This window comes from Stomatobaculum longum, assembly GCA_000242235.1.
Taxonomy (GTDB): domain Bacteria; phylum Bacillota; class Clostridia; order Lachnospirales; family Lachnospiraceae; genus Moryella; species Moryella longum.
The window spans coordinates 1-55,366 of sequence record JH590861.1 but is presented as its reverse complement, the minus strand read 5'-3'; the positions used below and the strand labels follow the sequence as shown (position 1 = coordinate 55,366).

The window sequence follows — 55,366 nt, the reverse complement described above, 5'->3', positions numbered from 1 at the left end:
CTGTCTGCTGCGTTGCCTCGCTGTTCTCAGCCGTGCTCTCACCCGCGGTGTTCTCCGGCGCAAACTCCAGCTTCTCCCCGCAGTTCGGGCAGAACTTTGCCCCGGGTATAATTTTTGTGCCGCAATTCGGACAATACATCGTTCCCTCCCCTTTCCTCATTCAAAGCGATGTCTACAGGTTCCTGAGCAGCCAGAATAGCAGAACGACCGCCCAGAGGACGCCAAGAAACAGAATTTCCCATCCCTTGAAGTCTGTGCGCGCAGTCCGGATATAGACCTCGGCGCGATATGTGCCGTAGAACACCAAGAGCGGCACAACCGTGAGACTCAGCGGATTTTCCCGCCAGGCTGTGCGCGGCTGTCCGTGCAACAATGCCATCGCCGCGTGCGTCATGCCGCAACCCGGGCAGCGATACCCTGTCACCAGGCGAAACAGACAGGGAATCCCGATGCCCGTGCACTGAATAAACAGCGCATAGGCGAGCCCGAGCAACACAAGGCGGACAGTGAGTCTTCTCACTGCCCGCCTTCGCTCTTTTGCTCCCCGAATCTCCGCAGCTCTCATACCGCCTCCGTCTTTGCGCATATAACGGTGTCAGTATATGCGAAAACAGAGGTGAAAAAAAGGAAATTCAGAATATTGTAAGCAACTTGGAACGCTGCATCTCTCACCCTGCATAGCGCATGCCGGAGAATACATCCTTGTCGTAATACTTGCCCTCTACTTTCCAGAGCGAACCGTCCGGTCCGTTTTCATCCGAAGCGATGTGCACGCGGACCACTCTGTTGTCCTCGAGGCGGAAGTCCACATAGCTCTTTCCGTCGCCCGCATAGAAGAAGAGTTTTGTGTCCGCCGGGAGCTCTACGGTCTCACCGCTCTCCTTGCCGTTCTTCACGAGAGACAAGGTAAGCGCCTGCTTCGTGTGAAGCTCTGTGACACCGAGGTACTGATAGCTGCCTTGCGCCTCGAGCTTGCCGCCCTGTCCCACGGAGACCGGCAGGCTCGCGGTCAGCGTGCTCAAGGTATCGAGCCGCGCATTGAGGAAGAGCGTCGCCGGATCGGTGACCCGCTGCAGGTCAAAACCTGTGCAGAGGTCCGGGGTGCCGAGCTCTGTGGTTTCGCTCATGTCTGCCAGGTTTACTTCGACAAGCTGCGAGTCATCGGCGATATCCCCGACGAATTCGCAGTAGAGGAAATCACCCTCTGTCGTCTTCACGAAGACAAGGCTCAGAAGGTCGCCCGACTCCTCCGATTTTTTGAATGTGTGCTCCTTGTTGTCAACTTCGACGGTAAAACTGCCGCTTTGTCCGCTCGGCGCGCTGACATGAATCCGTTTGCCGTCGATATAGGCCTGCTGATTCGGGACAAGAACCGCCGCGTACTGTGCGGGACGCGCTTTCACCCGGTCCGTGAAAAGGTCCGGAAAACTCTCATAGGAGAGCACCACGCGAATGTACATCACATAGTTTCCGTCGCTCTTCGGAAGATAGAGTTCCAGCCCCTCGTTGCCGAGTGCCCAGACCAGCTTATTCGCCGGGAAGCCCTCTTTTGCCAGCGCCGCAAGCTCTGTCATGCCGGTCTCCTGCGTCACCTGATCGACTGCGCTGTCGAACTGCTTCTCATCGCGCACAATCTGTGTGAGCAAAACGCGCTCACCGGTCTTGCTGTCATAAGTATAGTCCTCGGCATCCGCAGAATAGCTGTCGGTGCCGCGCACAAAGCTCAGATAATTGCTGTCGCTCCGGGTCAGGCGCACATCGCCCGCGTACCGATTCAGCAGCGAGTCATCCTCTGCGCTGTTTTGATGTGCCGCCGCATACGCCTCAAGTGCCTGTTGCTGGGTGTCCGCATACGCGTCGAGTGCCTTGGTGAGCGCAGCGGTTGCGCCGTCCGGGACGGTCGGAAGCATGGCCCAATCCGGATACTCGTAAAACCGATCCTGACTTCCCATACCGGTCTCGCCGCCCGACTCGCGCTCCCGCGTCGAACGGATGCTCTCGATGCTCACGCGAAGCTGCTCCGGTGCCGCCGCCTGCTTGTCATCCTCTGCCTCTGCCTGCTTGCTCTCCGCCGCCGTGCTCTCCCCGGCAGACGCCGCACTCTCTGTCGTGGCTGCCGTGCTCTGTACGGACTTCGTGTCCTTTGCCGCACAGGCCGTCGCGCCGAGCGCGAGCAATGCGACGCCGAGGGCCAATGCCTTCTTTGACTTTTTCATCTCCGGTCCTCCCCTTTTTTATTTTAGTGCCTTACTACGATGATCGATGATCAATAATAGCCGCCGAAATTCTGCACCCAGTACATCTGCCCGTTCTCATAGCGGACACCGATGCCGATTTCCGTGAACTCCGGTCGCAGAATGTTCTCGCGATGTCCCTGGCTGTTCATCCAGGCCGTGACCACCGCCGCTGCGTCCGGCTGTCCCATTGCGATATTCTCCCCCCAGCGACCGTAACCTGTCGCACCGCGCTCCTGGTAGAGCGAGTCAAAGCTCTGGCCGTTCGGTCTTGTATGATCAAACAGTCTGATGATTTCCGACGCGCGCTGGTCCGCAATGCCCTCGAGCAGCGGGTTCTCCGTGAGTTCGCTGAGTCCGCGCTTCCGCCGCTCCGCATTGACGAGGCGCAGCACTTCCTGCCGCTCTGCCTCTATATTTTTGCTGCTCTCCTGCACAATCGGCACGCGCTTTGTGTGAACTGTGCCGTTTTCGTCCACCCAGGCACCGCTCTGATTCACACGGCAGTTGTCCGGCGTAACCGTATTGGTCAGAAGATAACCCGCCTGATCAAAGTAATAGCACTCCGCAATTCCGTTCCGGTCACCGTCAATCCACATCCAGCCGTTGACAGGGTACTTGCCGCCGTCCATTTGATACCACCATCTGCCGTTGGTCTGCTGCCAGGCAGATGCCCATGCTGTCAGAGGCATTGCCGCCAAAACGCCGAGCGCCGCAAGCACCCCTACAATTTTCTTCATGTCTCTCTCCTCGTTGTGCAATATGATTCCGAACCTGAATTGTAGTTTTTTTCAGACAGAATTGCAAGTTATCTTCTTTACTTTGATTTTACATTCTCTTATAGACAACTGTGCTGTATTCGGCTTTTCGTCGCTTGTTTCGCCACCTGTCTCACTGCCCGTTTTCTTGCGGGCTCAGTAAGTTTTGATACTCTTCCGCGCTCAGATTCTTGCCGTAACAGGTTTTAAAGTACTGCTGGATCTCTTTCTCGAGGTCAAAGTTCGCCTGCTTCGGATATAAGGTGTTCGCGAGCCAGATTGCGCCGATCGGATACTGCGCGGGCGAAAGAACCCAGGAATGCGGCCGCGACGGAATCAGATAGACCTGCGTGTTTTTGATGGCCGGAATTTCCTGCCAGCTGCTGTCGCTGTTCATCTGATTCAAAAAATTCGCCGTATCCGTCAGAATCACATCCGGATTCAGCTGTTTCACATCGGCTGCCTCAAGTATCATGCTACCGCCGCGCTGCTGCGCCTCGGTTCCCTGCATCTCGACGACATTGTCCGCGAGAAGATTTATGACCTCACTCGTCTTGGCGCTCTTTAAAAGCACTTCATTTTCCATGCTCCCGCGGAAGCAGATGAGCTTCTTTTCTTTCTTCTTTTCCTTCTCCGCGACAGCCGTCACGCGCCGGTATACATCGTCCGTGTAGGCTGCGAGCTCTTCGCCCCGCTCCCGCTTACCGAGGAGATCGCCGAGCATGCGAAACGCATTGCCCTGTCCCGCGAAGCTCGAGTCGATTTCGACCACCGGCACACCGAAATCCGCCTGGAGCTTGTCCGCCATCGCACCGGTTCCGGTCTCCTTCTCATTGCCGTTCGACATATATAGAATGACTTCCGGCTGATACGACAGGAGCGCTGCCTTCTGGTCGCTCGCCTTGTTCTTTCCGATTGCCGGGAGATTTGCATAGGCCGAGGGCACATAGTCCTCTGCTTTCGGCTCCTGCCAAACCGAGACAAGTTTCTCCGGCGCAATCATATAGAGGTAGGACTGCGCATCGGTCGAGAGCACCGCGACCTTCGTGAGATCTTTTTTGACACTCACATCACGCCCCGCGGCGTCCTTGAAGTGGCGAAGATCGTTGCTGTCCGCCTCTTCCGACTGATAGGCATAAGTCTCGCGCGCCTCGTTCGCGCTCTCCGCCTGCCCTGTCTCACTGCTGTTTGCGCTCCCTTGCCGGTTTGCCTTCTGTCCGCAGCCGGCAAAAAGGAGCGCAGTCGCAAGTGCCGCGGCCGATAAAACATACATTCCCTGTTTTCTGTTTCGCATGATTCTTTCCTCCGTCCGGTCACACAGGTGCCTGAATCCGTGGTTGCTTCCACCGGTGACCGCCTCTATTTTCGCACGAAGCAGCGCGAAACTCCAGCCGGAAGGTGCTTACGTTTTTATGACTTTACTCTTCATCTTACAGTCTCTTCGCACAGCAAAAATCCCCGGCACTTTTGCATGCCGGGGATACGTCTTCCTTCTTACTCTTCTTCGCCCTTCAAAAGCGAAGCTCTCGCCTCGACCTCGCGCTTCTGCACATCGCCCGGGCACTGCTCGTAGCGGCTGAACTCGTAAGCGAACTCGCCGAGACCGCCGCTTAAGGAGCGAAGGTCTGCGCCGTAGCCGTAGAGCTCGGACGCCGGAATGTCCGCGTGAATCAGCTGCCTGCCGTGGTGATCGGACTCCATGCCGAGCACTCTACCTCTTCTGCGGTTCAGATCGCCCATCACATCGCCGGTGTTCGCATCCGGCACGCGCACCGTGAGTGCCACAATCGGCTCGAGCAGTACCGGCATCGCCTCGAGGAAGCCCTTCTTAAACGCGATGCTCGCCGCCATTTTGAATGCAAGCTCGGAGGAATCGACCGGGTGATAAGAACCGTCGAGCAGCACTGCCTTCAGACCGACCACCGGGTATGCCGCGAGCGGGCCCTTCTTGCAGCACTCCGCAATGCCCTTCTCAACCGCCGGGAAGTAATTCTTCGGAACCGCGCCGCCAAAGACCTGCTCCTCGAACACATAGGCCTTTTCAAGGTCGCCCGAGGGCTCGAAGCTCATCTTGACATCGCCGAACTGGCCGTGACCGCCGGACTGCTTCTTATAGCGTCCCGCCGCCTCAACCTTCTTCCGTATGGTCTCGCGGAACGCAAAGCGCGGCTTCTCGAGCACAATCTCAGCCTTATAGCGGCTCGCGAGTTTGCTCACGACAATTTCAAGCTGCTGGTCGCCGATGCCGTAGAGCAGGGACTGGCGATTTTCCGCATCGACCTCGGTGCGAAGCGTGCGATCCTCTTCCATGAGTTTCGCGAGACCGGAGGCAATGCGATCCTCATCGCCCTTATTCTTTGCGACATATGCCTTATAGGTATAGGGTTTCGAAATCTGCGGCGGGTTGTAGAGAATCGGCGCCTGCTTCTTCGCGAGCGTGTCGCCGGTCTCGGTCTCGTTCAGCTTGGCCATCGCGCCGATATCGCCCGGGCGAAGCTCGGTGACTTCGATTGCTTCCTTGCCGCGGAGCACATAAATCTTGCCGCTCTTCTCCTCGACTTCCTTGCCGGTATTGAAGAGTTCGCTGTCCGGACGGAGCACGCCGGTCAGCACCTTAACCAGGCTGTACTTGCCGATGAACGGATCCGCGATGGTCTTAAAGACCTTCATCGAGAGATTTACATCCGGCTTATAATTGGCAACCAGATGCTCGCCTGTCGTCAAATCCACGCCGTTGTCCCGCGCCGCTCTCTCGGGCGAGGGGAAGTAGCGGACAATCGCATTCATCAGTGCGTTTGCGCCCTGCGCGTTCACACCGGAGCCCATCATGACCGGAACCATGTCACCGGTTGCGACCTGTTCGCGGAGCGTCGTATAAATTTCTTCCTCGGTAAAGCTCTCGCCGGAGAAGTAGCGCTCCATGAACGCTTCACTCGACTCCGCGACCGCCTCGAGCAGCGCCTCGCGCGCAATCTTTAAGTTGTGCTCGGAGTAATCCGGAATATCGGAATCCGTGTACGCAGCGCTGTGCTCCGCAAAGCGGCGGCCCTTCATCTTGACGACGTTGACAAAGCCCACAAACTTTTCGTTCTCGCGAATCGGAAGATGCAAGGGCGCGACGCGCTTTCCGAAGCGGGACTCGAGCTTTAAGAGCAATTCGCGATAGCTCGCCTTGTCATCATCCATATTGGTCACAAAGAAGATGCGCGGCAGGCGGAGCTTTTCGCAGAGCTCCCAGGCCTTGATGGTGCCGGGCTCCAAGCCGGCCTTGCAGTTGACCACAATCACGGCCGCATCCGCCGCCGCGACCGCCTCTTCCACCTCGCCGACAAAGTCAAAATAGCCGGGGGTGTCGAGGAAATTGATTTTCACCGGTTCTGCGTCCTGATCCGTATATTCGACCGGAATCAGCGCTGTGCTGATCGAGAAACCGCGGCGCTGCTCTTCCTTATCGTAATCGCTGAGCGTTGTGCCCTGCGGAACGCTTCCCATTTTCTTAATCGCACCGCCGACAAAGGCGCAAGCCTCTGCGAGCGTCGTCTTACCGGCGCCTCCGTGTCCCATGAGCACAACGTTTCGAATCTGTGAAGTCTCGTAAACTTTCATTGTGAACAGCTCCTCCTATTCGTTGATATCCCGATAACAGCTGTTTTGGTCGAGCTTTTATCTCTAATTATTCTACTAATTTTAACAGAAAATTGCAAGACATTTACAGCATAGCGCACAATTTTGCCTTTGTTGACAGTCAAAGTCAGAGCCGATAAAATAGAAGAATTGTCAGGAGGTTACATATGACTTACGGTTTCATCGGTCTCGGACTCATCGGAGGTTCCATCGCAAAGGCACTGAAAGCGGGGGAGCCGGACTGTCAAATTTATGCCTACATGCCCTCGCGGGAGATGTTGGAAGAGGCGCGCGCGGACGGCACGGTAGACCGCATTCTCACCGGCACCGAGCCCTGCCTCGCCGACTGTGACGCGGTGTTTCTCTGCGCGCCGGTGGAGACCAACAGCAGCTATCTCGCCGCGCTCCGCGACATTCTGACAGCGGACACGCTGATTACCGATGTCGGCAGCAGCAAACAGAGTATAGAACGGGAAGTGCTGCGCCTCGGCCTCGGCGCGCAGTTCGTGGGCGGTCACCCGATGGCCGGTTCCGAAAAGAGCGGTTATATCTATTCGGATGCCCTGCTCCTCGAAAACATCTTTTATCTGCTCTGCCCGACCGCCGAGACGCGCCCGGAGATGCGCAAGCGAATGGAGGCGCTCGTACACCGTATGCTTGCGAACCCTTATGTGATTGACGCCGCGACCCACGACCAAGCGGTCGCAACGATTTCCCATCTCCCGCATCTTATTGCGGCTGCGCTCGTAAACCTCGTGAAGGACACGGACAACGAGGCACACACCATGCGCTCGCTCGCAGCCGGCGGCTTTAAGGACATCACCCGCATTGCGAGTTCTTCACCCATCATGTGGCAGCAGATTTTTTCTGCCAACCGGGACGCTGTGCTCACCGTCCTTGACCGCTACATGGATGCGCTCGCGGGAATCCGCACTGCCCTGCAGGACGACAACATGCAGGCAATTCACGAGCTCTTTCTGAAATCCGGACGGTTCCGCGACCAGTTCAGTGACGCCGCAGGCCTACTCAGCGCGCAGTACTCGTTCTCGGTGCATGTCGCCGACAAGCCGGGAGCGATTTCGATCATCGCCGCGATTCTCGCCGCCGGAAACGTAAATGTCAAAAATATCGGCATCAATCACAACCGGGAGAGCGGCGACGGCGCGCTCCGCATTGAATTCTATGACGCCGACAGCTGCCAGAAGGCTACCACTCTCTTAAACGGCTACGGCTTTGAACTCGAGATGAACCGCTGATCTGCTCTACGCAGAGAAAGGAGTTTTCCATGCACTTATCCGCTTCCACGCCGCTCCGAGGCTCTCTCGTCATTTCCGGTGACAAATCCATCTCACACCGCGCCGTGATGTTCGGCTCGCTCGCGACCGGCACGACCGAAATCGAGGGCTTTCTGCCCGGCGAGGACTGCCTCTCCACCATACGCTGCTTCCGCAGCATGGGCGTACGGATTGAACAGCGCGGCAGCTCTGTGACGATTCTCGGGCGGGGACTCCGGGAGCTCATGCCGCCTGCGGAGGCACTCGACTGCGGCAACAGCGGCACAACCACACGACTCTTAAGCGGCGTGCTCGCCGCGCAGCGCTTCTCTTCCGTTCTGACCGGCGATGCGTCGATTCAACGCCGCCCGATGAAGCGCGTCATCACACCGCTTTGTGCGATGGGCGCCGATATCAAGAGTATCTCCGGAAACGACTGTGCGCCGCTTTCGATTCGCGGCAAACAGCTCTACGGCGTTCACTTTAACTCGCCGATTGCCTCTGCCCAAGTGAAATCCGCCGTGCTGCTCGCCGGGCTCTATGCCTCCGGACAGACCACGGTCACCGAACCCGCGCTCTCCCGCGACCACACCGAGCGCATGCTTCGCGCCTTCGGCGCCAAGGTCTCGACCGGCAGCTTCGAGGGCCGCCCCGCCGTCACCGTCTCCGAGACCGAAAATCTCTACGGCACCGAAATTTCCGTGCCGGGCGATATCAGCTCCGCTGCCTTCTTTCTGGTCGGCGCAAGCATCGTGCCGGGCAGCGAGGTGGTCCTCCGGAATGTCGGCATCAACCTGACGCGGGACGGCGTTATTTCGGCGCTCCGCGCGATGGGCGCAAAGATAGAGGTTCTGGATGTCCGGAACGAGGACAGCGAACCGGCAGCCGATCTTTTGGTGCGCTACGCGCCGCTCCACGGCACCGAAATCGGCGGCGAGCTGATTCCCCGCCTGATCGACGAACTTCCGGTACTCGCAGTCGCCGCGGCCTGCGCCGAGGGACGCACTGTGATTCGCGATGCCGCGGAACTGAAAGTGAAAGAGTCGAACCGCATTCACACCATGGCGGAGGGACTAAGCCGCCTCGGCGCTAAGGTCGCGGAGACCGAAGACGGCCTCATGATTGACGGTGGCGCTGCGCTTCACGGTGGCGAGGTCGAGAGCTACTTGGATCACCGCGTCGCGATGAGCTTTGCGATTCTCTCGCTCGTAACCGACGGGGAAGTGAAAATCACCCACCCCGAGTGCGTCAACATCTCCGCGCCGACCTTCTACGAGGACCTCGAGAGTCTCCGGAATTAAAGGCATCGAACTACACTTTTTCAGCTCTTCACAAAAAGCACTTGCATTCTGGCGCCGATGTGCTATTATAAACAAGTGCTTTGCGGGATCGTAGCTCAGCTGGGATGAGCGTTCGCCTCACACGCGAAAGGTCAGGAGTTCGAGCCTCCTCGGTCCCACGAATGAAACTCTGCCGATAATCGGCAGAGTTTTTTTGTATCGCAAATCCTTTGCTTTTTCTTCTCGTCTCTGATCCGACAGCCTTTCTTTTTCTCGCGCTTTATCTCTTCCGGTTCATTTCCTCTTTCCTTTGCTTCTCTTTCTTTTGCCGACTTTCTCTCCCGCTGTTTTGTCTCTTGCGGCACCATTCTTCTTTTCACAGGTTTTCTCCTGCGGAAACACCTGTATTTCCCTACCTTATTTCCTTCCCGCGAGGCCGCCTCTCTATGTAGCTTTTACCTCTGCCTTTTCCTCCTGTACGCTCATCTTCAACGGCGCACCTTTCCTTTTCGTGCTCACTTCCCTCTGCCTTGCTTGATTCGCATTCTCGCTTTGCCGATTTCCGACTTTTCCGGTCTGTCTTTCCTCTATGGCAGCGCCGAACGCGTTCATTTCTAATCTTTTGATAAACTTTTCACACCATCTCTTGCTTATCCTGTACGCTTGTGCTACAAACTATATAACATATCAAAGCAAAGGAGAAACCATGCAGGAGAACAAGAACCCCAAACAGCCCACACCGCTGATTCCCAATCTGTACTTTGTGATTCTTCTCATTACTCTGATTCTGAATGCAGTTGTTATGCCACAGCTGCAAAACGCGAGAATTAAAGAAGTTTCTTATAATGTCTTCATGGATCTGACGTCCCAGAAGAAAATTGACAAGGTTCAGGTGGACACAAACCAGATTGTATTCACGGAGAAGGGACAGAGCGCCATCTATAAAACCGGCGTCATGACAGACCCGGATCTGACCCAGCGGCTCTACAGCGCGGGCGCGGATTTCCGCACCGACATCGTTCATGTGCAGACGCCCATGGAGAAGCTCCTCTACAACTGGGTCATCCCGATTATCTTCATGATCATTTTCTGGCAGATTCTGAGCCGCCAGTTCAGCTCGCTCGCCTCCAAGATGGGCGGCGGCATGGGCGGCGGTCTCGGCGGCAGCCCCTTCGGCAACTTCGGCAAGAGCAATGCCAAGGAATATGTAAAGTCCACCGACGGCATCCACTTCCACGATGTGGCCGGGGAGGACGAGGCAAAAGAAAGTCTGCAGGAAATTGTGCAGTATTTAAAGGATCCGAGCCGGTACACCGCGATCGGCGCGCAGATGCCGAAGGGCATCCTGCTCGTCGGCCCGCCCGGAACCGGTAAGACCCTGCTCGCCAAGGCTGTTGCCGGTGAGTCGAACGTTCCTTTCTTCTCGATTTCCGGCTCGGAATTCGTCGAGATGTTTGTCGGTATGGGCGCCTCGAAGGTGCGCGACCTCTTCCAGCAGGCCAAGGCGAAAGCTCCCTGTATTGTCTTTATCGACGAGATCGATGCCATCGGCGGCAAGCGCACGGCCGGTTCGATTGGCGGCAATGACGAGCGCGAGCAGACCTTAAATCAGCTGCTCACCGAGATGGACGGCTTCGAGGGGAATTCGGGCGTCATCATCCTCGCGGCGACCAACCGCCCCGAATCCCTGGATCCGGCTCTCCTCCGCCCCGGCCGCTTTGACCGCCGGATTCCGGTGGAACTCCCGGATTTAAAGGGCAGAGAAGAAATCCTCAAGGTGCACGCAAAGAAGGTGCGTCTCGCGGACAATGTGAACTTCCACACGATTGCGCGCATGGCCTCCGGTGCTTCCGGCGCCGAGCTTGCGAACATCATCAACGAAGCGGCGCTCCGCGCGGTTCGAAGCGGCCGCAAGGTTGCAAACCAGCAGGACCTCGAAGAGAGCGTCGAGACCGTCATCGCGGGCTACCAGAAGAAAAACGCAGTGCTGACCGACAAAGAAAAGGCGACCGTCGCCTACCATGAGATTGGTCACGCTTTGGTTGCAGCTCTGCAGAGTCACTCCGCACCGGTGCAGAAAATCACGATTATCCCCCGCACCTCCGGCGCGCTCGGCTACACCCTCCAGATCGAAGAACACGACAAATACCTCTACAGCAAGGAAGACCTGCTGAATAAGATTTGCACCTACACCGCAGGCCGCGCCGCCGAGGAAGTCGAGTTCGGTGTGATCACGACAGGCGCCTCGAACGACATTGAGCAGGCGACCAAGATTGCGAGAGCTTTGATTACCCAGTACGGCATGGATCCACAGTTTGGCATGGTCCAGCTCTCCCAGCGCGACAGCCGCTATCTCGGCGACGAAACACACTCGACCTGCTCGGAAAAGACCCTAGAGGAAATCGATAAGCGCGTTGTAACCCTGGTACAGGAGCAACACGACAAAGCCGTTGCCCTGCTCCGCGAGAACAAGGACAAGCTAAACGAGCTCGCACAGTTCCTCTATGAGAAGGAGACCATCACCGGCGAGCAGTTCATGGATATTCTGAACCGTCCCTCGGCCTACGCTTCGCTTGCAAAGCCGTTCCACAGCGACGAAAGCCTGCAGTGAGCCATAGCCCACGGACAGGGCACGAAACGCACGGCCTCCCGCAACGCTTATATTTTGTAATACAAAAAAGCAGCCTTTCGGCTGCTTTTTTCGTACTCTATCCATTCCTCACATCTCGGCGGAGAGGCGCTTCAACACTTCCGGGAGCTCGGAGAAGCGTTGTATCCGCTCCTCTTCTTCCGGATGCGCATTCTCCGGGTCAAAGAGCAGGGCCTGCATCTTTGCCGCATGGGCACCCTCGAGGTCGTGTTTTACGGAGTCCCCGACAAAGAGTATCTCGTTCATCTCGATGCGCTCCGCTCTTCCCGCGCGCGCCAGCGTCTCGTTTGCCTTCTTCGCGCTGTACTTAAAGAAGTGGCGGAGCGGCTTGTCCACGCCGCACTCCTCACTTGTCACGATGAAGTCGACGATGTCGCCGAGCCCCAGTTTCTCAATCTTCTTGTACTGCACATAGGCGGTCATATTCGTGCCGATGCCGATCAGAAAGCCTCGCATCTGCAGATCCCGGAGCATTTCGACGGCACCTTCCTGCGGCACCATCGCATCCAGCAGTGCCTGCCAGTAGCGCTCTGCGAGCGCGGTCGCGTGTGGAAAGACAGGGAGATTTCGCTTTGCAAGCCAGAGTTCCGCGCGCAACACGCGGTTATGAGACGCCGCGATGGGCCCCATTTTCTCCGCCTGCTCGGCAATCAGCGCTTCTATTTCGCGGCGCGTCTGCTCTTCGGGGAGCTGAAACTGTTCTTTCGCATAGGCTGCCCAGGCGTCTGCGCCTGCCCGTTGAGCCGCCTTGAAGTTGTAGAGCGTATCGTCGAGATCAAAAATAATTGCTTTAATCATGTTTCCTCTCAAACTTCACGCCGCAGGATGCGGCAGATTTCGTCCACGTCCGCGCATTCCAAATCCGCATAGAGCGGCAGGGTCAGCACACGTCTGGAAACGGCTGCCGCAATCGGCGTGCTCTCCGGCGTGTAGCGCTGTCCGAGGAAGGGAAACGCGTTGGTGCAGGGATAAAAGTACTTCCGCGGGAAGTAGCCTCTCGCCTGCAGGCGCTCTGCCGCCTCATCCCGCGTCTCCCCGTAGGCATCCAGGAAGACGACGGGGAAGTAGGCGTAGTTCGGCGTCACATTCGCCTGTTGCGGCGGGAGCTTAAGCCCTGTGACACCCGTGAGTCGCTCCCGATACCGCTCATAGACCTGCTTCCGCTTGGTAATCTCCTCGGGAAAATGCCGGAGGTTGCAGAGCCCCATGGCCGCCTCAAATTCGTTCATCTTGCCGTTGCCGCCGATACAGTAGGTCTCGTTCTCCTGAATGCCGAAATTTTTGAGTCGGAACAATTTCTGACTCAGTTCCGGATCATGACAGCAGACCGCGCCGCCCTCAATCGTGTGAAATACCTTGGTCGCATGGAACGAGAACATCGCGACATCACCGAACGAGGCCGCACTCTTTCCGTCTTTTTTCACCCCGAACGCATGCGCCGCATCATAGATCAGCGGGAGATGATGGCGCGCCGCAATCTCCGCGAGCGCGTCGGTATCACAGAGCGTGCCGTAGACATGGACGGGCAGAATTGCCGCCGTGCGCGGAGTAATCAGTGCCTCGAGTTTTGCCGGATCCAGCGTGTAGGTTTCGGGGTCAATGTCGCAAAAGACCGGTGTGAGTCCCGCGCGGACAATGGCCCAGGTCGTCGAGGCAAAGGTAAAGGGCGTTGTAATCACTTCGCCGCGGAGGCCGAGCGCCTGCAGGGCAAACTCAAGCGCGAGATGACCGTTCTGAAAGAGCGTTACCTCCGGAACATCGAAAAAGCGGCGGAGTTCCTCGGTCAAAGCCTCGTGCTTGACTCCCATATTGGTGAGCCAGCGACTCTCAAAAATATCGCGAATCTCTTCGACATACTCTTCGAGCGGCGGCAGCGAAGAACGCGTCACCAGTATTTTTTTCTCCATTCTCTCCCCCTGCCTCTTAGGCCTGTGGCGGTCTCTGTTCCGTTACGCGAGAAAGGCCTTGACCGCGCTATACACACCCTCGCCGTCCAGACCGTAGTGATGAATCAGTGCCTCTGCGGGGCCGGACTCCGTGTAACGGTCATAGACGCCGACACGCTTTAACTTTGCCGGGCACTGCTCTGCGAGCACTTCCGCAACTGCGGAGCCGAGACCGCCGATGACCGAGTGCTCCTCGACCGTGACAATCTTGCCGATTTCCTTGGCTGCGCGAAGCACAGCCTCCTCATTGAGCGGCTTAATGGTGTGCATGTCGATGACACGCGCTTCAATGCCCTCGGCCGCGAGCTTCTCCGCTGCCTCCATCGCAGAAGCGACCGGAAGACCCGCCGCGATAATCGCGACATCCTTGCCCTCGCGCATTGTAATCGCCTTGCCGATTTCAAACCGGTAGGTCTCGGGATTGTTGAACACCGGCGTCGCAAGGCGGCTAAAGCGCATGTAGACCGGTCCCTTGTGCGCATACGCGGCGCGCACCATGGCCTCGGCCTCAACATCATCCGACGGCACCATGACCACCATGCCCGGGATGGTGCGCATCAGCGCAAAGTCCTCGTTGCACTGGTGGGTCGCGCCATCCTCGCCGACCGAGATGCCGCCGTGGGTCGCCGCAATCTTCACATTGAGCTGCGGATAGCCGACGGAATTCCGAATCTGCTCATAGGCTCTGCCCGCCGCAAACATCGCAAACGAGCTCGCAAACGCGACGCGCCCGGTCGCGGCAATGCCGGCTGCGACACCGATCATGTTCTGTTCGGCGATGCCGCAGTTGATGTGGCGCTCCGGAAATGCCTTGCGGAACACCGCGGTCTTTGTGGAACCCGCGAGATCGGCATCCAGTACGAGAAAATCTTCATGTTCTTTTCCAAGTTCCGCGAGGGTTCTGCCGTAGCTCTCGCGGGTCGCAATCTTTTTTCCCTGACTCATAACATCTCCTCCGCCTTATCCAGTTCCGCCAGAGCCTTTGCGAGCTCCTCATCGTTCGGGCCCTTGCCGTGCCAGCCGACCTGATTTTCCATGAAGGAAATGCCCTTGCCCTTCACGGTCTTCATGACAATGGCCGTCGGACAGCCCTTCGTATTTCTCGCCTCCGCGAATGCCGCGCGAAGCTGATCAAAGTCATTGCCATCCTCCACATTGATCACATGGAAGTTGAAGGCCTCAAACTTCTTGTCAATCGGATAGGGCGAATTCACCTCGTCAATCGGGCCGTCAATCTGCAGATTGTTGTTGTCGACAATCACCACGAGGTTGTCGAGCTTCCGAAAGCCCGCGAGCATGGCTGCCTCCCAGACCTCTCCCTCTTCAATCTCACCGTCGCCGAGCAACGCATAGGTGCGATAGGACTCGCCGTAAATTTTCGCCGCGAGTGCCATGCCGACCGCTGCGGAGATGCCCTGACCGAGCGAACCGCTCGACATATCGACCCCCGGAATGTGCTTCATGTCCGGATGGCCCTGTAAATAGGAGCCGATGTGGCGGAGGGTTAAAAGATCTTCCTCCGGGAAAAAGCCTCTCGCCGCGAGCGCCGCGTAAAGGCCGGGTGCGCAGTGACCCTTCGAGAGCACAAAGCGGTCTCTTTTCGGATCCTCCGGGTTCTTCGGGTCAACGTGTAACTCCTCAAAGTAAAGCAGCGTGAACACTTCCGTTGCCGAGAGAGAGCCGCCCGGATGCCCGGACGCAGCCGCATGTGTGGCGCGGAGTATACCTCTCCGCAGCTTTAGCGCATATCGTTTCAGCTCCTGATTATCCATGTAATTTGTCTCCTCCTGTCCCCAAAGTCTAAAACAGACTTTGGATTCAGTATAGCAAAAGCTTCTATATAAGAGAAGAACCTATCTTGCGAAAAAGCTTGCGCGAATCGCCCTGAACCAGACATCAAAAAAGCTCAGGCTTACACCTGAGCTTCATCGAGCTTTCGGCCGGACTCGAACCGGCGACCCACGCATTACGAATGCGTTGCGCTACCAACTGCGCTACGAAAGCAAAGTGACCGATCCGGGAATCGAACCCGGGTTTGAGCCGTGAGAGGGCTCCGTCTTAGCCGCTTGACCAATCGGCCTTGTTGCTACCCTTTTCAGGGTGAATCGAGGCGACAAGATTCGAACTTGCGGCCTCAGCGTCCCGAACGCTGCGCTCTACCAAACTGAGCCACGCCTCGATAAAAACGATATATCTTTTCTCCGAGCTGACACTCGAAATGACCGATCCGGGAATCGAACCCGGGTTTGAGCCGTGAGAGGGCTCCGTCTTGACCGCTTGACCAATCGGCCTTACCTGTTGCATGCTCTTTTCAGAGCGAGTCGAGGCGACAAGATTCGAACTTGCGGCCTCAGCGTCCCGAACGCTGCGCTCTACCAAACTGAGCCACGCCTCGAACTGTTTCCTCAATGCTTTGACAGTATACTGGACAGCCACAAACTTGTCAACAAAAATTTGAAAAGAATAAAGGAAATCTCTCGCTGGATTGCAAAATCAGGTAGGACAGTCTGAAATCGGACATGGCGAACCTCTTACAATCATCCGTCTGTATTTCCTCTGCAAACTGCTTGTCGTATCACAAAACATGTGCTGATCAACAAGTACCGAAATAGTCGGTTCTGATACCAATCCTGCCTGTTAACAGACTGCAACGAAACAAAATAAACCGCTCTCCCCCCGTCTGCTTCCGCAGGCAGGGGGAGAGCGGTTCTTCTTGTCGCTATTACTTTACCACCAGGTTCACAATCTTATTCGGCACATAGATTTCCTTGACGAGGTTCTTGCCCTCGAGTGCGGCCTGCACTTTCTCGTCCGCCTTTGCGAGTGCGAGCGCCTCACTCTTCTCGCAGTCGGTCGGGATGGTCACGGTCGCTCGAAGCTTACCGTTCACCTGCACGCCGATTTCGATGCTCTCGTCGACGGTCTTCGCCTCATCGTGCTCCGGCCAGGAAGCAAGCTGCAGCGAGCCCTCGCCGCCCTGATTCTGATAAATCTCCTCGGCGATATGCGGCGCAAACGGATTCAAAAGCTTCACGAAGCAGAGAAGCTGCTCTCTGCCGATCTTCTTCTCCTTGCCGACCTCATTCAGGAAGGTCATGAGCGCAGCAATGGCTGTGTTGTACTTCTGCTCTTCGATGTCCGCCGATACTTTCTTGATGGTCTTGTGGAGCGAAGCCTCGAGCGACTTCACTGTCTCCGGCACCACGATATCCTGCAGCGCAAACACGCGCTCCAAGAAGCGGCGGCAGCCCTTGACCGAGCTGTCGTTCCACGGCGCCGCGGAGCCGTAATCGCCCATGAAGAGCACATAGACGCGAAGCGTATCCGCACCGTACTGGGAAACGATGTCCAGCGGATCCACAACATTGCCTTTCGACTTACTCATCTTCTCGCCGTCCGCGCCGAGTATCATGCCCTGCGCCGAGCGCTTCTTATAGGGCTCCGGCGTATTGACCTCGCCGAGGTCGTAGAGGAAGTGGTGCCAGAAGCGGGAATAAATCAGGTGGCGCGTCACATGCTCCATGCCGCCGTTGTACCAGTCGACCGGCATCCAGTAGTTAATCTTCTCTCTGTCCGCGAACTTCTCGCTGTTATGCGGGTCGCAGTAGCGAAGGAAATACCAGGAGGAACCCGCCCACTGCGGCATGGTATCGGTCTCACGCTTTGCCGCACCGCCGCACTTCGGGCAGGTGCAGTTCACGAACGACTCGACCTTCGCAAGCGGCGACTGACCGTCCTCACCGGGCTTAAAGTTATCCATATCGGGCAGGCGGAGCGGAAGTTCCTCGTAAGGAACCGCGACCACACCGCAGTTCGGGCAGTGAATCAGCGGAATCGGCTCACCCCAGTAACGCTGACGGTTAAAGGCCCAGTCCTTCATCTTGAACTGCACACCCGCGTGGCCGATGCCCTTCTCCGCGAGGAATTCGAGCATGCGCGCAATCGAATCCTTCTTGTTGGTCATACCGTTCAGGAAGTCGGAGTTAATCATGACGCCGTCGCCGCTGTAGGCTTCCTTCTCGAGATCGCCGCCCTCAATGACAGGGATAATCTCAGCACCGAAGCGCTTTGCGAACTCGTAGTCGCGCTGGTCGTGCGCCGGCACCGCCATAATCGCGCCGGTGCCGTAGCCCATCATGACATAGTCCGAAATGAAAATCGGAATCTCCTTGCCGCTGACCGGATTGACGGCCGTAATGCCCTCGATGCGGACACCTGTCTTGTCCTTGACGAGCTGGGTGCGCTCAAACTCGGTTTTACGGGAAGCCTCCTCGCGGTAAGCGAGCACGGCGTCCATGTTTTGAATCTTAGACGAGAACTTGTCAATCAGCGGGTGCTCGGGCGCAATGACCATGAAGGTCACGCCGAAGAGCGTGTCACAGCGCGTCGTATAGATTTCAAGCTTCTCATCGAGATCCTTTAACTGAAACTCGACGAAAGCACCTGTCGACTTGCCGATCCAGTTGACCTGCTGCTGCTTGATGTTCTCGGGATAATCCACCTCGTCGAGGCCAAGGAGAAGCTTATCCGCGTACTTCGTGATTTTTAAGTACCAGACATCCTTCGGAAGCTGGATGACATCCGAGTGGCAGATGTCGCACTTGCCGCCCTGGCTGTCCTCATTCGAGAGCACGACCTTACAGGACGGGCAATAGTTGACTAGGGTCTTATTGCGGAACACGAGTCCCTTCTCAAAGAGCTTTAAGAAAATCCACTGGGTCCACTTGTAGTAGTCGTCGCGGGAAGTGTCGATGACACGGGTCCAGTCAAAGGAGAAGCCGACGCGCTTCAACTGCTCCGAGAACTTCGCAATGTTCTTGTCCGTTATTTCGCGCGGGTGCGTGTTGGTCTTGATCGCATAGTTCTCGGTCGGCAGGCCGAAGGCATCAAAGCCGATCGGGAACAGCACATTGTAGCCCTGCATTCTCCGCTTTCTCGAGAGCACTTCGATGCTCGAGTACGCCTTGATGTGGCCGACATGCATGCCTGCGCCGCTCGGGTAAGGAAATTCCACGAGGCCGTAGAACTTCGGCTTCTCTGAAAAATCCTCCGCGTGGAAGATGCCCTCTTCCTCCCACTTTGCCTGCCACTTCGGCTCTATCTTCTGAAACGAGTAGTCCATCGCCTTTCCTCCGTCTTCTATCGGTATCTGAACTTAGATTGTAAATTTTCTGTTTTTATTTGTCAAACAGGGCACTCACATGAGATCAAAGAGCGAGAGCTGGTTCGACTCCGGGAGCTTGCCGAGGATACCGAGTTTGTCGAGCAGATCGCAGATGGTCTGCCCCACGCCGCTCCGCGCGCGGAAATCGTCCTTCGAGATAAACTGCCCCCCGGCCGCCGCGCGCACAATCTGCTCCGCCGCACTCTCGCCGAGTCCGTCGATCGAGGTGAGCGCCGGCATAATCTTTCCGTCCACAATCGTAAACTGCGTTGCCTTGACGCGGTAGAGGTCGATCGGCAGGAACGAGAAGCCTCTCGCATACATTTCCTGGGCAATTCTGCCGTCCTTGACCATATCCTCTTCCTTCGGCGTCAGCGGATTCACGCGGTTGCCGCTGTAGTCCCGCTTCTTTAATTCGGCGAGCAGGAATTCAAGCCGCTCCTTGCCCTGGCACATACCCTCATAGCTGAAGCCGGTCGCGCGGATGGAGAAATAGGCCGCGTAGTAGGCGAGCGGATAAAAGATTTTGCAGTAGCCGATGCGCCACGCCATCATGACATAGGCCGCGGCATGCGCCTTCGGGAACATGTACTTGATCTTTTTGCAGGACCAGATATACCAGTCCGGCACCTCGTGCTCCCGCATGTGTGCCTCCCAGTCCGGCGTGAGTCCCTTGCCCTTTCGGACGGACTCCATGATTTTAAAGCTCTCCTGCGGGTCCATGCCCCACTGAATCAGCGAGAGCATGATGTCGTCTCGCGTGCAGATGGCGGTCTGAATGGTCGCCGTGCCTTCGGAAATCAGCACTTCCGCATTGCCCTGCCAGACATCGGTGCCGTGCGCGAGTCCCGCAATGCGGACCAAATCGGAAAAGCCCTTCGGCTTGGCCTCGATGACCATGTTCATCGCGAAGTCGGTGCCGAACTCCGGAATGCCGAGCGCGCCGAGCTGGCAGCCGAGGATATCGTCCGGTTTCACGCCGAGCGCCTCGGTGCTCTGAAAGAGGCTCATGACCTCCGGCGAATCGAGCGGGATGTCCTTCACCGGATCGATCTGTGTGAGATCCTGCAGCATGCGTATCATGGTCGGATCCTGGTGTCCCAAGATATCGAGTTTCAGGAGGTTATGATCGATCGCGTGATACTCGAAATGTGTCGTGATAATCGGCGAAGTCGCATCGTTCGCCGGATGCTGCAAGGGCGTAAAGGAGTAAATCGACTCGCCCTTCGGCAAGACGACAATACCGCCCGGATGCTGCCCTGTGGTACGCCGCACGCCGACGCAGCCCTGCACGAGGCGGTTAATCTCGCACTTTCGCTTTCTGGTCCCGTGCTCCTCAAAGTAATTCTTCACATAGCCGAAGGCCGTCTTCTCGGCGAGCGTGCCGACGGTTCCCGCACGGAAGGTCTGCCCCTTGCCGAAAATGACCTCGGTGTAGGCGTGCGCCGAGCTCTGGTTTTCACCGGAGAAATTCAAATCGATATCCGGCTCCTTGTCGCCCTTAAAGCCGAGGAAGGTCTCAAACGGGATGTCAAAACCGTCCTTTTTAAGCTTCGCGCCGCAGTGCGGGCATATCTGATCCGGCATGTCGCAGCCCGCGGTCCCCGCGAACCGTTTCGGAATCTCGGAATCGAAGTCCGAGTATCGGCAGTTCGGGCAGACATAGTGCGGCGGCAGGGGATTCACCTCGGTGATGCCCGCCGTGTAGGCGACAAAGGAGGAGCCGACCGAGCCGCGAGAGCCGACGAGATAGCCCTCTTCGTTCGAGTGCTTCACGAGTTCCTGCGCAATGATGTACATGACGGCGAAGCCGTTCTTGATGATGGAGCTCAGCTCCTTTTCGAGCCGGTTCTTCACAATCTCCGGAAGCGGGTTTCCGTACTGCGCGTAGGCCTTGCCATAGCAGAGTTCCGTGAGCTTTTCGTCCGAGCGGTCAATGACCGGCGGGCTCTTGTCCGGGCGCACCGGAGAGATGCGCTCCACCATGCGCGCAATTTTCTGCGTGTTTTTGATGACCACCTCTTCGCACTTCTCGGGACCGAGGTAGGCAAATTCTTTCAACATCTCCTCGGTGGTCCGGAAATAGAGCGGCGGCTGCTTGTCGGCGTCTTCGTATTTGTTGCCGAAGAAAATCATGCGCCGGTAAATCTCATCTTCCGGATTCAGGAAATGCACGTCGCAGGTCGCGACCACAGGCTTCTGGAGCGCATCGCCGAGCGCTACAATGCGGCGGTTTAAGTTCTTTAAATCCTCTTCGGTGTCCGGGGCAAAGCGGTCGCTGTCCAGCATGAAGAGGTTGTTCCCGATCGGCTGAATCTCCAGATAGTCGTAAAAGTTCGCGATGCGGTTCACCTCTTCTTCCGGGGCATCGCGGAGCAGCGCCTGGTAGAGCTCGCCTGCCTCGCAGGCGGAGCCGATGATCAGCCCCTCGCGATAGCGCTGCAGTTCGCTCTTCGGAATCCGCGGGCGCTTTTGAAAATACTTTAAGTGCGAGTCCGAGACAAGGCGGTACAAATTTACCCGCCCGAGCTCATTCTTTGCGAGGATGATCACATGGTAGCTGTTCATCTTCTTAATCAGCGCTTCGGAGCTGTCGCCGAGCGTCGCAACCTCGACCAGGGTATGCGCCCCCTGTTCCTTTAGCATCCCCATGAACTTTAAGAAGATGCCGGCCGTGCACTCGGCATCATCGACCGCGCGGTGATGGTTTTCGAGTGACACGCCGAGCGCCTTCGCGACCGTATCGAGCTTATAGCGGTTCAGCTTCGGCAGCAGGACATGCGCGAGACTCACGGTGTCAAGAATGGTCGGCGCATAGGAAAGCCCCAGCGAGCGCGCATTCTCGCGGATAAAGCTCGTGTCAAAGCTCGCGTTGTGTGCGACCACGGCGGCATCGCCGCAAAAGGCGAGGAAGTCGGGCAGCACCTTCCCGATGGTCGGCGCGGTTCGCACCATCGCATCGTTAATCCCGGTCAACTGCTCGATGTGATAGGGAATCGGCAGCTCCGGGTTCACAAACTGCGAAAAGCGGTCCACAATCTTTCCGCCCTCCAGTTTCACCGCGCCGATCTCGATGATTTTGTTTTTCCGCGGGGAGAAACCGGTGGTCTCAATGTCAAAGACCACAAAGCTGTCGTCGAGTGTCTTCTCCCCCGGCGAGATGACGAGTTCCTTCAAGTCATCGACCAGATAGCCCTCGACGCCGTAGATGATTTTCGGATTGTTTTCCCGGTCATCGGAGACCGTGTGCCAGGCCTCCGGGAAGGCCTGCAAATTGCCGTGGTCGGTGATGGCGACCGCCTCCATGCCCCAGCGCTTCACCTGCTTGATAATATCCTTCGCACTGCTCACGGCGTCGAGATCGCTCATTTTCGTGTGACAGTGTAGCTCCACCCGCTTCTCTCTCGCGTGATCCTCCCGCTTCGATTCCTCAAAGGGTTCGGTCTTCTTCAGTCCGCGCACGGCGCCGAGAATCAGCTCGCCGTCCCGGCTGTCAATCGTCGTCGCGCCGCGAAGTTTGAAAAACGCACCGACCTTTAAAGCTCCCTTCAGGCGGTCCAGCTCCTCGCCTTCACCGCGCACAAAGAGTTTCGCGGTGATCGAGTCCGTATAGTCCGTGACGGAAAAGACAAAGAGCGTGCTGCCGCTCTTTTCGATAAAATGCGTGTCCAGTTCAAAAATCTTGCCGCGCAGCGTGACTTCTCCGCCGACTTCCGTGATCTCCGAAATCGGCGTGCACTCGTCGTCGAAATCCCTGCCGTAGAGCACATCGGGATTGTCCGAGCGGCGTGAGGAGCGCGAATACTCGCGCCGCTCGCCGCGAAACTTGTCACCGGAAAAACGGCTTTTGCTCTCGTTGCCTTTTTTCTCCGCCGGATTCTTTTTCGGCGCGGCGGCTTTGTCGCCGGCCGGCTGCTTCGCAGGGGGCGCGCTGTCCGGCTCTCCCGGCAGCGTGTCCGCTGCACCTTCCGCCGGGAGGAAGAAACCCTCTTCTTCCTCTTTTTTTTGCCGCACGGCGAGCGCCTCCGCCGGCACTTCGGCAAGCTGCTTCTTTTCAAACGGCACAAAATTCGGCCGAAACTCCATTTTGAGCCCGCAGCGGCCCTCAAAAACCTCTTCTTCCAGATAGCGGCGCAAATCCTGCATCACCGAGCGGTTTAAGGACATATCTTCGACATCGCAGAGCAACACATTCGGCGAAGGGAAACGCACCTTGCCGCGCTCCAGAATCCGCGCGGCGAGAAGCGAACGGCTTCTCAGCTCCTCCAAGAGGCTGTCCCGGTAGGCCTGAAACAGCTGCTCCGCGGTGAAATCGCCGCCGAGCTGAAAGCGCTCTCGCACTTCGACACGAATGTTTCGTTTCCCGAAGAGCTGCTCTCGCATCTCCTCCGCGAGCGCCTGAAACGTAGCGCGCTCGGCAAAACTGCGCGAGACCACATAGACCGTCAGACGGGCCATATCGTCCGAGACCACAACCCGCTCCACAAGCAAGCAGGCGACAAGCGCCTGTTCTGCCGCTGTCGCCTGAAAATGCGGAAATACTTCGGTAAATGCTTTCATCGCCGTTCCGCCCTGATGCGCTGCAATTCGGCCTCCAGAGCCGGGAGCAGTTCGCTTTCGGGCATGGTCCGTATCACCTCGCCCTTTCGAATCAGAACGCCCGCACCCTTGCCGCCTGCCACGCCGAAATCGGCCTCCCGCGCCTCGCCGGGGCCGTTCACGACGCAACCCATAACCGCGACGCGGACATCCAGGTCGCTGTAGCGCTCCACGAGACTCTCGACCCGGTTCGCGAGGCCGATCAAATCGATTTCCGTGCGGCCGCAGGTCGGGCAGGACACAACCTCGACACCGCCCTTCCGAAGGCCGAGACTCTTTAAAATTTCGCGCGCCGCCTTGATTTCCTCAAGCGGATCCCCGGTCAGCGAGACGCGTATCGTGTCGCCGATGCCCTCGTAGAGAATCACGCCGAGTCCGACCGCGGACTTCACGGTACCGCGGAGCAGCGTCCCCGCCTCGGTGATGCCGATGTGCAGGGGATAATCGGTCTCGACCGCGAGCAGCTCATGCGCCCGGATGCACATCAGCACGTCCGAGGACTTGATGCTGATGACCAGATTCTCATAGCCGAGTTCCTCGATACGGCGCACCTTTTCGAGTGCGGACTCCACAATACCCTCGGCAGTCACACCGCCGTATTTTTGCAGCAAATCTTTTTCGAGCGAACCCGAGTTCACGCCGACCCGGATCGGGATGTTGCGCTCTTTTGCGGCGTTCACAACTTCCCGCAGCTTCCAATCCTCGCCGATGTTGCCGGGGTTAATGCGTATCTTGTCGGCGCCGTGTTCCGTGGCCGCAAGTGCCAGACGATAATCAAAGTGAATGTCCGCGACCAGCGGAATTTTGATCTGCCGCCGGATTTCCGCTAAGGCCTCCGCCGCCGCCATGGTCGGCACGGCGACCCGCACAATCTCACAGCCCGCCGCCGTGAGCGCGCGAATCTGCGCGACTGTCGCTTCGACATCCTCTGTCTTCGTATTGCACATCGACTGGATGCGAATCGGGTGATCGCCGCCGATTGCGACATCGCCGATTCGCACCACCCTTGTCTTATGACGTTCTCTCATCTCTTCTCCTTAGAAGCCCGTGTGCTGCACAATGCGCATAATGTCATTCCAGAGCACATAGAGCATGAGTCCCATCAGCAGGACAAAGCCTGTCAGGTGGACTGTCGCCTCGATTTTCCGGTTCAGGGGACGCCGTATCACGGCTTCGACCGCCGTGAGCAGCGCTCTGCCGCCGTCCAGCGCGGGGAGCGGCAAGAGGTTCATGACCCCAAGGTTTGCGCTGAGTAAAAGGCCGAACGAAAACAGCGAGAGCAGCATGACGCGAAGCCCGTAGGGGCGCGCCGCGTCCATATTCTCGCTGATGGCCTGGACAATGCCGACCGGCCCGGTCAGATTTTTCGGAGATACCGCCCCCTTGACGAGCATGCGCACAGACTGAATCGCCATGCGGATGTTGAGCCCCACTTCTCCGGCCGCATAGTAGACGAGCTCCGCCGGATTTTTGACCGGCATGCTTCCCGCGGACACAATGCCCGTATAGTAGCCGTCCTGCTCCTTTAAGTATTTCGGCGTCACCGTGACCGTGCGCTTTTCACCCGCCGGCGTCTCATAGCGGAAGGTAATCGGCTCGCCCGCATGGAACCGGAGCGCCATCGAGACATCGCGGAAAAAGACAGCCTTGCTGCCGTTGACCGCGAGAATGCGATCCCCTGCTTTCAGTCCCGCTTCCTCCGCCGGCATGCCGGGCATAAGCTGTCCGATATAAGGCTTGTCGACACCCGTCTGCATGACCAGGACAAGTCCGAGCAGAAACGCGAGCAGGAAATTAAAGCAAGCGCCGGCAATCAGAATGAAAAAACGCTGCCAGGGCGCATGGGCCGTAAAGTCCCCCGGCCTTAGCTCTCTCTTGCTTTCATCTTCTCCCTGCATCGCGCAAAAACCGCCGAACGGCACGGCGCGAATCGCATATTCGGTATCGCCGCGCTTCTTTGCGATAATCTTTGGTCCCATGCCGAGCGAGAAGCTGTCCACGCCGACGCCGAAGAGGTGCGCCGCAAGAAAATGCCCGAGCTCATGAAAGAAGATAATAAACCCAAAGAGTAAAACGGCCAGAATGATATTGACAAGCTGATGCACAAACTCTCCTCTCTATCCGATCTATCGTTATGCGAGGTGATAACGCGCCTTGAGCCACGCCTCCGTGGACTTCTGAAGCGCAAGTATATCCGAGACGGCCGGCGACCCGAGCAGCCCGACCTTCTCGTGCTGTTCCATCGCGTCTTCTATGCAGGACGCAATTTGCAGATAGCTGATTTTCTCATCGAGAAAGGCGCGGACGGCGACTTCATTTGCCGCGTTGAAGACGGTCGGCAGACTGCCGCCCAGTCGGCCTGCGTGGTAGGCGAGCTTTAAACCCGGGAACGCCTTGAAGTCCGGCGCCGAAAAATCCAGCTTGCCGAGCGCTGCGAGGTCCAGGCGCTTGCTGCCGGCGAGCTTTTTGCGCTTCGGATAATAGAGCGCATACTGAATCGGGAGTTTCATATCCGGGGTGCCGAGCTCCGCCATGACCGCGCCATCCATAAATTCGACCGCGGAGTGCAGAATGCTCTGCGGCTGCACGAGCACCTCGATTTCATCAACCTCGACATCGAAGAGCCAGCGCGCTTCAATGAGCTCAAGTCCCTTGTTGACCATGGTCGAGGAATCAATGGTCACCTTATGCCCCATGTTCCAGGTCGGATGCCGGAGGGCGTCCTGCAAGGTCACCTTCTCGAGCTGCTTTCTCGTGTAGCCGCGGAACGGGCCGCCGGAAGCGGTCAGCAGAATTTTCCGGATCCGATTCTTCTTGTTGCCGCGGAGACATTGAAAGATGGCCGAGTGCTCCGAGTCGACCGGCAGTATCTTGACGCCCTCGCGAGCGGCGAGCGGCATGATGATGTGCCCCGCACAGACCAGCGTCTCCTTGTTTGCGAGCGCAATGTTCTTGCCCTCGCGAATTGCCGCGACGGTCGGCTCAATGCCTATCATTCCGACAATCCCTGTGACCAGCGTCTTTGCCTTAGCCTCGGTCGCAACTTCGATTAGGCCCTCCTGCCCGGCGTAGACTTTGGTTCCGGTGTCCGCGACCTTGACTTTCAGCTCTGCCGCCTTCGCTTCATCGTAGACGCAGACCGTGCGCGGGTGAAATTCACGGATCTGCTCCTCGAGCAGCGCAATGTTTCCGCGCGCCGCAAGCGCCTCAATGCGGATGTCGCCGTTGGCGCGCGCCACCTCGAGAGTCTGTGTGCCGATGGAACCCGTGGAACCGAGAACGGAAATATGTCTCATATCTTGCCTCCTCAATGACGGACAAAGTAACTGTAGAGAAACAGCGCAAAGAAGATTGCCGGTGCGGTGAAGAGCAGGCTGTCAAACCGGTCCAGAATACCGCCGTGTCCGGGAATCAGATCGCCGTAGTCCTTGACCTCGTGGTCACGCTTGATCGCCGAAGCCGCGAGATCGCCGATCTGCGAAATCACCGCGCTGAAGGCGCAGGCAAACAGGCAGGCAAAGCCCGGGTTCCCGAGTTCCGCGAGCTCTGCGCGAAGGAAAAAGCCGAAGGCCAGGCCGAGAAGCGCTGCCCCCGCGACGCCGCCGATTGCGCCCTCGACCGTCTTTTTAGGACTGAGAACCGGCGCGAAGTGATGAGAACCTGCCAGCATGCCGACCACATAGGCACAGGTGTCGCAGCCCCAGCTCGAGATGAAGATGAGCCAGACCAGATAGGCGCCGTGCGGCATGCTGCGCACGCGGTATACATAGGAGAACATCACGGTTGTATAGAGCACGCCCATGAGCCCGACCGCAATCTGCTCGGTGCGATAGCGCGGGTAGCTCAGCACAAAGAGCGCCATCAGCGCCATCAGCGTGCCGATCATGAGCGGCATGCCGTAGTCATAGTGCCGTGCGAGCAACAAGAGGTAATACGCAATACTCGAGAGATAGCCGACGATGCCGAGCGGCTCTCGCTCTGTCTTGACGACGCGATACAATTCGAACTGCCCGATCAGCGAAATTGCCATCATGCTGCAATAAAGCACCATACCGCCGCGCCGCAGCGCGAGAAACGCAAGCAACACCAGCACAATGCCGCTCAAGAGACGCAGGTGGAACTTCCGGCTGCCAAGGATGTTCAACAGGCGGGACATGTGCATACTCCTCCTTTTGTCTTAACTGATACGACCGCCGAAGCGACGCTCTCTTTGGTTGTAGGCGAGAATCGCATCTTCGAGTGCTTCCATCGTGAAATCCGGCCAGTAGAGCGGCGTCACATAGAGTTCACTGTAGGCGAGCTGCCAGAGCAGGAAATTCGAGAGGCGAAGTTCACCGCTCGTGCGAATCAAAAGATCCGGATCCGGAATTCCCGCCGTATCGAGACTGTTTGAAATCTCCTCTTCCGTGAGACTCGTGTCCCCGCTCGCCCGCTTTGCGTCCAGAAGGCGCAGAAACGCACGGCGCAACTCATCCCGGCCGCCGTAATTAATCGCGATCACGAAGGTCATCCCGGTGTCCTCCCTGGTCTCCTCGACCAGACGATCAATCGCTGCCACAATGTCCGGCGCAAAACGCGACTTGTCGCCTATCATCTTGCAGCGACAGCCCTCCTCCTTCGCAACCTTCAGGAGCTTTTTTAAATACAGGCGGAAAAGGTGCATGAGCGCACCGACCTCTTCTTCCGAGCGCTTCCAGTTCTCCGTTGAAAAACCGTAGACCGTGAGGTACTTGACACCGAGCGCCGCACAGTCGCGCACGGTCTGTTCCACCGCCTCGCAGCCCGCCTTATGCCCCATCGCGCGCGGCAGGGACCGCTCCGCCGCCCATCTGCCGTTTCCGTCCAATATGATTGCAATGTGTTCGGGAATCACCTTCCCCGCAAGTCGCTCTGTCATCCTGCCTCCTCATGTTCAAAAAAGGCGGTCCTGCTCGGACCGCCACTCTGCCAAACTTTAACGGTGTGTCAGACTGTCATGAGCTCCTTGTCCTTGACCTCGACCGCCTTATCAATGCGTTCCACCGCCTTATCCGTCAGCTTCTGCAGCTTCTCGTTTGCGTCAGAGAGATCATCCTCGGTGATCTCGTTTGCCTTCTCCATTTTTTTGAAGACATCTGCGCCGTCGCGGCGGATGTTGCGGACGGCAACCTTTGCCGCCTCTCCCTTTTTTCGAATGTCCTTGGTCAGCGCCTTTCTGCGCTCTTCGGTGAGCTCCGGGAACAGGAGGCGAATCACCGAGCCGTCGTTCGTCGGGTTGATGCCGAGGTCCGAGGTCAGGATTGCCTTTTCAATCTCCTTCAAGAGGCTCTTGTCCCAGGGCTGAATCAGAATCATTCTTGCCTCCGGCACCGAGACATTGCCGACCTGCTGCAGCGGCGTCTGCGTGCCGTAGTAATCGACCGTGATGCGGTCCAGAACATGCGGGTTGGCTCTGCCGGCGCGAATTGCCGAGAACTCTTCCTGCATGAACGAGATCGTCTTGTTCATTCTGTCTTCCAGCTCTTTGAGTGTATCCTTTAAGTCTGCCATCTCATCCTCCAGGGTATCTAAATTTATACCGTCACCGTTGTGCCGTGAATCACGCCGCGGAGTGCATCCGCGATTGCGTTGTCGCCGTGCAAATCAAAGATTGCGAGCGGAATCTTATTTTCCATGCAGAGCACGCTCGCCGTCAGGTCAATGACCCCGAGCTTTTTGTCGATCATCTCCTGCATGGTCAGGGTGTCGTAGCGCTTTGCATCCGGGTCGAGCTTCGGATCCGCTGTGTAGACGCCGTCAATCGACTTCGCGAGCAGAATCTCATCGACGCCGAGCTCCGTGGCCCGGAGCGCAATCCCGGTGTCGGTCGAGAAGTACGGATGTCCCGTGCCGCCCGCAAAGAAAAGCACTCTGCCCGCCGCAAAGAGCGCATTCGCCTTGTCGACCGAAAAGAGCTCGGTCATCGCGCCGCAGAGGAAGGGACTGAATATCTCCGTCTCCATGCCCTCGCCGCGGAAGATCTCCGAGACATAGATGCAGTTCATGACAGTCGCGAGCATCCCGATCTGGTCGGCCTTCACGCGGGCAATCTCCGTCCCGGTTCTGCCTCTCCAGTAGTTGCCGCCGCCGATGACGATGCCGACCTCGACGCCCGCATCGACCGAGCGCTTGACCTGCCGCGCAATGTCCCGGACCACTGCCTCGTCATAGCCCTTGCCGTTCGCATTCGCAAGCGCTTCGCCGGAGAGTTTCAGCATTACTCTTCTCTTTTTCATGCCTGTTCCGCCTTTTCTCTGTGCATTTTTATCTGCAAATATCATAGCACGCGGGGCGCGGCTTCTCAAGCTTGCTTTCCCGTATACAGACGGTAATAGCGCCCCTTCTTCTCAAGCAGCTCCTCGTGATTGCCGCGCTCAATGATGCGCCCCTGCTCCATAACCATGATGCAGTCCGCATTTTTAATCGTGCTTAAGCGATGCGCAATCACAAAGGTGGTGCGCCCCTTCATCAAAGAATCCATACCGCGCTGCACCAGCTGCTCGGTCCGGCTGTCAATCGAAGAAGTCGCTTCATCGAGGATTAACGCCGGCGGATCCATGACCGCGGCCCGCGCGATTGCAAGGAGCTGCCGCTGTCCCTGCGAGAGGTTTGCGCCGTTGCCGCGTAGCATGGTCTGATAACCGTCCGGCAGGCGGTTGATGAAGCCGTCCGCATTCGCGAGCTTCGCTGCCTCGATGCACTCTTCATCCGTCGCATCCAGACGTCCGAAGCGGATATTCTCCATTACCGTACCGGTAAAGAGATTGGTATCCTGCAGCACGATACCGAGCGAAGCGCGAAGATCCGCCTTTTTGATTTTCGAGATATTGATGCCGTCGTAGCGAATCTTTCCCTCCTGAATCTCGTAGAAGCGGTTGATGAGATTCGTGATGGTCGTCTTGCCGGCGCCGGTCGAGCCGACGAAGGCAATCTTCTGTCCGGGTTCCGCAAAGAGGCTGATGTCGTGAAGCACGGTCTTCTCCGGCACATAGCCGAAGTCGACATGTTCGAGTTCCACGCGTCCTTTCAACTCAATCAGCTCCACACTGTTATCCGTCTTGTGCACATGCCGCCACGCCCAGAGCCCGGTGCGCTTTTCCGTCTCGACGAGCGAACCGTCCGGATTTCTAAACGCGCGGACCAGGGTCACATAGCCCTCGTCGGTCTCGGAGGGCTCATCGAGCAGCTGATAGATGCGGTCGGCACCGGCCGCCGCCATCGCGACGGAATTCAGCTGGGTCGTAATCTGCGTGATGGGGCGCGTAAAGTTCTGGTTCATGGTCATAAAGGCGACCAGGGTACCGATGCTGAGTCCAAAGTTCCCGTTCAGCGCAAAGACTGCGCCGATTGTCACAATCAGCACATATTGCAGGCGACCAAGCTGCGCCGCAACCGGCAACAGGACGTTCGCAATGCCGTTCGCTCTGGCGCTCGCGTCCCTAAGCTTTTGGTTTCGCTCTTCAAACTCCGCAATGCTCTGCGATTCATGGGAGAAAACTTTGATGACCTTCTGTCCCTCCATCATCTCCTCAATGTAGCCATTCAGACCGCCGAGTTCCTTTTGCTGAATGCCGAAGTATTTGCCGGAGACATTTGCGACCTTGCCGGAAATAAAGAGCATGAGCGCCGTCAAAACAAGCGCAATCAGCGTGAGCGGAACATGCAAAAGAAACATGCTCGCAAGGACCGTAATGACGGAAAGAGTCATACTGGCGAGCTGCGGAAATACATCGACAATCAGCTGGCGCAGCGTGTCCGTGTCGTTCGTATAGACCGACATAATGTCGCCGTGCGCATGCGTGTCAAAATAGGATATGGGCAGCGACTCCATGTGCGCAAACAGGCGCTTCCGGATTTTGAGGAGCGTCCCCTGTCCCACATAGACCATGAGAATCGAGTAAATATAGGTTGCCACCACGGAAATCAGATAGATCAGCGCAATGCGCTGCAGCGCGCCGAGGAGCGGTGAAAAGTCCGGCTGCGTGGCATGCAGCAATGGGGTGATATAGTTGTCGATCAGCTTCTGAATAAACAGCATACCGTAGGCATCCGCCAGAGCCGCCGCAATGACACAGATCAGCACGATTATCATCTGCGGTCCGTAATCCTTTAAAATACCGGAGGTCAGGCGGCGCATGCTTCTCGATGTGATATTACCCAAATTGGCTTTTTTCTTTGTGTTTGCCATCGCGTCACGCCTCCTCTCTCTCGTCAAAGTCGCCGCCGCCCTCTGTCTGTGCGGCAACCACAGAGGCGTAAATTTCGTTGTTCTTCAACAATTCTTCATGGGTGCCGAAACCGCTCACGCGTCCCTCCTCGAGCACCAAGATGCGATCCGCATCCTTTACGCCCGAAATGCGCTGGGAGATGATGAACTTCGTGGTATTCGGGATCTTCTCCCGGAACGCCTTGCGTATGGAGGCATCCGTCGCGGTATCGACAGCGCTCGTCGAGTCGTCGAGAATCAGAATTTTCGGCTTCTTTAAGAGCGCTCTCGCAATGCAGAGGCGCTGTTTCTGTCCGCCGGAGACATTGCTGCCGCCCTGTTCGATCCAGGTGTTATAGCCGTCCGGGAAACTCCGCACGAACTCATCGGCGCAGGCAAGGCGACAAGCCTCCTCGCAGTCCGCATCGCTCGCATCGGGATTTCCCCAGCGGAGGTTGTCGTAAATGGTGCCGGAAAACAGCGTGTTCTTCTGGAGTACCATGCCAACCGAGTCTCGGAGCGCCTTTAAGTCGTAGGTCTTTACATTTTTACCGCCGACCAGAACCTCGCCCTCCGTTGCGTCATACAGGCGCGGAATCAGGCTGACCAGAGAAGTCTTCGAGGAACCGGTGCCGCCGATGATACCGATGGTCTCACCGGAGCGCACCGAAAGGGTAACATCGCTCAGCACAAAGCGCGGATTCGCTTCCTCTCGGAAATCCGGATCCTGCCGCATCGCCTCTTCCCGTGTCATGGTCCCGTTCTCAACCGCTGCCATGCGCTCCTGCTTTTCTTTCTGTCTTCTGACTTCCTTCGGGTTATCCCAGTCGACCGGCTCCTCGCGCTTTCCGTAGGAAAACGAGACCTGCGAGAAGACCACCGAGCCGTCCTTCACTTCCGTGACCGGCTGCTCGGGTGTCTGAATCTTCGGGATTTCCGAGAGCACCTCTTCAATGCGCCGTCCGCTTGCGACCGACATCGTAATCATGACAAAGACCATCGCAAGCATCATGAGCGACATCAGAATGCTGATCATATAGGTAAAGAAGGAAGTCAGCTGTCCCGTGGTGAGCGAATCTGACACAACTTCATGTGCGCCGAACCAGGAAATGCCGATCATGCAACCGTAGACCGCAAGGTAGAGCGCCGGGAAAATAAAGCAGACCAGTCCTTCCGCCTTCACAAAGAGCTTGTAGATATTCTCGGCGGAAACTTTAAATCTTCCGATTTCAAACTCTTCGCGCACAAAGCTCTTGACCACACGAATGCCGGTCACATTTTCCTGGACGCTCGCATTCAGCGCATCGTATTTCGAAAACACCCGCGTAAATGCCTTATCCGCAAATTTGATGACCAGGATCAGTACAATCAGAAGAAAGCCGAGCGCGACCAGAAAAATCATCGAAAGTTTCCGACTGATGCTGAAGGTGAGCGCCAGGGTAAAAATCAGCGTAGCCGGCGCACGCATGCAGGTTCTCAATATCATCTGATACGAGTTTTGGACATTCGAGACATCCGTCGTGAGACGGGTCACGAGACCCGCAGTCGAGTACTTGTCGAGATTGCCGAACGAAAAGCGCTGAATGCTTCTGTAAATCCCGCTCCGTAGGCTCGCGGCAAGTCCCGCCGCCGCATCGGCCGCAAAATAGCCGCCGATCGAACCGAAGAGCAGACCGAAGAGCGCGAGCGCCACCATGAGTCCGCCGGCCCTGAGCACGACATTAAAGTTTTGCGCCTGTATCCCGTTGTCAATGAGATTCGCCATCACGAGGGGCACCAGATTTTCAACCACCACTTCCATGACCATACCGAATACGGCGAGCAGGGAAATGAGGCGATATTTCTTCCCCAAATATTTGCTGAACATTTTAATCATATGATTCCTCCGCGCATCTCTTCCGTCGCGAGTGAAAGTGCCAGTTCTGCCATATCCGTGAAGCCGGCTTCTCGCTCCTCTGCGGAGAGCGTCTCCCCGGTCAAAAGGTGGTCGCTGACCGTCAGGATGGAAAGTGCCTTGGCCCCGAGAGAGGCTGCGGTCGCATAGAGTGCCGCCGTCTCCATCTCAACTGCGAGGACCCCCATCCTGCTCCACTTTTCAACGGCAGCCGTGCTCTCCGCCGGACCGTAGAACATATCGCTGGTCAGTACCGCGCCGACCGTTACACGTTTGTTCAGGGCCGAAGCGATACGTGCCGCGCGATACAGCAGTTCAAAATCCGCGAGCGGCGCAAAGGTTCCGGGAAGTTCAAAAAGTGCCGGAAAGTTTGAATTGGTCGAAGCGCCCTCTGCGAGAACCAGATCGCGCACAGCTATGCTTTCCTGCATGGCACCGGCCGTGCCGATTCGAATCAGTCGCGCTGCGCCGTAAAAGTGAATCAATTCGTGGGCGTAAATTCCCATCGAGGGACAGCCCATGCCGGTGCCCATGACCGAAACCCGCTGCCCGCGGTAAAAGCCGGTAAAACCGAACATATTGCGCACTTCGTTAAAGCTGTGCACTTCTTCCAGAAAGCTCTCCGCAATCCGCTTTGCGCGGAGCGGGTCGCCCGGGAGCAGAACCGTCTCTGCGATATCCCCGGGCAAAGCCGCAATATGCGGTGTCGGCACAGAGGCCTTTGCTTTTCTCTCCTCCTGCATCTCTCCTCCTCTCCGAAGCACTTCGTAATTCCGTATCCTGTGTTCGCGGAAACACAGACAAAGTCCGCAGTTCGAAAAGAAGCGCTGAACCACTCAGCGCTTCTCCCCTGCCATTTAAGCTTCGCCCTCGGCGCGCTTCAGCTCCTCCAAATCTCTGTGTCCGTCGCGGTGCATCGAAAACTTCTCCATCGGATAGTTTTTCAGGTTGTCGAGCACCTTTCTGTCGTCCGCACGCTTTAAGAGCGTCTCGCGGGACCGCTTGATTTCAATTTCCGTCTTGTGCTTCGACGGTCCGCCGACGCAGCCGCCCGGGCAGGCCATGCCTTCGATAAAGTCCTCCGCGACTCTGCCGAGCTTTAAGAGCTGGAGTGCCTTCTTGCACTCCGCACCGCCGGCGCAGCGGAGCAGTTTAATTTCGGAGACATCCTCGCCGCGCTCGCTCATGCACTCGAGCACCGCATTTGCGACGCCGCCCGAGGTTGCAAAGCGCTTGCCGAAAATCGAAGCCTCCTGCCGCTCGGTTTCCTCCGGCTCCAGTTGAACATCCGCCGAGCGGAGGAAAGCGCTGAACTCACCGTAGGTCATGACATAGTCCGCATTGTCCGGAACCGACTTGTCCGCCGACTCGGACTTCTTCGCGACGCAGGGACCGATGAAGACTGTCACACAGCCCGGGTGCATCGCTTTCAGATAGCGGGACACCGCACACATCGGGGAGACCGTCGTGGACATATTCTCCTCGTACTGCTGCGGGAAGTGTTTCTTTAAGAGGTTGATGAAGGCCGGGCAGCAGGATGTCGTCATCTTCTTGCCCTCTTTTCTCGCCTCCGACCACTCGAGCGCCTCATAGGCAGCCGTCATATCACCGCCGAGACCGACCTCGACCATATCCGCAAAGCCGATTTTCTTCAGTGCATTGCGAATCGAACCCATGCCGATTTTTTCGCCGAACTGTCCCTCGGTCGCGGGCGCGCACATCGCAATGACCTCCTTGCCCGCCTTGATTTCCTGAATCACATTGACCAGATAGCTCTTTGCGCTGATTGCACCGAAGGGGCAGCTGTGGATGCAGCGGCCGCACTCAATACACTTCTGCTCGTCAATGACGCAGAAGCCGTACTCATCATAGGTAATCGCATCGACCGGGCAGGCCTTCTTGCAGGGACGAACGAGGTGCACGATTGCGCCGTACGGACAGTTCTGCGCGCACATGCCGCATTCCTTGCACTTCTTCGAATCGATGTGAGAGCGGAATTCTCCGATGGTCACTGCGCCGAAATGGCAGGACGACAGACAGGCCTTACCGAGACAGAGACGACAGTTGTCCGTGACGGTATAGCTCGAGAGCGGACACTCGTCGCAAGCCGGCTTGATGACCTGCACTTCATTCTTGGAATCCAGATTTTCCATCAGATTCTCGCCGCAGGCAAGTCTTGTCCGGTGGCGCACGATCTCTCTCTCTTTATAAATGCAACATCTTCCGATTGCCGGCTTCGGGCCCGGAATGATTTTATAAACCATCTCCTCTTTGTGCTCTTCATCCAGCTGATCGTTCCAGGCGAGACGGCAGGTCTCTTCCAGCACCAGATGCCTTGTTTGGATCAGTGCCTCGTCGTTGTTAATCATCGTTTTCCTCCTAGGATTACAGTCACATTATTTTACCATATTCGCCGAAAAATGCCACGCGCTATCTTGTCCTTTTCGGCGTACCGTCTGTGCCGTACCGCCCGCTCCCGCAGAGCGCGCGGAGGAAAAACCGGAGCACTGCCTCCGCGAGACCGGCGAGCAGCACAATGCTGAGTGTCCAGGCAAATATTTCGCCGGTCTCCAGATAAATTTTGGCGCGGTACAGCCCGTTCCCAAGCGAGAGCGCCGGTTGCCCGATGAGCTCCGCCGCAGCACCGGCCTTGAAACTTACGCCGACCGAGAGGCTCAGGGCGCTCTCGAGGAAAGGCGCGAGCACCGGCAGATACAGCGCCCGAAGCCTTGTGCCGCGCGACAGCCCGTAGAGCCTTGCGACTTCGAGGAGATCTCCGGGCACGGCGCCGAGGCCGCCGAGTGTGTTGAGATAAAAGACCGGCAGGGAGACAAAGAAACAAATAAAAAGGGAGGCATTGCGATTTCCGACCCAGAGTAAAAGCAGCACGACAAAGCTTGCGACCGGAACCGCCTTAATCACATTGACAAGGGGACCCAGAATCCATCTGAGTCCCCTTCTCGCCTGTGCTGCCGCCGCCAAAGCCGTGCCGAGCACCGCGCCGAGCAAAAAACCGCCGAGAATACGCAGCGAGGAGTTTCCGACTGCCTGCCAGTATGCGGGCTTCCCTGCCATATTCATGAGCGTCCGTACGGTCTCGACCGGTCCTACCAAAAGAAACTTATTGCCGATCAGCCTTGCCGCCGCCTCCCAGAGCAGAAGCCAGAACAGCCATCTGAGCGGCTCTTTGCCGTCGCGCAGCAACATGTTTCGGATTGCGCCGATCAATCCACTCACTCCGCCACGACGTAGAATGCGTCATCCGGCAGCTTGCCGCCGACTGCTTTCGAATCTGCGCTGTACAGAACCTGCAGATAGCCGGAGAGCGCCTGCTTCATCTCCGCGCCGTCCAGATTCGTGATGTTGCAGGCGGGCAGAGCCTTCTTCGCGATGCCCTCGTTTTCCAGAATCCCGAAGGCGACAACCGCCTTTGCCGCTGTCTCCGGATCCTGTACCGCCGTCGCCGCGCTTCTCGCCTGCTCTTCCCGGAAGGTCTTGACAGCGTCCGGCTGTGCCTTTAGGACTTCCTGTCTCACCACCGTGACGCCTGTCACGAGGCGGGAGCCGTTGTTCAGCGCATCCCAGCTATCACTCAGCGAAAAGGCCGTCTTCAATTTGTCATTCTTTGCCTCCGCGACCGTCACAAAGGGCTGCGGGAGCACGGCAATCGCCGCGGGATCCGCCGCGAGCGCCGAAGCAATCTCGGTCGGCTCGGACTTAAAATCGAGCGTGCAGTCCGTGACGCCGTTCTCCTGCAACAAATAGCGGAGCACATACTCGGGCGTCGCTCCCTGTCCCGTCGTGAGCACCGTCTTGCCCGCGAGATCTTTCACGCTGTGAATGTTCTCGTCCCCGGTCACGCAGTAGAGGACGCCGAGCGTGTTGATGTTGAGTACCGCAATCTTTCCCTCGGTCTTATTGTAGAGCGCCGCTGCCATATTGGCCGGGAGCAGGGCGATGTCGAGATCTCCCGAGACAAGCTTCGCCGCAATCTCATCGGGCTGCGCCGCAACCGTGAACTGATAGCTGCCCTCGCTCTTGCCGTCCTGACTCTCCTGCATCAGCGCGGCAAGCCCCATCGCGGTCGGTCCCTTCAGGGCGCCGACCCGGAGTCCCGCCCCCGCTTCTGTCTTAGCCGCCGCAGCGCTTTCCGCCTCAGTGCCGCTTGTCGAAGTGCTCTCCGCCGCGGCAGCGGCTGTCGTAGCGCTCTCCGCCGCACCGCTCTCCGCCTTCTTTGCGCCGCAGCCCATCAGGCTCACACCGAGCAGCAGCGCTGTCGCTGCCGCGACTACCGATTTCTTCCAGTTTTTCATAGTCCCTCCTGAAACCTTTCGCGCTTTTTTGCGTCTTTCTAGGTGAAAGAGATGATTTGTCTATCTTTCCGGTCGATTATACCATGCTATCTTCTTTTAGACCAGACAAATACAGACTGCCGCCGCAACACGCCGCATATCTTACGGCACAAATGCCGATATGCTGTTTTTTGCAAGAAAATCTTCCTTGTTTTTCTCGAGGCGCTACTCTAAGCTAAGACAAGGATCGGTTTTCGTTCCGCACGGCAAGCGGATACGGCGGCCGAAACGCACGCATGAGAGGAGGAATCATCATTTGGCAGAACCGATTATTTCCGTGCGCGATTTGAAAAAAATATACCGTGTCGGCGACAGCGAAGTACACGCGCTGGACGGCATCAGCTTCGACCTCGAGCCGGGGCGCTTTCTCGCGATTGTAGGCACCTCGGGTTCCGGAAAATCCACCTGTCTGAACCTGCTCGCCGGCCTCGAACCGCCGAGCAGCGGCAGCATTCACATACTCGGCGAGAAGCTCGAAAAGATGAATGAGCAGCAGCTGGTGCGCTTTCGGCGGAACCACGTCGGCTTTATTTTCCAGAGTTACGGCCTGATTCCCACGATGAATGCTGAGGAAAATGTGGCCCTCCCGCTCTTGTTCCGCGGCGTCGACAAGGAAGAAAGACAGCGCACCGCGCGCACCTATATGGAGCGCATCGGCATCCTGGATCAGGCGTTGCACATGCCGGGGCAGATGTCGGGCGGCCAGCAGCAGCGTGTCGGCATAGCCCGCGCGCTCGCGAGCAAACCGGAACTCATCTTCGCCGACGAGCCGACCGGCAACCTCGACTCCCGCACGACGGAAGAAGTGCTCTCGCTGCTCCGGGACATCGTCCGGGAACAGCATGTGACCCTCGTCATGGTCACACACGATAACTCAATCGCAGCGCGCGCCGACCAGCAGATACGCATTGTCGACGGCAAGATTGTAGAACGGAAAGGATTTACTCATGCAGACTAAACTTCAAAAAACATCTCTCCTGCTCCGCGTCCTGGCGCTGGAGGTAACGCTCTCGCTGTTACTCTTTTTCCTGTTGCCGCCTCACACGGCACAGGCCTCCTATGTCAACACCAATCTCAACACCTTTGTGCACGACGCCAACGAACTGCAGGTCGGTTATCCCGGTCAGGACATGAATTTGAGTTTCCGCGTCGGCTATAACAATACAAACGGCATGAAGAACCCGAAGACCGCCGAGATTCAGAATGTCATTGTCCGCCTCTCGAACGACCAGAACTATCTAAAACAGGACAAGACCCCGGATCAGAACACGACGGACCAGAAGAATCCCTACGACAAAGACGATGAGAGCGAGCTCTACGACGCCTGGAGAGCCGGTCAGAAATCCGGCATCGACAAGGCCTACGGCGGCAATTCGGCTTTCACCGTGGACGGCGGCAACTATCCCTTTGAAATCAATGCGACGACCTTCACCGAAGAAAACCGTTTTGCCTCGCTGAAAGCCGGCGAGTATAAGACTGTGACCTTGCATGTCACCGTGCGCGCCGACGCAAAAGAAGGCTACTACGGCGTCCCGATTGCGTTCTACTATGCGCTTCCCGGCAGCAACACCGCGGATTTCCGCGGCCCCATGCAGGTTGAATTCATCAATGTCTACATCAAGGCTTCGGGCGAAGTTGCAAATCCCTCGACCGCAACCGGCGACAAGAGCTTTGCGCTCGGCGAGGGTCAGGAGACCCCGGTCGGCACCGCGCCCGGCGTCATGAACTACAGCTTAAAGTTCCGGAACCAGCGCAAGGTGCCGCTGTACCGCATTCAGGTACACATGAACACCGCGCTCGCAGACGGCGCTTCGCTGCAGGCGACCGTGCAGAACAAGTCCCAGGCCGCAACCGGTTTTCCGTTCAATCTGAACGACGCGAACTACGACCGGAACTTCGAGACCGCCCAGCCGGATGAGGTATTGAGCGCCGACTACTCGATGGCGATTATGCAGAATGCGGCGAACGGCTACTACCCGCTCAGCTACACCGTGAGTTATAAGCTCACGCCGGATGCGACCGTCTCTTATCAGGAGACCTATGTGAGCTATGTCCGCATCAACAATCCTTCCATGGTCGAACAGCCGCCGGCGGCGGACAACAAGCAGGGCGACTTCAACCCAAACGACCGCCAGAAAGCCCGCATCATCCTGGACGGATATCGCACGGAACCCGAAAAAGTCTTTGCCGGTCAGCCCTTCACTCTGGTTCTCAGCGTGAAAAACGCTTCCGGAGATATTCCCGCAAGCAATATTTTGCTCTCCGCAGAGTCCGAGAAAGTGGACAATTCCTCGGTCTTTTCGACCGAGGCGGGCTCCAATTCCTTTGTGATTAACAGCCTGAAAGCAGGGGAGGCAAAGGAACTCAGACTGAACCTCGAGGCCTCCGCGGGCGTGGATCCGCGTTCCTATACCATCACGCTGAACGAAAAGTTTGACTCCCCTGCGTTTAAGAACGCCGAGGATAAGCTGACTCTCGATATTCCGGTCTTCCAGGTGGCGCGCTATTCGATTTCCACGCCGGAACTCTCGCCCGACAGCATTGAGGTCGGCAAAGAGAGCAACGTGATGTTCAACCTGAACAATACCGGCCGCGTGATGCTCTACAATGTTCAGGTGAACTTTGAGGGCGATGCCATCAAGAAAACCAGCGCCTACCTCGGCAATATCAAGTCCGGTGACAGCGGCAGCGTCGATGCGATGCTTGGCGGCGTGAAGGCGAGCAGCGACGAAGACAATATCACGATGACCATTCAGTATGAGGATGTAAACGGCAATGTGACCAAGGAGGAACAGAAACTCACGCTCGCCGTCACCGAGCCTGCCCCCGATGTCCCGGCTACCGATACCGACACGGAAAAGAAACCGGTCAAAAAGCCGTCTCCGCTCCCGCTGCTTCTGATTCCGGTCGCCGCAATCGCTGCGGGCGTCGGCGTCCGCAAATTCCGCAAGAAGAAGGCTGACGGAGGCGATGCGGCATGAAGTTCGGAGATCTTCTCTCGCTCGCCCTCCGGAACCTCTTCCGGCGAAAGACAAGAACGGTTTTGACAGTGCTCGGCGTCATCATCGGCACCTCCTCGATTCTCGTGATGATGAGCCTCGGCCTCGGTATGAGCCGCCAGACGAGACAGCTCTATGAGTCCGCGGGCTCGATGAAGACAATTACCGTCTACTCCTTTAACCAGAAGGGCAACGAGACCGAGATTACCGATGACACCATCAAGCAGCTGAAACAGCTCGCACATGTGGACGATGTGAGCCCGCAGCTGGACGCATCCGTGACAGCGAAATGCGGCCCCTACGAGGGATACTTGTCCCTGACCGGTGTCTCCCAGCATTTCTTGAAGGAACTGCCCTTAAAATCCGGAACTCTGCCGCCCGCAAACACGGATACCCTGAGCCTGCTCTACGGCAACCATTTTCAGGATAACTTTTACAAAGTCTCCAAAAACAGCTCGGCAAACTTCGGCGGCGGCAACGGCGGCGATGTGCACATTGACCCGCTGAAAGACACCATCTTTTACATCTTTCCCGAGGGCTATAAACCCGCGCCGAAGAATAACAGCAGCGACAGCGGCACTTCCGGCGGCGGCGCTTCCGCCGCGGCCGCGCCGGCCTCGGTCGCAACCGAGACCTCCGATAAGCCCCAGAAGAAGTACATTCTGGACACGGCAGGCATTCTGGACGGCGGCAGCAGCGGCTATAACAGTTACAGCTATTCGATCTACTGCGACATTGACACGCTGAAAAACTTTTTAAAACAGCGCTACCGGAAGTATCTGGTGCCGGAGCCGAAGCTCAACAAAAAAGGCAAGCCGGTCGACTACTATGTCTATTCACAGGCTTATGTCTTTGTGGACGACATGAATCACGTCTCCGAAGTGCAGAAAAAAATCGCGGAGCTCGGCTATCAGGCGGACTCCAATATGGAGTGGCTCGAGCAGTCCAAGCAGTTCACCGGCATGGTCCAGGCCGTGCTCGGCGGCATCGGTGCGGTCTCGCTTCTCGTCGCGGCCATCGGCATCATCAATACAATGATGATGTCCATCTACGAGAGAACGCGGGAAATCGGCGTCATGAAGGTTCTCGGCTGCGAGATGACCAACATCCGCGACCTCTTCCTCGTCGAATCGGGTTTCATCGGCCTGATGGGCGGCATCATCGGCACCGTCCTGAGTCTCCTGATTTCGCTGCTCATCAACTTTCTCGCGGCACAGGGCGGCAACGAGCAGCTCTCCGTCTTCTACCAGAATGCGGAAGGCGGATCCATCTCCTACATCCCACCCTGGCTTGCGCTCTTTGCGATTGTCTTTGCGATTTTCATCGGCGCGGCCGCCGGTTACCTCCCGGCAAAGCGCGCAATGCGCTTAAGTCCGCTCGCGGCAATGCGAAACGAATAAACGCAACTCAGCACAGCAAAAAACCGCTCCGGCTTACAGCCGGAGCGGTTTTGCGTTGTCACACTGCTCTTCAATCCAGGTGATGGCCTCTTCAAGTCCCTCCGCACTGTACGGAAAGTCCCGATACCGCTTCTCTTCTTCCGTGTCATGGTAGGAATACGGCCCCTCCCAGACATAGGCGCGGAGCGTGTGGGGCGCTCTCTTATCGACAGGCGTCCAGTGCACATTCTCGAGCGGCTCGATGCCGAGGCGGTAGTAAACCGACTGGTAACTGCCGTAATAGGCCTCACCGTACTCGTAGTGGTCCAGATGGTAAAAGAGACTGTGGTCAAGCTGCATACGCCCTCCTAAAAAACATGCTATACTCTAAAAAACAGAAAGGAGTGTTCCCTATGACAAATACCGATTCCGGCAGACAGGTTCTCCTCACGGTCGCCATGGGCAAACGCCTGCTCGGCGATGCCCTCGCGGCCGATCCCGCAATCCTCGAAGCCGCAAAGCACCACTGCCTCGTTGTAATTCTCGGCAGCACCAACGCACAGGTCGCTGCGGCGATTGCGGCGGCTCTCTCGCTTCCCTTCTCGCCGAAGGGCTTTCACCGCGGCCTGCAGCGCGGCAATGAACAGGTCTCGAATCCCACCCCCCCGCAGACGGCGGACTTCATCGTCAAAGAAGGTCAGCGCCTCGAGGGCAAGACCATCTTTGATGTGGTAGATACCCTCGGCCCGGACGACATCATCCTGAAAGGCGCCAATGCGATTCACCTCGAGAGCCGCACCGCCGGTATCCTGATTGCAAGCCCGGTCGGCGGCACCATCATCCCGATTACAAGTGTCGCAGTCGGACGTCGCACCCGCCTCATTCATCCGGTCGGCCTTGAGAAGCGCGTGGAGCGCCCCATCTCCGAACTGGCGCGCCTCGCAAACCGGAGCGGACAGAAGGGCCTCCGCCTTATGGAAAGCTGCGGCGACATTTACACCGAGCTCGACGCCGTCCGGGATCTCTTTTCCCTCCATGCAACTCTGCTCGCAGCCGGCGGCGTCCTCGGCGCGGAAGGCAGTGTGCTCTTACAGCTAAGTGGCAGCGAGGAGAATCTTTGCAAAGCGGAGACCTATTTCCGCTCCATTCAGGACACGCCCTCGTTCTCGCTCTGAGTTCTCCGGAAAATCCCGGCCTCGGTGATAACAGCGTCCACCGGCTGGTCATGTGCTTCGCGCGGGATGTCGTCGGAGAGCAGGCGCTCCCGAATCAAGAGCGCGCGAAAGGCCTTTGTCTTCGGCAGATAGCGGTCGTAAAAACCGCCGCCGTAACCGAGGCGTTCGCCCGACCGGCTCGCACTCACGCAGGGGAGGAGAATCAGATCCAGCTCTTCCGGCGATAGCACCGGCGCCTCCGCCGAGGGCTCAAGGATGCCCATGGTTCCCGGGCGCAGTTCCGCGAGACTGCGGATTACATGGGCGTGCATCACGCCCTTGCCCGCACAGCGCGGCACGGCGACCTGCTTGCCCGCGCGGAGCATCTCCTCAATCAAGCTAGCTGTCTGAATCTCCGCCTGCATGCCGACAAAGCAAAAAACTGTTTTTGCGTTTCTGTATTCGGGCAGGCCGAGAACAGCCGAAAAGATTTTCCCGTCCGCCTCGCGGCAATAGTCCTGCGGCAGCGCATTCATCTTCTCGATACAGCGCTTCCGCAGTTCTTTTTTTTCTGACATGACAACACCTCCGCTCTTTCTTTCCAGTGTAACAAATTTCGTAGGACTTTTCCACGCGCGGGAATCCACCGCTGCCTCTGCTTTCCTATTCATGATGTTTTCCTACAAGCCAGGCTAAGCGGACAAAAAGAGTTGGATTCGGGTGTACGCATCCTTGCGCAGGCATTGCAGCGCCACCGTTGGGTTCCGAACTTATTCTTCCCGTATTTCATACAAGGCCCACCACAAAAAGAACAGATCGCATGCTTCATGACGTTTTCCTCCAAACATACTGTTTCAAGAAAGATATAAGCAGAGAAAAGCCTTGTGTATCAAGGATTCGAAGCGCTTTTTACCAACTCTTTTTGTCCTATAACTCTATAACGCGATTTGTGATTTTGATGCAGTATAGTAAAAAGCGCCCGCCCGATAACCCGGGCGGGCGCTTTTCTTTTCTTGTTTCAACCGAAGAGACCAAAGAATCCCTTTTTCTCGTAGGGCTCCGTGCAGAAACCCTCGTAGTGGTAGCCGGTTTCATCGATCATCTTTTTGACGGTTGCCTCATCCGCGGGTTCCTCGGTGACGAAACTCGCCTCCTTCTTCCCGTGGGATGCACTCACCTTCTTGGCATCCGGAAACTGCTTCCGAATCGCATCGCTCACATGCGCCTCGCACATGCTGCAGGCCATGCCGTCAATCCGAATGATATTTTTGACCATAGTCCTACCTCCTAACTTACAGATGAAACATTGCTCACTTCTTCAGACGGAAGCGCTCCGGTACGGCCGCCTTCTCCTCTTCGAGGTGAGAGCAGCTCGAGCAACCTGTCGGCGCGCAGTGATGGCCGCTGTCGTGACCGCTGCCGCAGGAACCGCTGCAGGCGTCACAGGAACCGTGGCGCATGCAATAGCGAACCGCAAGGCCGATTAAGCCAAGCAAAATCAGAAATACAATAATACTTGCCGGATTCATTGTAATTTTCCTCCTTTCCTGACGGAATAGAAATGAATCTTCACCGCCGCTTCTCTGCTGCTCTCCAAGGAGACGGCAGAGATCGGTCAGCGTACGTTACATTTGACTTTATGCGTTTGCGCGAACGGCACTCACATTTTCCTTCTTCACGTGCTTCGGTGCCGGACGGAAAATGAAGTAGAGTGCGGCAAGCACCAGAAGAACTGCGACTGCGGTCCAGAAGGTAAAGCTTCCGCCCTGTGCGAGCGTTCCGAGCTGGAACACGCAGAGCGAGAGGCAATAGCCGAGTCCCATCTGGAAACCGAAGGTAATCCAGCCCCACTTCGCCTGCCCCTGCTCACGGAACCCAGTTGCGATTGCAACCAGGCAAGGTGCGTCAAAGATGTTGAGAAGCAGGAATGTGAGACCCTTCAGCTGACTGCCGTCAAACATGTTGAAGATAGCCGCAGAGACATCCGCCTTGCCGTCGGATGTCGCATGTGCGAGTATACCGAGGGTACCGGTCGCCTGCTCCTTTGCGAGCTCCGCGCTGACGGTCGCGACTGCAGCCTGCCAGTTGCCGAGGCCGAGCGGCGCGAAGATGACAGCAATTGCCTCACCGATGACCTTCAGAATGCTGTCATCCAGATTGTCCGCGACATACTGGAACGAGGTGTTGAAGTGCATGAGCACCCAGAGCAGCACGCAGACGATGAAGATAATCGTGCCGGCCTTAATCATGAAGGCCTTTGCTCTCTCCCAGACGTGAATCATGACACCCTTGAAGGACGGCATGTGGTAAGCCGGGAGTTCCATGACGAACGGAGCCGGATCGCCCGCGAAGTAATTCATCTTCTTCAGCGCGATACCGGAGAGAATCACGATGGCAAGGCCGAGGAAGTACATACCCGGCGCCACAAAGTGGTTGGTCGGAAAGAAAGTCAGTGCCATCATCGCGACAATCTCCATCTTCGCCGAGCAGGGCAGGAAGGTCGAGAGGATGATGGTCATACGTCTGTCCTTCTCGTTCTCAATGGTTCTGGACGCCATGATAGCCGGAACGCCGCAACCCGTGCCGACCAGCATCGGGATGAAGGACTTACCGGAGAGACCGAAGCGACGGAACACGCGGTCCATGATGAACGCGACACGCGCCATGTAGCCCGAGTCCTCGAGGAAGGACAGGAAGAAGAACAGAATTACCATCTGCGGCACAAAGCCGAGGACCGTACCGACGCCGCCGATGATGCCGTCAACCAGCAGGCTCTGGAGCCAGTCTGCGAGGTGGAAGGTCGCAATGAAGTTATTTGCGGCATTCGTCACAATCTTGCCGAAGAAGACATCGTTCGTCCAGTCCGTGAGCGGCTTACCGATTGCCGTGACCGAGATGAAGTAGACAAACCACATGATGAAGGCAAAAATCGGAAGTGCCAGGAAACGGTTCGTCACAATATGGTCAATCTTATCCGAAGTCGTGAGCTGACCTTTGACTGCCTTTTTCTTCACACAGTCCGCGACAACCTTCTGAATGTACTCGTAGCGCTGGTTCGTGATAATCGACTCGGAGTCGTCATCCATCTCTTTCTCGCAATCCTTGATGTGCTGCTCAATGTGCTGCTTCGTCGCAGCGTCGAGCTGCACCTTTTCGATTGCCTTCTCGTCGCGCTCAAAGAACTTGATTGCAAACCAGCGGAGGTTGACCGGATCAACCTTACTCTCAATCGACTCCTCGATGTGCGCGATCGCGTGCTCCACGGAACCCGTGAAGACGTGCGGAAGCGCGCCCTTTCTGTGCTCCTCCGCGAGCTTGAGACACAACTCTGCGGCGTCCTTCGTGGACTCGCCTTTTAGTGCACTCATCTCGACCACCGGACAGCCGAGCTCTTCCGAGAGCTTCTTTAAATTCAGCTCATCGCCGTTCTTCTTCACGAGATCCATCATGTTGACAGCGATGACAGTCGGAAGACCGATCTCCAGCAACTGGGTCGTGAGATACAGATTTCGCTCGATATTGGTGCCGTCGATGATATTCAGAATGGCATCCGGCTTCTCCGTCACAAGATAGTTTCTGGTAACCACTTCCTCGAGCGTATACGGGCTCAGCGAATAAATACCGGGTAAGTCCTGGATGATGACATCCTTGTGACCCTTTAAGCGGCCCTCTTTCTTCTCGACCGTAACACCCGGCCAGTTACCGACGTACTGGGTGCTTCCGGTCAGGTCATTGAACAGCGTTGTCTTACCGCAGTTTGGATTTCCTGCCAGTGCAATCTTAATTGCCATCTAAATCCCCCTTCTTTCCTTACTGCATTTCCAGAATCTCAGCGTCCGCCTTGCGGAGCGAAAGCTCATACCCTCTGACCGTGATCTCAACCGGATCACCGAGCGGGGCCACCTTGCGGACATAGATTTCCGTGCCCTTCGTGATACCCATGTCCATAATGCGTCGTCTGAGCGCACCCTCGCCGTGAATCTTCACGACCACGCTGCTCTCGCCGACCGGAACGTCTTTCAGTGTCTTCATCTCTGCCTCCTCTCCTGCACTCAATTCTTCGCTGCAGGCTGCACTTGAATCTTCTGCGCCATCTCCCGCGTAATTGCGAGTCTGGAATCCTTGACATTGACGATGATATCACCGCCGTGCGCCGAAATGACAGTCACATAGGCGCCGGGCACAAAGCCAAGGTCGCTCAAGTGTTGTTTTGCCTCGTCATTTCCGCCGACTCGAACCACTTCAACATAATCTCCGGCATTCGTAAAAGCTAAGGGCAGCATACAAACCTCCTTCAAGGCCTTTGTTAGAAGAATCTATCTCTTACATCTTAGTGATTCTAAATTCATGAATTAGATTTGTCAATCTCTTTGTGAAAAGAATGACATAAGACAATAAAAAAAACGTTGAGATGCTTCAAACATCTCAACGTCCTATGTCAACGTTGTCGGAACGCTCAGAGAAGCGATGCGCCGAGCTCCTTGCAAGCTTTGAGTGCCGCCTCATCCGGCTCTTCCTTACAGATAACCGGCTCATGCTGCATGAGGACACCGGCCTCCTTGCAAGCTGCCACCCAGTCGTTCATCCATGCGCCGTTGCCCCAGCCCCAGGAACCGAAGAGTGCAACCTTCTTGCCATCCAGTGCGCCCTTCACGCGATCGAACATCGGCTGAAACTCGAGCTCCTCGAGGACCTCAGCGCCCATCTGCGCGCCGTACGCCGGGCAGCCGAACGCAATCGCATCAAAAAGCTGCACTTTTGCGCCGTCAAAATCAGCCGGTGCAAACAGCGTGACCTCTGCGCCCTTGCTCTCTGCGCCTTCCTTCACTGCCTCTGCCATCTTTTTCGTGTGTCCCGTACCGCTCCAGTAGACAATTGCAACCTTGCTCATAGGTTTCTCCTCTCTTTTCTCGTGCTATCTGCACTACAGTTATATTCTATCACGCAACAGAAGGCATCGCAATGACGAAGCCGGAAAAAGCAAACCGCGCTGCGGCTTTCGCCGCAGCGCGGTTTCCCGTGCAAAAAAAGGAAGGAGGGGTCTTTTGCAACAGTTGAAATTCAGACCAAGGATGCGCCGAGCTCTCTGCACTCTGCGAGCGCCGCATCATCCGGTGCTTCCTGGCAGATAACCGGTGCGTGCTGCATCAGAACGCCTGCGTCATTGCATCTCGCCTCCCAGTCGTTCATCCAGGCACCGCCGCCCCAGCCCCAAGAGCCAAAGAGGGCAATCTTCTTGCCGTGCAATGCGCCTTCGACCGAAGCGAACATCGGCTCGAATTCCTCTTCCTCGAGGACCTCTGCGCCCATCGAGGGGCAGCCGAATGCGATTGCATCGTAGAGCGCGACCTGGTCTGCGCCGAACTCGCTCGGGCCGAGCACCGTGACCTCTGCGCCTTTGGTTCTTGCACCCTCGGCGACAGCCTCTGCCATAGCCTGCGTGTTGCCGGTTCCGCTCCAAAATACCACTGCGACCTTGCTCATTTCGATAGTCTCCTTTTTCTGTGAATTTTTCTCCGCCGTCTGCGGAGCGCATAGGACTTACGCGATTTTCTCGCCGCCCGAAGTTCTGTAATTTTCCTGTCTCTTTGCTGTGCAGCGGACAATCAGTGCTTCCAGTTTCCGCCCGCGCTGCACATTTTCCTCAAACACTTCCCGGCAGCGCTGAAAGCGCCAGAAAGCAGCCCGTGCTCTCGCTTCGTCGCCGTATACCTTCCAACAGCCGACACACTTCACGCCCTCGCGGCTGCTCTTCATGAAGCTGAGAACATCCTCCGGCGGATAGCCGAGGAAGAGGCCTACTTCATGCGGAAACGCCTCCTTTTCCCGCATCATCCGCGCAAGGAAGGCAACCGAGCGGTTCACACTCTGCGGCTCATAACCGAGAGATTTGAGAAGACGTGTTGCCTCTTCGCTGCCGAGATCTCTCTTTAAGAAATCCGGCCGATACAGATAGACGAGAGCAAATTCCGCCGTCATGCGCACCGGCACTGCACGAAGTCCTTTCTTCTTTAAAATGCCGTTCAATTCACGGAGCTCCTCGCGGAACGCCTCGATGTCCGCATACGATATGCGAAACAGATTTCCCGTCTTAAGGCCGGCGAAAGTCGGCGCACAGTGTTCGACCAGAAATGCATCCGACATGGTCTTATGCCGTGTGTTCTGCGAGGATGCCCTTCAGAGAGGACATGGAACTCGTGTGCGAGCGCACTACACAGGTGTCTTCGCCCGCGGAGTTCAGCGCGTATTGCACCATCTTATGCGAAACCGTGTGGGTGAACAGAATCATGAGATCGGGCTTACCGATTCTGTCCCGCATGCCGTTCTTAAATTTGCAAAAGACCTTTGCCTTACATCCGTGCTTGGTACAGAGATCGCAATACTGGCGCTCCATACACTCGTTTCCGCCGATGATCACTACGTTCATGAGCCCGCTCCTTCCGGTTTCGCGTGTATTGTCGCAACTAACTGCCGTGTCAAGGAAGAGCCCGCATTGCTGCGGGCTCCAGGTTTTTATTTGCTAGCAAAGATTAGCCTCAACTAAAAGTTAGTATAGCATAATTCTTTTGCAGGTCAAGCATTTTTCATTTTATTTTTGCACAAGTTTGTCATCGGCCGCAAAGAACGGTGCAACGCGCGCCCAGAGCTCTGCGACGCCGCCTGCGTTTTCCGCCTCGAGGTTCATCGGCAACACCGGATCGTGCAGCGACTGCCGGAGCAGAATCCAGCCGGTTGCGGCGCTGTCATTGCAGCTCACGCGGACACCCTCGTAATTCGGCTCGACTATGGCAAAGCGCGCATCCTTCGCGACATAGTCCCGGAAACGCGCGAGCACTTCCGCGCCGTAAGTCTTGAAATCCGGATCGAGTATCTGGAAGCGCCGCTCCTCTTCTTCCGCCGGATTCTGCAGCTCCGCAATCATGTCCTCGATTCGCTGCCCCTTCTTCCGGAGAAGGGCAAGACGGCCGATGATCTTGGCCGCAATGTAGGCGCCATCATCCGAAAAATGATTTTCCTCGAAAGCACCGTGACCGGAAGTCTCAATGGCGAGCGGGCAGTCCTCGCCGTTCATCGTGAGCTCGAAGCCCTTGTCAATCACGTTCTTATAGCCTCGGCGATAGCGGAAATGCCGGAGCCCGAGCGTCCCCTCGAGGAAGCGCGTCAGGCCGTCCGAGGTCACCGAATCGGTCACAATGACCGCGTGCGGGTGAGTCTCGGCTTCAATCGCAGCGAGCAGTGCAATCAGCTTGTTTCGGTTTACCTCCGTGCCGTCCGAAAAGACCACGGCAGCTCTGTCGCCGTCACAGTCAAAAATCACGCCGAGGTCCGAACCCGAGGCCTGTACCGCGCGCTTTGCCGCGTCCATGGCACGCTTGTCCTCGGGATTCGGCACATGGTTCGGGAAATTTCCGTTCGGCGCAAGAAACACACTGCCGCTCACATCCGCGCCGAGCGGCTCGAGAATCTCGGTCGCAAAGAAACCGGCTGCACCGTTGCCGGCATCAACCGCAATCTTCAAGCCTTCGAGCACTTTGTCGCCCTTCTCGCCGCCCGCCTCTTCGCAGATAATGTCGCGCATATGGGCCGCATAGATGCTGCGAAGCGGAAAGTCGGAGGCAGGCGCATAAATCTCATAGGCGCGCCGCAAAATGCCGTCGAGCTCCTTTCCGGAGAGCGCGCCTCCGACCGTGAAGAACTTCATGCCGTTCCGCTGGTAGGGGAGGTGACTTGCCGTCAGCATGATGGCACCGTCGAACGAGGCCTCGTCCAGTATGGTCGACTGGAACATGGCCGGTGTCGTGATGAGCCCGCAGCGGCTTCTCTGTACGCCTCTGAGTCCTTCCAAGCAGGCTTCTTCCATCATCTCCGCGGAGACACGGCTGTCGTGCCCGACGGCAATCCGGAGTGTCTCCCGATCCATATCCGGATCATCCGAGAGATAGTCGGCAAAGGCCGCAGCGATGCACTTGACCATCTCCGGGGTCAACGTAATCTCCTCGTCCGCAGTCTCAATCACCGTGCCGCGCACATCGTTTCCGTTCTTGACGCGCAAAAAATCCTCGAGTTTCAGTTCTTCTCTCTCCATACGAACGCATTTCCTTTCTGTTTTCACCAATATACTTTTTCTTGCCTTCTTCGTCGAAGCGCTTTCGCAAGCAGAAGCAATTCTCTTCTTAAGATTATAGCAAAAGTCGTACGACTGCGCACAACAATCAAAGCGGGATTCGTCAAGTTCACCTCTCCTGAAACTCTGCAATGGCGCTATCCTTTCTGACCGGGTGGACATCTTCCTAACAATTATAATCTGCTGCTATTTCGCGGTATCCAATTCTGACTCTACGGGACAGGCCGCGTAAAAGTTTCGTGTCGAAGACATATCAGACATCCGTAATCGGTTCCAATCATAATGCGTCACCACATCTTGCCGGTTTTCTTTGTGCTTTTCCGGCAGGTGGTCTTTTGATCCTGAAAAAAGCAGAACACCGAAGAATCCTGTCCGCAAAAAAAACACAGCTATGTATATTCGCAAATCGATACGCATAGTTATATTCCGTCATCTTTTATCCCGCTGATTATGTGCGAATCGCAGCAGTCGGAATGACCCGGTTGCTACTTTCGCTTTTCGGTATGACAGAGCTCTCCGCTTTGCGCAAAAAAAGAACTCCCCGCGCAGGGGAGTTCTTTTTTATTTTTTACATCACAGACCTTTTCGATTGATTGCATCGACAACCCGGTCCGTTTGTTCCCGAACATTGGTGTCTGACATGCGATTCGAAATCATCGCATGAATCTGTTGCTCGGCAAGAACCGCCTTTTCTTTGTCAAAGATAAAGAAATCGATTCGTTTCACTGCGCCGGATGTAGTGATAAGCGTTAAATCAATCTCAAATGCATCGAGAATCCAGTTGACGGCAAGAATTAAGATAATCAGTCCCGGAAGAAAAGTGCCGGGCTGGCCGAATAGGCCAAACCCGAAAAGAAACGCCAGGATGCCGCAAACTAACTTTCCGAGTTTCAACCGGAAATTCGTAGACACAGCCGCAATCTGATGCACCGGTATTCTGTCCGTGTGCTTGCCCAGCGGAATCAAGCCCAAAACGGTATTCGGCTCCTGAAACACGACAAAATTCTGCTCACTTCTAATCTCTCCCTTGAGATAAAATGTGAGCAGCGATACCACATATGTTACTATATTCATAGCCCCCCCGAAAAATAATCCTTCTTCAAGTGACAAAACTTTGGTCGCTGTGAAATCACTGCCTCCGAAAAAGGCACTGTATATCATAGGCGTTCATGCGACAAATCCGCTTAACCGATTTTGATTCAAATCAGAAAAACGCTCTGCTTCCGCAGGGCGCTTTTTCAGAGAGCGATAGACGGGACTCGAACCCGCGGTCTCGACCTTGGCAAGGTCGCGCGTTACCAACTACGCCACTATCGCATATTCACACCCTGAAAATCGCACACAGAATTCTTTATCTATTCATCTCTTTTCCCAAACCCTTTGGTTAAACCCTCGACCGATTAGTAAGAGTCAGCTGAACGTGTCGCCACGCTTACACCTCTCTCCTATCTACCTTGTCGTCTTCAAGGGGTCTTACCGCTTTCGCATGAGATATCCCATCTTGAGGGGGGCTTCACGCTTAGATGCCTTCAGCGTTTATCCCGTCCCGACTTGGCTACCCGGCCATGGGGTTGCTCCCCAACCGGTGCACCAGTGGTCAGTCCATCCCGGTCCTCTCGTACTAAGGACAGCTCCTCTCAGATATCTTACGCCCGCGCCGGATAGGGACCGAACTGTCTCACGACGTTCTGAACCCAGCTCGCGTACCGCTTTAATGGGCGAACAGCCCAACCCTTGGGACCGACTTCAGCCCCAGGATGCGATGAGCCGACATCGAGGTGCCAAACCACTCCGTCGATGTGAACTCTTGGGAGTGATAAGCCTGTTATCCCCAGGGTAGCTTTTATCCGTTGAGCGATGGCAATCCCACTTTATACCACCGGATCACTAAGTCCTACTTTCGTACCTGCTCCACCCGTCGGTGTCGCAGTCAAGCTCCCTTCTGCCTTTGCGCTCTTCGAATGGTTTCCAACCATTCTGAGGGAACCTTTGAGCGCCTCCGATACGCTTTCGGAGGCGACCGCCCCAGTCAAACTCCCCACCTGACATTGTCCCCCATCCGGTTTACGGATGTAGGTTAGAAATCCAGTGCCACAGGGGTGGTATCCCAACAGCGGCTCCGGAAAGACTGGCGTCCTTCCTTCTTAGCCTCCCACCTATCCTGTACGAGTAACACCGAATCCCGGTATCAAGCTGGAGTAAAGCTCCATGGGGTCTTTCCGTCCTGGCGCAGGTCACCAGCATCTTCACTGGTACTTCAATTTCACCGGGTGCATTGTTGAGACAGCGCTCAAATCATTACGCCTTTCGTGCGGGTCGGAACTTACCCGACAAGGAATTTCGCTACCTTAGGACCGTTATAGTTACGGCCGCCGTTTACTGGGGCTTAAATTCAAAGCTTCGCTTTCGCTAACCTCTCCTCTTAACCTTCCAGCACCGGGCAGGCGTCAGCCCATATACCTCACCTTACGGTTTCGCATAGACCTGTGTTTTTGCTAAACAGTTGCTTGAGCCTTTTCTCTGCGGCTGCATCTCTGCAGCACCCCTTCTCCCGAAGTTACGGGGTCATTTTGCCGAGTTCCTTAACAATGCTTCTCCCGCCGGCCTTAGGATTCTCTCCTCATCCACCTGTGTCGGTTTGCGGTACGGGCTGACATGATACAATAGCGGCTTTTCTCGACAGTCCCTCCACCGGCTTCGCTACTTATATTTCGCTCCCTGTCACGCTTTCGGATTGTGCGGCGGATTTGCCTGCCCCACTCCTAGCTTCGCTTCGCCCGGTCTTTGCTCTCCCGGGTCCGGTTTTGTTCCTGTGTCCCCACAGTTCTGATCATGTCAGGTGCAGGAATATGAACCTGCTGTCCATCGACTACGGATCTCTCCCTCGCCTTAGGTCCCGACTTACCCAGGGCAGATCAGCTTTACCCTGGAATCCTTGGATATTCGGCCATGATGATTCTCACATCATTCTCGCTACTCATTCCGGCATTCTCTCTTCTCAGAACTCCACGCTTCCTTGCGGTAGCGCTTCGGCACTCTGAGATTGCTCCTCTACCAATGTATTACTACATTCCTAAGCTTCGGTATCGTGTTTTAGCCCCGGAAATTTTCGGCGCAGGACCTCTCGACTAGTGAGCTATTACGCACTCTTTGAATGTGTGGCTGCTTCTAAGCCAACATCCTAGCTGTCTTCGAAATCCCACATCCTTTTCCACTTAACACGTATTTTGGGACCTTAGCTGTAGGTCTGGGCTCTTTCCCTTTTGACTGCCCAACTTATCTCGTGCAGTCTGACTCCCGACCATCATCAGGACGGCATTCGCAGTTTGATATCCCTTGGCAGGCTTTGACGCCCCCTCAGGAATTCAGTGCTCTACCTCCGTCTGACTAAGTCGAGGCTAGCCCTAAAGCTATTTCGAGGAGAACCAGCTATCTCCGGGTTCGATTGGAATTTCTCCCCTATCCACACCTCATCACCACCCTTTTCAACGGATGTGTGTTCGGTCCTCCATCCCCTTTTACGGGGACTTCAACCTGGACATGGATAGATCACCCGGTTTCGGGTCTGCCGATGCTGACTGTAAGCCCTATTAAGACTCGGTTTCCCTTCGGCTCCGGACCTGTAGTCCTTAACCTTGCCAGCACCGGCAACTCGCCGGACCGTTCTACAAAAAGTACGCGGTTGTGCGTTCATGTATCGCACTTCCACT

45 protein-coding genes, 7 tRNA genes, 1 rRNA gene and 1 pseudogene are annotated in these 55,366 nt (G+C 56.6%); 8 read left to right on the top strand and 46 right to left on the bottom strand.

Features of this window, described 5'->3' with window-relative positions; translation table 11 throughout:
• The 6 genes from HMPREF9623_RS12210 to HMPREF9623_RS00240 all read right to left on the bottom strand — a co-directional run.
• A partial coding sequence (locus tag HMPREF9623_RS12210; protein WP_009531880.1) for a zinc-ribbon domain-containing protein occupies positions 1-139 on the bottom strand: 139 nt, incomplete at its 3' end.
• 33 nt (positions 140-172) lie between these two features.
• Positions 173-565, bottom strand: coding sequence for a DUF2752 domain-containing protein (locus HMPREF9623_RS00260; RefSeq protein ID WP_009531879.1), 393 nt, complete (start codon positions 563-565; stop codon positions 173-175).
• A 103-nt stretch (positions 566-668) separates the two neighbouring features.
• Positions 669-2,216: a hypothetical protein gene (locus tag HMPREF9623_RS00255; protein WP_009531878.1), complete on the bottom strand. Its 1,548-nt coding sequence runs from the start codon at positions 2,214-2,216 to the stop codon at positions 669-671.
• 50 nt (positions 2,217-2,266) lie between these two features.
• On the bottom strand, positions 2,267-2,974 hold the full coding sequence (locus HMPREF9623_RS00250; protein WP_009531877.1) for a CAP domain-containing protein: 708 nt from the start codon (positions 2,972-2,974) through the stop codon (positions 2,267-2,269).
• Between the two features lie 151 nt (positions 2,975-3,125).
• On the bottom strand, positions 3,126-4,286 hold the full coding sequence (locus tag HMPREF9623_RS00245; RefSeq protein WP_009531876.1) for an ABC transporter substrate-binding protein: 1,161 nt from the start codon (positions 4,284-4,286) through the stop codon (positions 3,126-3,128).
• Positions 4,287-4,486: 200 nt separating this feature from the next.
• Complete coding sequence (locus HMPREF9623_RS00240; RefSeq protein ID WP_009531875.1) at positions 4,487-6,598, bottom strand: elongation factor G; 2,112 nt, start codon at positions 6,596-6,598, stop codon at positions 4,487-4,489.
• 185 nt (positions 6,599-6,783) lie between these two features.
• Between HMPREF9623_RS00240 and HMPREF9623_RS00235 the strand changes: the two genes are divergently transcribed.
• The 3 genes from HMPREF9623_RS00235 to HMPREF9623_RS00225 all read left to right on the top strand — a co-directional run bounded on the left by HMPREF9623_RS00235 (position 6,784) and on the right by HMPREF9623_RS00225 (position 9,349).
• Positions 6,784-7,872, top strand: coding sequence for a prephenate dehydrogenase/arogenate dehydrogenase family protein (locus tag HMPREF9623_RS00235; RefSeq protein ID WP_009531874.1), 1,089 nt, complete (start codon positions 6,784-6,786; stop codon positions 7,870-7,872).
• Positions 7,873-7,901: 29 nt separating this feature from the next.
• The gene (gene aroA / locus HMPREF9623_RS00230) at positions 7,902-9,191 is read left to right on the top strand and encodes a 3-phosphoshikimate 1-carboxyvinyltransferase (RefSeq protein ID WP_009531873.1); all 1,290 of its coding nucleotides are present in this window, start codon (positions 7,902-7,904) and stop codon (positions 9,189-9,191) included.
• 84 nt (positions 9,192-9,275) lie between these two features.
• A tRNA-Val gene (locus HMPREF9623_RS00225) sits at positions 9,276-9,349 on the top strand.
• On the opposite strand, the gene HMPREF9623_RS11055 is transcribed toward HMPREF9623_RS00225, so the two are convergent.
• The gene (locus HMPREF9623_RS11055; RefSeq protein WP_083826727.1) at positions 9,323-9,550 is read right to left on the bottom strand and encodes a hypothetical protein; all 228 of its coding nucleotides are present in this window, start codon (positions 9,548-9,550) and stop codon (positions 9,323-9,325) included. The genes HMPREF9623_RS00225 and HMPREF9623_RS11055 overlap by 27 nt on opposite strands.
• A 326-nt stretch (positions 9,551-9,876) precedes the next feature.
• Here HMPREF9623_RS11055 and ftsH point away from each other — a divergent pair, with 326 nt between their 5' ends.
• On the top strand, positions 9,877-11,781 hold the full coding sequence (gene ftsH / locus HMPREF9623_RS00220) for an ATP-dependent zinc metalloprotease FtsH (protein WP_009531872.1): 1,905 nt from the start codon (positions 9,877-9,879) through the stop codon (positions 11,779-11,781).
• 108 nt (positions 11,782-11,889) lie between these two features.
• Here the strand turns inward: ftsH and HMPREF9623_RS00215 are convergent, their stop codons facing one another.
• The 24 genes and pseudogenes from HMPREF9623_RS00215 to HMPREF9623_RS00100 form a co-directional block, all read right to left on the bottom strand.
• Complete coding sequence (locus HMPREF9623_RS00215) at positions 11,890-12,618, bottom strand: HAD family hydrolase (protein ID WP_009531871.1); 729 nt, start codon at positions 12,616-12,618, stop codon at positions 11,890-11,892.
• 8 nt (positions 12,619-12,626) lie between these two features.
• On the bottom strand, positions 12,627-13,727 hold the full coding sequence (locus HMPREF9623_RS00210) for a DegT/DnrJ/EryC1/StrS family aminotransferase (protein ID WP_009531870.1): 1,101 nt from the start codon (positions 13,725-13,727) through the stop codon (positions 12,627-12,629).
• 42 nt (positions 13,728-13,769) lie between these two features.
• Complete coding sequence (locus HMPREF9623_RS00205) at positions 13,770-14,711, bottom strand: transketolase family protein (protein WP_009531869.1); 942 nt, start codon at positions 14,709-14,711, stop codon at positions 13,770-13,772.
• Positions 14,708-15,568, bottom strand: a pseudogene (locus HMPREF9623_RS00200) (transketolase); the annotation flags it as partial. The pseudogene HMPREF9623_RS00200 and the gene HMPREF9623_RS00205, both read right to left, overlap by 4 nt.
• Before the next feature lie 129 nt (positions 15,569-15,697).
• Positions 15,698-15,770 (bottom strand) — tRNA-Thr (locus HMPREF9623_RS00195).
• A 4-nt stretch (positions 15,771-15,774) separates the two neighbouring features.
• A tRNA-Glu gene (locus HMPREF9623_RS00190) sits at positions 15,775-15,846 on the bottom strand.
• A 25-nt stretch (positions 15,847-15,871) separates the two neighbouring features.
• Positions 15,872-15,945: transfer RNA gene (locus HMPREF9623_RS00185), tRNA-Pro, on the bottom strand.
• A 40-nt stretch (positions 15,946-15,985) separates the two neighbouring features.
• A tRNA-Glu gene (locus HMPREF9623_RS00180) sits at positions 15,986-16,057 on the bottom strand.
• Positions 16,058-16,087: 30 nt separating this feature from the next.
• Positions 16,088-16,161, bottom strand: a tRNA-Pro gene (locus HMPREF9623_RS00175).
• 327 nt (positions 16,162-16,488) lie between these two features.
• A complete protein-coding gene (gene leuS, locus HMPREF9623_RS00170; protein ID WP_009531867.1) occupies positions 16,489-18,888 on the bottom strand; it encodes a leucine--tRNA ligase in 2,400 nt (799 codons plus the stop codon).
• Positions 18,889-18,963: 75 nt separating this feature from the next.
• Positions 18,964-23,490 carry a PolC-type DNA polymerase III gene (locus HMPREF9623_RS00165; protein ID WP_009531866.1) on the bottom strand — a complete coding sequence of 1,509 codons (4,527 nt, stop codon included), beginning with the start codon at positions 23,488-23,490 and terminating at the stop codon, positions 18,964-18,966.
• Entirely contained in the window at positions 23,487-24,557 is a 1,071-nt protein-coding gene (gene ispG / locus HMPREF9623_RS00160) for a flavodoxin-dependent (E)-4-hydroxy-3-methylbut-2-enyl-diphosphate synthase (RefSeq protein ID WP_009531865.1), read from the bottom strand. The genes HMPREF9623_RS00165 and ispG overlap by 4 nt, the downstream gene beginning before the upstream one ends.
• Before the next feature lie 9 nt (positions 24,558-24,566).
• On the bottom strand, positions 24,567-25,634 hold the full coding sequence (locus HMPREF9623_RS00155; RefSeq protein ID WP_009531864.1) for a M50 family metallopeptidase: 1,068 nt from the start codon (positions 25,632-25,634) through the stop codon (positions 24,567-24,569).
• 27 nt (positions 25,635-25,661) lie between these two features.
• Positions 25,662-26,825, bottom strand: coding sequence for a 1-deoxy-D-xylulose-5-phosphate reductoisomerase (locus HMPREF9623_RS00150; RefSeq protein ID WP_009531863.1), 1,164 nt, complete (start codon positions 26,823-26,825; stop codon positions 25,662-25,664).
• An 11-nt stretch (positions 26,826-26,836) separates the two neighbouring features.
• Positions 26,837-27,685 (bottom strand): phosphatidate cytidylyltransferase, encoded by an 849-nt coding sequence (locus HMPREF9623_RS00145; RefSeq protein WP_009531862.1) that lies wholly within the window; start codon positions 27,683-27,685, stop codon positions 26,837-26,839.
• A gap of 21 nt (positions 27,686-27,706) precedes the next feature.
• Complete coding sequence (uppS, locus tag HMPREF9623_RS00140) at positions 27,707-28,426, bottom strand: polyprenyl diphosphate synthase (RefSeq protein ID WP_009531861.1); 720 nt, start codon at positions 28,424-28,426, stop codon at positions 27,707-27,709.
• Between the two features lie 68 nt (positions 28,427-28,494).
• Positions 28,495-29,058 carry a ribosome recycling factor gene (gene frr, locus HMPREF9623_RS00135; protein ID WP_009531860.1) on the bottom strand — a complete coding sequence of 188 codons (564 nt, stop codon included), beginning with the start codon at positions 29,056-29,058 and terminating at the stop codon, positions 28,495-28,497.
• Positions 29,059-29,081: 23 nt separating this feature from the next.
• Positions 29,082-29,783, bottom strand: a complete 702-nt coding sequence (gene pyrH / locus HMPREF9623_RS00130) for a UMP kinase (RefSeq protein ID WP_009531859.1) — start codon at positions 29,781-29,783, stop codon at positions 29,082-29,084.
• Positions 29,784-29,848: 65 nt separating this feature from the next.
• On the bottom strand, positions 29,849-31,735 hold the full coding sequence (locus HMPREF9623_RS00125; RefSeq protein WP_009531858.1) for an ABC transporter ATP-binding protein: 1,887 nt from the start codon (positions 31,733-31,735) through the stop codon (positions 29,849-29,851).
• A 4-nt stretch (positions 31,736-31,739) separates the two neighbouring features.
• Positions 31,740-33,629, bottom strand: a complete 1,890-nt coding sequence (locus HMPREF9623_RS11740; protein ID WP_009531857.1) for an ABC transporter ATP-binding protein — start codon at positions 33,627-33,629, stop codon at positions 31,740-31,742.
• Positions 33,626-34,390: a purine-nucleoside phosphorylase gene (deoD, locus tag HMPREF9623_RS00115; protein ID WP_009531856.1), complete on the bottom strand. Its 765-nt coding sequence runs from the start codon at positions 34,388-34,390 to the stop codon at positions 33,626-33,628. Before deoD ends, HMPREF9623_RS11740 begins: the two co-directional genes overlap by 4 nt.
• Before the next feature lie 114 nt (positions 34,391-34,504).
• A complete protein-coding gene (locus HMPREF9623_RS00110) occupies positions 34,505-36,016 on the bottom strand; it encodes a 4Fe-4S dicluster domain-containing protein (protein WP_009531855.1) in 1,512 nt (503 codons plus the stop codon).
• Positions 36,017-36,077: 61 nt separating this feature from the next.
• The gene (locus HMPREF9623_RS00105; RefSeq protein ID WP_009531854.1) at positions 36,078-36,875 is read right to left on the bottom strand and encodes an ABC transporter permease; all 798 of its coding nucleotides are present in this window, start codon (positions 36,873-36,875) and stop codon (positions 36,078-36,080) included.
• A 5-nt stretch (positions 36,876-36,880) separates the two neighbouring features.
• Entirely contained in the window at positions 36,881-37,960 is a 1,080-nt protein-coding gene (locus HMPREF9623_RS00100) for an ABC transporter substrate-binding protein (protein ID WP_009531853.1), read from the bottom strand.
• Positions 37,961-38,255: 295 nt separating this feature from the next.
• On the opposite strand from HMPREF9623_RS00100, the gene HMPREF9623_RS00095 reads away from it, so the two are divergent.
• From HMPREF9623_RS00095 to HMPREF9623_RS00085, 3 genes are read left to right on the top strand one after another with little or no spacing between them, the layout of a single operon-like run.
• A complete protein-coding gene (locus tag HMPREF9623_RS00095) occupies positions 38,256-38,957 on the top strand; it encodes an ABC transporter ATP-binding protein (protein WP_009531852.1) in 702 nt (233 codons plus the stop codon).
• Positions 38,947-40,980: a COG1361 S-layer family protein gene (locus tag HMPREF9623_RS00090; protein WP_009531851.1), complete on the top strand. Its 2,034-nt coding sequence runs from the start codon at positions 38,947-38,949 to the stop codon at positions 40,978-40,980. The genes HMPREF9623_RS00095 and HMPREF9623_RS00090 overlap by 11 nt, the downstream gene beginning before the upstream one ends.
• Positions 40,977-42,398 (top strand): ABC transporter permease, encoded by a 1,422-nt coding sequence (locus HMPREF9623_RS00085; RefSeq protein WP_009531850.1) that lies wholly within the window; start codon positions 40,977-40,979, stop codon positions 42,396-42,398. Before HMPREF9623_RS00090 ends, HMPREF9623_RS00085 begins: the two co-directional genes overlap by 4 nt.
• A gap of 33 nt (positions 42,399-42,431) precedes the next feature.
• Here the strand turns inward: HMPREF9623_RS00085 and HMPREF9623_RS00080 are convergent, their stop codons facing one another.
• Positions 42,432-42,737 carry a hypothetical protein gene (locus HMPREF9623_RS00080; protein WP_009531849.1) on the bottom strand — a complete coding sequence of 102 codons (306 nt, stop codon included), beginning with the start codon at positions 42,735-42,737 and terminating at the stop codon, positions 42,432-42,434.
• A 53-nt stretch (positions 42,738-42,790) separates the two neighbouring features.
• Here HMPREF9623_RS00080 and HMPREF9623_RS00075 point away from each other — a divergent pair, with 53 nt between their 5' ends.
• Positions 42,791-43,552 carry a hypothetical protein gene (locus HMPREF9623_RS00075; protein WP_009531848.1) on the top strand — a complete coding sequence of 254 codons (762 nt, stop codon included), beginning with the start codon at positions 42,791-42,793 and terminating at the stop codon, positions 43,550-43,552.
• On the opposite strand, the gene HMPREF9623_RS00070 is transcribed toward HMPREF9623_RS00075, so the two are convergent.
• From HMPREF9623_RS00070 to HMPREF9623_RS00005, 14 genes are all read right to left on the bottom strand, one after another.
• A complete protein-coding gene (locus tag HMPREF9623_RS00070; protein ID WP_009531847.1) occupies positions 43,525-44,109 on the bottom strand; it encodes a 5-formyltetrahydrofolate cyclo-ligase in 585 nt (194 codons plus the stop codon). The two genes, HMPREF9623_RS00075 and HMPREF9623_RS00070, sit on opposite strands and share 28 nt — an antisense overlap.
• A gap of 440 nt (positions 44,110-44,549) precedes the next feature.
• Positions 44,550-44,807: a heavy-metal-associated domain-containing protein gene (locus tag HMPREF9623_RS00065; RefSeq protein WP_009531846.1), complete on the bottom strand. Its 258-nt coding sequence runs from the start codon at positions 44,805-44,807 to the stop codon at positions 44,550-44,552.
• Between the two features lie 34 nt (positions 44,808-44,841).
• Entirely contained in the window at positions 44,842-45,060 is a 219-nt protein-coding gene (locus tag HMPREF9623_RS00060; RefSeq protein ID WP_009531845.1) for a hypothetical protein, read from the bottom strand.
• A 108-nt stretch (positions 45,061-45,168) separates the two neighbouring features.
• Positions 45,169-47,322 carry a ferrous iron transport protein B gene (gene feoB / locus HMPREF9623_RS00055; protein WP_009531844.1) on the bottom strand — a complete coding sequence of 718 codons (2,154 nt, stop codon included), beginning with the start codon at positions 47,320-47,322 and terminating at the stop codon, positions 45,169-45,171.
• A gap of 19 nt (positions 47,323-47,341) precedes the next feature.
• Entirely contained in the window at positions 47,342-47,563 is a 222-nt protein-coding gene (locus HMPREF9623_RS00050; protein WP_009531843.1) for a FeoA family protein, read from the bottom strand.
• A gap of 20 nt (positions 47,564-47,583) precedes the next feature.
• On the bottom strand, positions 47,584-47,814 hold the full coding sequence (locus HMPREF9623_RS00045) for a FeoA family protein (RefSeq protein WP_009531842.1): 231 nt from the start codon (positions 47,812-47,814) through the stop codon (positions 47,584-47,586).
• 173 nt (positions 47,815-47,987) lie between these two features.
• Positions 47,988-48,422 carry a flavodoxin domain-containing protein gene (locus tag HMPREF9623_RS00040; RefSeq protein ID WP_009531841.1) on the bottom strand — a complete coding sequence of 145 codons (435 nt, stop codon included), beginning with the start codon at positions 48,420-48,422 and terminating at the stop codon, positions 47,988-47,990.
• Positions 48,423-48,592: 170 nt separating this feature from the next.
• A complete protein-coding gene (locus HMPREF9623_RS00035; protein WP_009531840.1) occupies positions 48,593-49,015 on the bottom strand; it encodes a flavodoxin in 423 nt (140 codons plus the stop codon).
• A gap of 57 nt (positions 49,016-49,072) precedes the next feature.
• Positions 49,073-49,675, bottom strand: a complete 603-nt coding sequence (locus HMPREF9623_RS00030; protein ID WP_009531839.1) for a DUF3793 family protein — start codon at positions 49,673-49,675, stop codon at positions 49,073-49,075.
• 4 nt (positions 49,676-49,679) lie between these two features.
• The gene (locus HMPREF9623_RS00025) at positions 49,680-49,958 is read right to left on the bottom strand and encodes a DUF2325 domain-containing protein (protein ID WP_009531838.1); all 279 of its coding nucleotides are present in this window, start codon (positions 49,956-49,958) and stop codon (positions 49,680-49,682) included.
• 162 nt (positions 49,959-50,120) lie between these two features.
• Positions 50,121-51,617: a phosphohexomutase domain-containing protein gene (locus HMPREF9623_RS00020; protein WP_009531837.1), complete on the bottom strand. Its 1,497-nt coding sequence runs from the start codon at positions 51,615-51,617 to the stop codon at positions 50,121-50,123.
• Between the two features lie 612 nt (positions 51,618-52,229).
• Positions 52,230-52,817: a hypothetical protein gene (locus tag HMPREF9623_RS00015; RefSeq protein ID WP_154646075.1), complete on the bottom strand. Its 588-nt coding sequence runs from the start codon at positions 52,815-52,817 to the stop codon at positions 52,230-52,232.
• An 83-nt stretch (positions 52,818-52,900) separates the two neighbouring features.
• A tRNA-Gly gene (locus HMPREF9623_RS00010) sits at positions 52,901-52,973 on the bottom strand.
• Positions 52,974-53,036: 63 nt separating this feature from the next.
• Positions 53,037-55,366: ribosomal RNA gene (locus HMPREF9623_RS00005) — 23S ribosomal RNA — on the bottom strand; the annotation flags it as partial.

Bases quoted from the DNA above. Each gene is read 5' to 3' on its own strand.
- HMPREF9623_RS00260 (WP_009531879.1), bottom strand. From the start codon at position 565: ATGAGAGCTGCGGAGATTCGGGGAGCAAAAGAGCGAAGGCGGGCAGTG.
- HMPREF9623_RS00255 (WP_009531878.1), bottom strand. From the start codon at position 2,216: ATGAAAAAGTCAAAGAAGGCATTGGCCCTCGGCGTCGCATTGCTCGCG.
- HMPREF9623_RS00250 (WP_009531877.1), bottom strand. From the start codon at position 2,974: ATGAAGAAAATTGTAGGGGTGCTTGCGGCGCTCGGCGTTTTGGCGGCA.
- HMPREF9623_RS00245 (WP_009531876.1), bottom strand. From the start codon at position 4,286: ATGCGAAACAGAAAACAGGGAATGTATGTTTTATCGGCCGCGGCACTT.
- HMPREF9623_RS00240 (WP_009531875.1), bottom strand. From the start codon at position 6,598: ATGAAAGTTTACGAGACTTCACAGATTCGAAACGTTGTGCTCATGGGA.
- HMPREF9623_RS00235 (WP_009531874.1), top strand. From the start codon at position 6,784: ATGACTTACGGTTTCATCGGTCTCGGACTCATCGGAGGTTCCATCGCA.
- aroA (WP_009531873.1), top strand. From the start codon at position 7,902: ATGCACTTATCCGCTTCCACGCCGCTCCGAGGCTCTCTCGTCATTTCC.
- ftsH (WP_009531872.1), top strand. From the start codon at position 9,877: ATGCAGGAGAACAAGAACCCCAAACAGCCCACACCGCTGATTCCCAAT.
- HMPREF9623_RS00215 (WP_009531871.1), bottom strand. From the start codon at position 12,618: ATGATTAAAGCAATTATTTTTGATCTCGACGATACGCTCTACAACTTC.
- HMPREF9623_RS00210 (WP_009531870.1), bottom strand. From the start codon at position 13,727: ATGGAGAAAAAAATACTGGTGACGCGTTCTTCGCTGCCGCCGCTCGAA.
- HMPREF9623_RS00205 (WP_009531869.1), bottom strand. From the start codon at position 14,711: ATGAGTCAGGGAAAAAAGATTGCGACCCGCGAGAGCTACGGCAGAACC.
- leuS (WP_009531867.1), bottom strand. From the start codon at position 18,888: ATGGACTACTCGTTTCAGAAGATAGAGCCGAAGTGGCAGGCAAAGTGG.
- HMPREF9623_RS00165 (WP_009531866.1), bottom strand. From the start codon at position 23,490: ATGAAAGCATTTACCGAAGTATTTCCGCATTTTCAGGCGACAGCGGCA.
- ispG (WP_009531865.1), bottom strand. From the start codon at position 24,557: ATGAGAGAACGTCATAAGACAAGGGTGGTGCGAATCGGCGATGTCGCA.
- HMPREF9623_RS00150 (WP_009531863.1), bottom strand. From the start codon at position 26,825: ATGAGACATATTTCCGTTCTCGGTTCCACGGGTTCCATCGGCACACAG.
- HMPREF9623_RS00145 (WP_009531862.1), bottom strand. From the start codon at position 27,685: ATGTCCCGCCTGTTGAACATCCTTGGCAGCCGGAAGTTCCACCTGCGT.
- uppS (WP_009531861.1), bottom strand. From the start codon at position 28,426: ATGACAGAGCGACTTGCGGGGAAGGTGATTCCCGAACACATTGCAATC.
- frr (WP_009531860.1), bottom strand. From the start codon at position 29,058: ATGGCAGACTTAAAGGATACACTCAAAGAGCTGGAAGACAGAATGAAC.
- pyrH (WP_009531859.1), bottom strand. From the start codon at position 29,783: ATGAAAAAGAGAAGAGTAATGCTGAAACTCTCCGGCGAAGCGCTTGCG.
- HMPREF9623_RS00125 (WP_009531858.1), bottom strand. From the start codon at position 31,735: ATGGCAAACACAAAGAAAAAAGCCAATTTGGGTAATATCACATCGAGA.
- HMPREF9623_RS11740 (WP_009531857.1), bottom strand. From the start codon at position 33,629: ATGATTAAAATGTTCAGCAAATATTTGGGGAAGAAATATCGCCTCATT.
- deoD (WP_009531856.1), bottom strand. From the start codon at position 34,390: ATGCAGGAGGAGAGAAAAGCAAAGGCCTCTGTGCCGACACCGCATATT.
- HMPREF9623_RS00110 (WP_009531855.1), bottom strand. From the start codon at position 36,016: ATGATTAACAACGACGAGGCACTGATCCAAACAAGGCATCTGGTGCTG.
- HMPREF9623_RS00100 (WP_009531853.1), bottom strand. From the start codon at position 37,960: ATGAAAAACTGGAAGAAATCGGTAGTCGCGGCAGCGACAGCGCTGCTG.
- HMPREF9623_RS00090 (WP_009531851.1), top strand. From the start codon at position 38,947: ATGCAGACTAAACTTCAAAAAACATCTCTCCTGCTCCGCGTCCTGGCG.
- HMPREF9623_RS00085 (WP_009531850.1), top strand. From the start codon at position 40,977: ATGAAGTTCGGAGATCTTCTCTCGCTCGCCCTCCGGAACCTCTTCCGG.
- HMPREF9623_RS00080 (WP_009531849.1), bottom strand. From the start codon at position 42,737: ATGCAGCTTGACCACAGTCTCTTTTACCATCTGGACCACTACGAGTAC.
- HMPREF9623_RS00075 (WP_009531848.1), top strand. From the start codon at position 42,791: ATGACAAATACCGATTCCGGCAGACAGGTTCTCCTCACGGTCGCCATG.
- HMPREF9623_RS00070 (WP_009531847.1), bottom strand. From the start codon at position 44,109: ATGTCAGAAAAAAAAGAACTGCGGAAGCGCTGTATCGAGAAGATGAAT.
- HMPREF9623_RS00065 (WP_009531846.1), bottom strand. From the start codon at position 44,807: ATGGTCAAAAATATCATTCGGATTGACGGCATGGCCTGCAGCATGTGC.
- HMPREF9623_RS00060 (WP_009531845.1), bottom strand. From the start codon at position 45,060: ATGAATCCGGCAAGTATTATTGTATTTCTGATTTTGCTTGGCTTAATC.
- feoB (WP_009531844.1), bottom strand. From the start codon at position 47,322: ATGGCAATTAAGATTGCACTGGCAGGAAATCCAAACTGCGGTAAGACA.
- HMPREF9623_RS00050 (WP_009531843.1), bottom strand. From the start codon at position 47,563: ATGAAGACACTGAAAGACGTTCCGGTCGGCGAGAGCAGCGTGGTCGTG.
- HMPREF9623_RS00045 (WP_009531842.1), bottom strand. From the start codon at position 47,814: ATGCTGCCCTTAGCTTTTACGAATGCCGGAGATTATGTTGAAGTGGTT.
- HMPREF9623_RS00040 (WP_009531841.1), bottom strand. From the start codon at position 48,422: ATGAGCAAGGTTGCAATTGTCTACTGGAGCGGTACGGGACACACGAAA.
- HMPREF9623_RS00035 (WP_009531840.1), bottom strand. From the start codon at position 49,015: ATGAGCAAGGTCGCAGTGGTATTTTGGAGCGGAACCGGCAACACGCAG.
- HMPREF9623_RS00030 (WP_009531839.1), bottom strand. From the start codon at position 49,675: ATGTCGGATGCATTTCTGGTCGAACACTGTGCGCCGACTTTCGCCGGC.
- HMPREF9623_RS00025 (WP_009531838.1), bottom strand. From the start codon at position 49,958: ATGAACGTAGTGATCATCGGCGGAAACGAGTGTATGGAGCGCCAGTAT.
- HMPREF9623_RS00020 (WP_009531837.1), bottom strand. From the start codon at position 51,617: ATGGAGAGAGAAGAACTGAAACTCGAGGATTTTTTGCGCGTCAAGAAC.
- HMPREF9623_RS00015 (WP_154646075.1), bottom strand. From the start codon at position 52,817: ATGATATACAGTGCCTTTTTCGGAGGCAGTGATTTCACAGCGACCAAA.